Annotated in this window: 53 protein-coding genes and 1 riboswitch (2 of these 54 running past the window's edge); of the genes, 16 read left to right on the top strand and 37 right to left on the bottom strand. The window is 71.3% G+C overall.

Annotation, left to right across the window (positions count from 1 at the left end):
- The 10 genes in view from ABEA24_RS35880 to ABEA24_RS35835 are tightly spaced (at most 46 nt apart) and all read right to left on the bottom strand, a layout consistent with a single transcriptional unit that may run on beyond the window.
- Positions 1-172, bottom strand: the beginning of a protein-coding gene (locus tag ABEA24_RS35880) for an NAD-dependent succinate-semialdehyde dehydrogenase (protein ID WP_345436755.1). Its footprint begins 1,268 nt before the window's first position; the window shows 172 of its 1,440 coding nt (coding positions 1-172); it begins with the start codon at positions 170-172; its stop codon lies off the left edge, out of view.
- Positions 173-178: 6 nt separating this feature from the next.
- Positions 179-1,330, bottom strand: a complete 1,152-nt coding sequence (locus tag ABEA24_RS35875) for an iron-containing alcohol dehydrogenase (RefSeq protein ID WP_345436753.1) — start codon at positions 1,328-1,330, stop codon at positions 179-181.
- A gap of 2 nt (positions 1,331-1,332) precedes the next feature.
- Positions 1,333-2,241 carry an NAD(P)-dependent oxidoreductase gene (locus ABEA24_RS35870; RefSeq protein ID WP_345436751.1) on the bottom strand — a complete coding sequence of 303 codons (909 nt, stop codon included), beginning with the start codon at positions 2,239-2,241 and terminating at the stop codon, positions 1,333-1,335.
- Entirely contained in the window at positions 2,238-3,734 is a 1,497-nt protein-coding gene (locus tag ABEA24_RS35865; RefSeq protein WP_345436749.1) for an aldehyde dehydrogenase, read from the bottom strand. Before ABEA24_RS35865 ends, ABEA24_RS35870 begins: the two co-directional genes overlap by 4 nt.
- Before the next feature lies 1 nt (position 3,735).
- Positions 3,736-4,845: a mandelate racemase/muconate lactonizing enzyme family protein gene (locus tag ABEA24_RS35860; RefSeq protein ID WP_345436747.1), complete on the bottom strand. Its 1,110-nt coding sequence runs from the start codon at positions 4,843-4,845 to the stop codon at positions 3,736-3,738.
- Entirely contained in the window at positions 4,842-5,375 is a 534-nt protein-coding gene (gene fae / locus ABEA24_RS35855; protein ID WP_345436745.1) for a formaldehyde-activating enzyme, read from the bottom strand. Before fae ends, ABEA24_RS35860 begins: the two co-directional genes overlap by 4 nt.
- Positions 5,372-6,334, bottom strand: a complete 963-nt coding sequence (locus ABEA24_RS35850; protein ID WP_345436744.1) for a glycine betaine ABC transporter substrate-binding protein — start codon at positions 6,332-6,334, stop codon at positions 5,372-5,374. Before ABEA24_RS35850 ends, fae begins: the two co-directional genes overlap by 4 nt.
- Before the next feature lie 46 nt (positions 6,335-6,380).
- Positions 6,381-7,169, bottom strand: a complete 789-nt coding sequence (locus tag ABEA24_RS35845) for an ABC transporter permease (RefSeq protein ID WP_345436743.1) — start codon at positions 7,167-7,169, stop codon at positions 6,381-6,383.
- Positions 7,159-8,148 carry an ABC transporter ATP-binding protein gene (locus ABEA24_RS35840; RefSeq protein ID WP_345436742.1) on the bottom strand — a complete coding sequence of 330 codons (990 nt, stop codon included), beginning with the start codon at positions 8,146-8,148 and terminating at the stop codon, positions 7,159-7,161. Before ABEA24_RS35840 ends, ABEA24_RS35845 begins: the two co-directional genes overlap by 11 nt.
- Entirely contained in the window at positions 8,141-8,788 is a 648-nt protein-coding gene (locus ABEA24_RS35835) for an ABC transporter permease (protein WP_345436741.1), read from the bottom strand. The genes ABEA24_RS35840 and ABEA24_RS35835 overlap by 8 nt, the downstream gene beginning before the upstream one ends.
- 118 nt (positions 8,789-8,906) lie before the next feature.
- On the opposite strand from ABEA24_RS35835, the gene ABEA24_RS35830 reads away from it, so the two are divergent.
- The 3 genes from ABEA24_RS35830 (at position 8,907) to ABEA24_RS35820 (ending at position 12,646) form a co-directional block, all read left to right on the top strand.
- A complete protein-coding gene (locus ABEA24_RS35830; RefSeq protein WP_345436740.1) occupies positions 8,907-9,761 on the top strand; it encodes an IclR family transcriptional regulator in 855 nt (284 codons plus the stop codon).
- Positions 9,762-10,055: 294 nt separating this feature from the next.
- On the top strand, positions 10,056-12,158 hold the full coding sequence (locus tag ABEA24_RS35825) for a PQQ-dependent sugar dehydrogenase (RefSeq protein ID WP_345436739.1): 2,103 nt from the start codon (positions 10,056-10,058) through the stop codon (positions 12,156-12,158).
- A gap of 290 nt (positions 12,159-12,448) precedes the next feature.
- Positions 12,449-12,646 carry a DUF5999 family protein gene (locus tag ABEA24_RS35820; RefSeq protein WP_345436737.1) on the top strand — a complete coding sequence of 66 codons (198 nt, stop codon included), beginning with the start codon at positions 12,449-12,451 and terminating at the stop codon, positions 12,644-12,646.
- A 235-nt stretch (positions 12,647-12,881) separates the two neighbouring features.
- Here the strand turns inward: ABEA24_RS35820 and metH are convergent, their stop codons facing one another.
- Positions 12,882-16,523, bottom strand: a complete 3,642-nt coding sequence (metH, locus tag ABEA24_RS35815) for a methionine synthase (protein ID WP_345436735.1) — start codon at positions 16,521-16,523, stop codon at positions 12,882-12,884.
- 15 nt (positions 16,524-16,538) lie between these two features.
- Positions 16,539-16,616: riboswitch (S-adenosyl-L-homocysteine riboswitch) on the bottom strand.
- A gap of 66 nt (positions 16,617-16,682) precedes the next feature.
- Entirely contained in the window at positions 16,683-17,069 is a 387-nt protein-coding gene (locus ABEA24_RS35810; protein ID WP_345436733.1) for an MBL fold metallo-hydrolase, read from the bottom strand.
- A gap of 6 nt (positions 17,070-17,075) precedes the next feature.
- On the opposite strand from ABEA24_RS35810, the gene ABEA24_RS35805 reads away from it, so the two are divergent.
- Complete coding sequence (locus ABEA24_RS35805; RefSeq protein ID WP_345436731.1) at positions 17,076-17,447, top strand: TetR-like C-terminal domain-containing protein; 372 nt, start codon at positions 17,076-17,078, stop codon at positions 17,445-17,447.
- Positions 17,448-17,686: 239 nt separating this feature from the next.
- Complete coding sequence (locus ABEA24_RS35800; RefSeq protein ID WP_345436729.1) at positions 17,687-20,437, top strand: lectin; 2,751 nt, start codon at positions 17,687-17,689, stop codon at positions 20,435-20,437.
- Between the two features lie 163 nt (positions 20,438-20,600).
- Here ABEA24_RS35800 and ABEA24_RS35795 read toward each other — a convergent pair whose 3' ends face one another.
- Positions 20,601-21,068: a MarR family winged helix-turn-helix transcriptional regulator gene (locus ABEA24_RS35795; protein ID WP_345436727.1), complete on the bottom strand. Its 468-nt coding sequence runs from the start codon at positions 21,066-21,068 to the stop codon at positions 20,601-20,603.
- 120 nt (positions 21,069-21,188) lie between these two features.
- Here ABEA24_RS35795 and ABEA24_RS35790 point away from each other — a divergent pair, with 120 nt between their 5' ends.
- Positions 21,189-22,604 (top strand): MFS transporter, encoded by a 1,416-nt coding sequence (locus ABEA24_RS35790; RefSeq protein WP_345436725.1) that lies wholly within the window; start codon positions 21,189-21,191, stop codon positions 22,602-22,604.
- A 14-nt stretch (positions 22,605-22,618) separates the two neighbouring features.
- Positions 22,619-23,440, top strand: a complete 822-nt coding sequence (locus ABEA24_RS35785; protein WP_345436723.1) for an SDR family oxidoreductase — start codon at positions 22,619-22,621, stop codon at positions 23,438-23,440.
- A gap of 68 nt (positions 23,441-23,508) precedes the next feature.
- Here the strand turns inward: ABEA24_RS35785 and ABEA24_RS35780 are convergent, their stop codons facing one another.
- Together ABEA24_RS35780 and lpdA are read right to left on the bottom strand one after the other, a co-directional pair.
- Complete coding sequence (locus ABEA24_RS35780) at positions 23,509-24,684, bottom strand: ThiF family adenylyltransferase (RefSeq protein ID WP_345436721.1); 1,176 nt, start codon at positions 24,682-24,684, stop codon at positions 23,509-23,511.
- A gap of 9 nt (positions 24,685-24,693) precedes the next feature.
- Entirely contained in the window at positions 24,694-26,079 is a 1,386-nt protein-coding gene (gene lpdA / locus ABEA24_RS35775; protein ID WP_345436719.1) for a dihydrolipoyl dehydrogenase, read from the bottom strand.
- A 140-nt stretch (positions 26,080-26,219) separates the two neighbouring features.
- Here lpdA and ABEA24_RS35770 point away from each other — a divergent pair, with 140 nt between their 5' ends.
- Positions 26,220-26,897, top strand: coding sequence for a TetR/AcrR family transcriptional regulator (locus ABEA24_RS35770; protein WP_345436717.1), 678 nt, complete (start codon positions 26,220-26,222; stop codon positions 26,895-26,897).
- Between the two features lie 9 nt (positions 26,898-26,906).
- Here the strand turns inward: ABEA24_RS35770 and trhA are convergent, their stop codons facing one another.
- The 6 genes from trhA to ABEA24_RS35740 form a co-directional block, all read right to left on the bottom strand.
- On the bottom strand, positions 26,907-27,581 hold the full coding sequence (gene trhA / locus ABEA24_RS35765) for a PAQR family membrane homeostasis protein TrhA (protein WP_345436715.1): 675 nt from the start codon (positions 27,579-27,581) through the stop codon (positions 26,907-26,909).
- A gap of 38 nt (positions 27,582-27,619) precedes the next feature.
- Complete coding sequence (locus tag ABEA24_RS35760) at positions 27,620-28,360, bottom strand: hypothetical protein (RefSeq protein WP_345436713.1); 741 nt, start codon at positions 28,358-28,360, stop codon at positions 27,620-27,622.
- Complete coding sequence (locus tag ABEA24_RS35755; RefSeq protein WP_345436711.1) at positions 28,360-28,566, bottom strand: hypothetical protein; 207 nt, start codon at positions 28,564-28,566, stop codon at positions 28,360-28,362. The genes ABEA24_RS35760 and ABEA24_RS35755 overlap by 1 nt, the downstream gene beginning before the upstream one ends.
- Before the next feature lie 282 nt (positions 28,567-28,848).
- On the bottom strand, positions 28,849-29,289 hold the full coding sequence (locus tag ABEA24_RS35750; protein ID WP_345436709.1) for an Lrp/AsnC family transcriptional regulator: 441 nt from the start codon (positions 29,287-29,289) through the stop codon (positions 28,849-28,851).
- A 43-nt stretch (positions 29,290-29,332) separates the two neighbouring features.
- Positions 29,333-30,475 (bottom strand): acyl-CoA dehydrogenase family protein, encoded by a 1,143-nt coding sequence (locus ABEA24_RS35745; protein ID WP_345436902.1) that lies wholly within the window; start codon positions 30,473-30,475, stop codon positions 29,333-29,335.
- Between the two features lie 163 nt (positions 30,476-30,638).
- Positions 30,639-31,757, bottom strand: a complete 1,119-nt coding sequence (locus ABEA24_RS35740) for a M24 family metallopeptidase (protein WP_345436707.1) — start codon at positions 31,755-31,757, stop codon at positions 30,639-30,641.
- Between the two features lie 373 nt (positions 31,758-32,130).
- On the opposite strand from ABEA24_RS35740, the gene ABEA24_RS35735 reads away from it, so the two are divergent.
- The 6 genes from ABEA24_RS35735 to ABEA24_RS35710 all read left to right on the top strand — a co-directional run bounded on the left by ABEA24_RS35735 (position 32,131) and on the right by ABEA24_RS35710 (position 39,631).
- Positions 32,131-33,663, top strand: coding sequence for a SpoIIE family protein phosphatase (locus ABEA24_RS35735; RefSeq protein WP_345436705.1), 1,533 nt, complete (start codon positions 32,131-32,133; stop codon positions 33,661-33,663).
- Between the two features lie 40 nt (positions 33,664-33,703).
- Positions 33,704-34,612: a 5'-3' exonuclease gene (locus ABEA24_RS35730; RefSeq protein ID WP_345436703.1), complete on the top strand. Its 909-nt coding sequence runs from the start codon at positions 33,704-33,706 to the stop codon at positions 34,610-34,612.
- 219 nt (positions 34,613-34,831) lie between these two features.
- Positions 34,832-35,332, top strand: a complete 501-nt coding sequence (locus ABEA24_RS35725) for a hypothetical protein (RefSeq protein ID WP_345436700.1) — start codon at positions 34,832-34,834, stop codon at positions 35,330-35,332.
- Positions 35,333-35,490: 158 nt separating this feature from the next.
- Positions 35,491-36,186, top strand: a complete 696-nt coding sequence (locus tag ABEA24_RS35720; protein ID WP_345436698.1) for a Crp/Fnr family transcriptional regulator — start codon at positions 35,491-35,493, stop codon at positions 36,184-36,186.
- A 125-nt stretch (positions 36,187-36,311) separates the two neighbouring features.
- Complete coding sequence (locus ABEA24_RS35715; protein WP_345436696.1) at positions 36,312-38,261, top strand: VWA domain-containing protein; 1,950 nt, start codon at positions 36,312-36,314, stop codon at positions 38,259-38,261.
- 5 nt (positions 38,262-38,266) lie between these two features.
- Positions 38,267-39,631, top strand: coding sequence for an extracellular solute-binding protein (locus ABEA24_RS35710; protein ID WP_345436694.1), 1,365 nt, complete (start codon positions 38,267-38,269; stop codon positions 39,629-39,631).
- A 198-nt stretch (positions 39,632-39,829) separates the two neighbouring features.
- Here ABEA24_RS35710 and ABEA24_RS35705 read toward each other — a convergent pair whose 3' ends face one another.
- From ABEA24_RS35705 to ABEA24_RS35680, 6 genes are all read right to left on the bottom strand, one after another.
- A complete protein-coding gene (locus ABEA24_RS35705) occupies positions 39,830-42,553 on the bottom strand; it encodes a DEAD/DEAH box helicase (RefSeq protein ID WP_345436692.1) in 2,724 nt (907 codons plus the stop codon).
- A gap of 89 nt (positions 42,554-42,642) precedes the next feature.
- Positions 42,643-43,497: a twin-arginine translocase subunit TatC gene (gene tatC, locus ABEA24_RS35700; RefSeq protein WP_345436690.1), complete on the bottom strand. Its 855-nt coding sequence runs from the start codon at positions 43,495-43,497 to the stop codon at positions 42,643-42,645.
- A 22-nt stretch (positions 43,498-43,519) separates the two neighbouring features.
- A complete protein-coding gene (gene tatA / locus ABEA24_RS35695) occupies positions 43,520-43,858 on the bottom strand; it encodes a Sec-independent protein translocase subunit TatA (RefSeq protein ID WP_345436688.1) in 339 nt (112 codons plus the stop codon).
- Positions 43,859-43,919: 61 nt separating this feature from the next.
- The gene (locus tag ABEA24_RS35690) at positions 43,920-44,108 is read right to left on the bottom strand and encodes a hypothetical protein (RefSeq protein WP_425551277.1); all 189 of its coding nucleotides are present in this window, start codon (positions 44,106-44,108) and stop codon (positions 43,920-43,922) included.
- Positions 44,109-44,131: 23 nt separating this feature from the next.
- Positions 44,132-45,073, bottom strand: coding sequence for a helix-turn-helix transcriptional regulator (locus tag ABEA24_RS35685; RefSeq protein ID WP_345436686.1), 942 nt, complete (start codon positions 45,071-45,073; stop codon positions 44,132-44,134).
- Positions 45,070-46,014 carry a helix-turn-helix transcriptional regulator gene (locus ABEA24_RS35680; protein WP_345436685.1) on the bottom strand — a complete coding sequence of 315 codons (945 nt, stop codon included), beginning with the start codon at positions 46,012-46,014 and terminating at the stop codon, positions 45,070-45,072. Before ABEA24_RS35680 ends, ABEA24_RS35685 begins: the two co-directional genes overlap by 4 nt.
- 50 nt (positions 46,015-46,064) lie before the next feature.
- Here ABEA24_RS35680 and ABEA24_RS35675 point away from each other — a divergent pair, with 50 nt between their 5' ends.
- Entirely contained in the window at positions 46,065-47,132 is a 1,068-nt protein-coding gene (locus ABEA24_RS35675; protein ID WP_345436683.1) for a DUF3866 family protein, read from the top strand.
- A gap of 182 nt (positions 47,133-47,314) precedes the next feature.
- On the top strand, positions 47,315-47,764 hold the full coding sequence (locus ABEA24_RS35670; protein ID WP_345436681.1) for a hypothetical protein: 450 nt from the start codon (positions 47,315-47,317) through the stop codon (positions 47,762-47,764).
- A gap of 71 nt (positions 47,765-47,835) precedes the next feature.
- Here the strand turns inward: ABEA24_RS35670 and ABEA24_RS35665 are convergent, their stop codons facing one another.
- The 10 genes from ABEA24_RS35665 to dop all read right to left on the bottom strand — a co-directional run.
- Complete coding sequence (locus tag ABEA24_RS35665) at positions 47,836-48,300, bottom strand: DUF3291 domain-containing protein (protein ID WP_345436679.1); 465 nt, start codon at positions 48,298-48,300, stop codon at positions 47,836-47,838.
- Between the two features lie 33 nt (positions 48,301-48,333).
- Positions 48,334-49,050, bottom strand: coding sequence for a helix-turn-helix transcriptional regulator (locus ABEA24_RS35660; RefSeq protein WP_345436677.1), 717 nt, complete (start codon positions 49,048-49,050; stop codon positions 48,334-48,336).
- Between the two features lie 77 nt (positions 49,051-49,127).
- Complete coding sequence (locus tag ABEA24_RS35655) at positions 49,128-50,054, bottom strand: FKBP-type peptidyl-prolyl cis-trans isomerase (RefSeq protein WP_345436675.1); 927 nt, start codon at positions 50,052-50,054, stop codon at positions 49,128-49,130.
- Between the two features lie 7 nt (positions 50,055-50,061).
- Positions 50,062-51,417 (bottom strand): FKBP-type peptidyl-prolyl cis-trans isomerase, encoded by a 1,356-nt coding sequence (locus tag ABEA24_RS35650; RefSeq protein WP_345436673.1) that lies wholly within the window; start codon positions 51,415-51,417, stop codon positions 50,062-50,064.
- A gap of 87 nt (positions 51,418-51,504) precedes the next feature.
- Complete coding sequence (gene pafA, locus ABEA24_RS35645; RefSeq protein ID WP_345436671.1) at positions 51,505-52,863, bottom strand: Pup--protein ligase; 1,359 nt, start codon at positions 52,861-52,863, stop codon at positions 51,505-51,507.
- A 133-nt stretch (positions 52,864-52,996) separates the two neighbouring features.
- Positions 52,997-53,737, bottom strand: a complete 741-nt coding sequence (gene prcA / locus ABEA24_RS35640; RefSeq protein ID WP_345436898.1) for a proteasome subunit alpha — start codon at positions 53,735-53,737, stop codon at positions 52,997-52,999.
- 49 nt (positions 53,738-53,786) lie between these two features.
- On the bottom strand, positions 53,787-54,590 hold the full coding sequence (gene prcB, locus ABEA24_RS35635) for a proteasome subunit beta (protein ID WP_345436896.1): 804 nt from the start codon (positions 54,588-54,590) through the stop codon (positions 53,787-53,789).
- Positions 54,591-54,758: 168 nt separating this feature from the next.
- Positions 54,759-55,646, bottom strand: a complete 888-nt coding sequence (locus ABEA24_RS35630) for an endonuclease VII domain-containing protein (RefSeq protein WP_345436669.1) — start codon at positions 55,644-55,646, stop codon at positions 54,759-54,761.
- A gap of 321 nt (positions 55,647-55,967) precedes the next feature.
- Positions 55,968-56,177 (bottom strand): ubiquitin-like protein Pup, encoded by a 210-nt coding sequence (locus tag ABEA24_RS35625; RefSeq protein ID WP_252844060.1) that lies wholly within the window; start codon positions 56,175-56,177, stop codon positions 55,968-55,970.
- A gap of 233 nt (positions 56,178-56,410) precedes the next feature.
- On the bottom strand, positions 56,411-57,671 hold the 3' portion of the coding sequence (dop, locus tag ABEA24_RS35620; RefSeq protein WP_345436664.1) for a depupylase/deamidase Dop. 254 nt of this gene lie beyond the right edge of the window; only the last 1,261 of its 1,515 coding nucleotides appear in the window; the start codon falls outside the window, past its right edge; the stop codon is at positions 56,411-56,413.

Genomic DNA, 57,671 nt, shown 5'->3' with positions numbered 1-57,671 from the left:
TCTGGGCGCCGGCGGCCGCGTCCAGGGCCCGGATGGCGTCCTGTCCGGTGGCGTCGGCCACCGAGGCGATGACCCGGCCGGTCGCGGGATCGGTCACCTCGAACGCGGCGCCCGCGGGAGTCCACGCGCCGTTGATGAACAGGTCGCGCGGCACCTCGTCGTCGATGCTCATCACGCCTCAGCTCGCGGCTGCGAGGAGACCACGGATCTCCTCGGCGGTCGGGAAGCGGGGCGTGTTGGCCATGACCTCGTCGTCGAGCGCGTCCTTGGCCAGCAGGTCGAAGTCCTCGTCCCGTACACCGTGGTCGCCGAGCCGGCTGGTGAGCCCGACCCGGGCGCCGAGCGCGCGGACGGCGTCGACGGCCGCGCCGGCGTTCCACTCGGCCGACCGAGCGGTGTCCCCGACGCCGAGCGCGAACGCCGCCTGCGCGGTCCGTTCCAGCCGTGCGGGCAGGTTGAACCGCAGGACGTGCGGCAGCAGCATGGTCAGCGCGACGCCGTGCACGATGTCGAACCTGCCGCCGAGCGGGTGGGCGATGCCGTGGCAGATGCCCAGCCCGGTCGCGGCCATCCCGACCCCGGCCATATGCGCGGCGAGCAGCATCTGGGCGCGGGCCTCCAGGTCGGTGCCGTCGTCGTAGGCGGCGGGAAGGTGGGTGGCGACCATCCGGATCACCTGCAGGGCGATGCCGTCCGACCAGGGATTGGCCCGCAGGGAGCTGAACGACTCGAGGGCGTGGGTGAGCGCGTCCATGCCGGTCGCGGCGGTGGGGCCGGGAGGTAGGCCGACGGTGAGCTCCGGGTCGAGGACGGCCGCGCGTGGGAGTGCGGTGGCGTGCCCGACGTAGAACTTCCGATGGGTCTCGACGTCGGTGATGACGCCGAACGCGTTGGTCTCGGCGCCGGTGCCGGCGGTGGTCGGGACGGCGACGATCGGCAGCGCGGGCGCGGCGAACTCGCTGCGGTAGTCCAGGTCCCGGCCGCGTTGCGGGTTGACGGCGGCGAGGGCGATGCCCTTGGCGGCGTCCATGGCCGAGCCGCCGCCGAGCGCGACGATCGACTCGGCGGCCGTCTCCCGGGCGACGTCGGCGCCGGCGCCGATGTCGTCGGTGGTCGGGTTGGCGTGCACGCCGGCGAAGACGGTCGCCTCCGTCCCGGTGAGCGCGCCGCGCACGGCCTCGAGCACGGGGGTGGCCGCGATGCCGGGGTCCGTCACGATCAGCACGCGGCGGGATCCGGTGAGCTCGCCGAGCATACGCACCGCGCCGGCGCCGAGGTGTGCGGCCGGCATCGGGGTGAGGGTGAGACCGGTCTCGGTCAGCGAAGGCATGATCACGCTCCCTGAGGGGTGAGCCGGAGGGGAGCGCCCGTCAGGTCCTCCCAGAGCTTGACGGGCGCCATCTCGCCGGCGAGGTCGCCGTAGGCGCGCTGGGCGCGCCGGTAGACCTGTTCGACGAGGGCGGACAGTTCGGCGGGCACCTTGACCTCGCGGGCCAGGTCGACCGCCAGGCCGAGATCCTTGCAGGCCAGCGCGAGGGCGAACGACTCGTCGTAGTCGCCGTCCCGCAGTACCGACAGGACGTCGCGGTCGAGGAAGTTGCTGGCTGCGGGGCTGGCGAGCAGGGCGTCGCGCAGGACGGCGAGGTCGACGCCGGCACCGGTTCCGATGGACAGCACCTCGGTGGTGGCGACGAGATGCGCGAACCACAGCAGGTTGATCATCAACTTGACGGTGTAGCCGGCGCCGTGGCCGCCGACGCGCATGACCCGTTCCGGGTCGCCGAGGACGTCGAGGACGGGTCGCGCCCGCTCAACGACCTCCGGGTCGCCGCCGACGAAGATCTGCAGGGTGCCGGCGCGCGCTCCGGCGGCCATGCCCGACACCGGCGCGTCGAGGACGTGCACGCCACGGCCGTCGGCCAGGGCCCGGACCCGGTCGGCGACCTCGGGGACGGAGGTGGACATGTCGATCCACACCGCGCCGGGAGCCAGGGCGTCCAGAAGGCCGCCCGGTCCGAGGAGCACCGCCTCGACGTGCCGGGGCGTGGGCAGCATGGTGATGACGGCGTCGCGGCCGGCGCCGGCCTCGGCGGGACAGGCGGCCCAGGTCGCGCCGAGCCGCTCGTGCTCGGCGGCGGCGTCGCGGCGCACGTCGTACACGGCCACGTCGTATCCGGCCGCGAGGAGGTTACGGCACATGGGCCCGCCCATGTGCCCCAGGCCGATGAATCCCAGTTTCACGAGTCCCCCAGGTGGATCCAGGTGGTCTTGAGGGCGGAGTAGGCGTCCAGCGCGTGCAGGGACTTGTCCCGTCCGCTGCCGGAGTCCTTGAACCCGCCGAACGGCGTGATGACGTCGCTGGCGTCGAAGGTGTTGACCCAGACGGTGCCGGCCCGCAGGGCGCGGGCGACCCGGTGCGCCGTGCCCAGGCGCCTGGTCCAGACGCTCGCGGCCAGCCCGTACCGGGTGTCGTTGGCCAGCCGCACGGCCTCCTCCTCGGAGGTGAAGGCGGTCGCGGTCAGGACCGGACCGAAGATCTCCTCTTGGGCGACACGCGCGTCGTTGCGGACGTCGCGCAGCACGGTGGGGGCGACGAAGTAGCCGCCGGAGTCGGCGCGGACCCGGTCGCCGCCCGTGATCACCTGGCCGCCCTCCTCCCGGCCGAGCGCGACGTAGCCGAGGACGCGGTCGAGCTGCGCCTGGTCGACGATGGCGCCCATCTGTGTGGCGGGGTCGAGCGGATCCCCCGGCTGGATGCCCTCGGCGACCTTGACGACCTCGGCGAGCAGGTCGTCCATGACGCGGGCGTCGGCGAGGAGCCGGGAGCCGGCGTTGCAGGTCTGACCGGCGTTGTAGAAGATCCCCCAGGCCACCGCCGACGCCGCGGCGCTGAGGTCCTCGGCGTCGGCCAGCACGACCTGCGGCGACTTGCCGCCGAGCTCGAGCGAGACCTCCTTGCCTTTCGAGCGCGCCGCGTACTCGAGGAAACGGTGGCCTGTCTCGGTGGACCCGGTGAAGGCGATCTTGTCGACGCCCGGGTGGAGGCCGAGGGCCGCCCCGGCGACGGGCCCGAGGCCGGGGACGACGTTGAGGACGCCGTCCGGCAGGCCGGCCTCGCTCGCCAGCTCGGCCAGCCGGAGGGCGCTGAGGGAGGACTGCTCGGCGGGCTTGAGCACCACCGAGTTGCCCATCGCCAGCGCCGGGGCGATCTTCCACGCCGTGATGATCAGCGGATAGTTCCAGGGGACGACCGCGCCGACCACGCCCAGCGGCTCCCGGGTGATCAGTGCCAGTGCGTCCGGGCCGGTCGGGGCGATCTCGTCGTAGGCCTTGTCGATCGCCTCGGCGTACCACTGAAGGCAGGCGGCCGCGCTCGGGACGTCCACCCGCAGGGACTCGCCGATGGGCTTGCCGACGTCCAGGGTCTCCAGCAGCGCCAGCTCCTCGAGATTCTCCCGGATCAGCGCGCTCAGCCGCAGCAGCACCTCCTTGCGGTGGCGCGGGCTCGCGCCGGCCCAGCGGCCGTCCTCGAACGCCGTGCGAGCGGCCCGTACCGCGCGGTCCACGTCCGTCTCGGTCGCGGCCGAGACCTGGGCGAGTTCGCGGCCGTCGCGCGGGCCGACGGTCGCGAACGTCCCGCCGTCCGCGGCGGGCGTGAACCAGCCGTCGATGAACAGTTCCCGGCGCGGGGTGATCCGCGCGGCGCGGTCGCGCCACTCCTCGTACGTGGTCACGTCACTCCCCCTTCCAGCGGCGTATCGCCGCCGGGTCGATCTCGGCCCCCAGGCCGGGGGCGTCGGGCACGTGGATGTGGCCGTCGGCGTCGACGCCGACCGGCTCGGTGAGGAAGAAGTCCCGGCGCTGTGGCGTCCAGCCGGGCGGGTCGTAGGGGAACTCCACGTACGGGCCGCCGCCCACGCCCGCGGCGACGTGCAGGTTCGCCAGGACGCCGAGGCCGTTGCTCCACGTGTGCGGGGTGAACCAGCGGTGCTTGGCGAAGGCCAGCTCGGCGAGGGTCCGGGCGCGCAGCATGCCGACCGACAGGACGACGTCCGGCTGGTACACGTCGAGGGCGTCCGCCTCCAGCAGGTGGAGCAGCTCGGCCATGGTCCGCACCATTTCGCCGCCGGCGACGCGGATCCCGGTCTGGGCCCGGACGGTCCGCACGCCGTCGATGTCGTACTGCGGCAGCGGCTCCTCCAGCCACAGCACGTCGAGCTCGGCCAGCTCCGCGGCCACGCGACGCACCGATGCCAGGTCGAGGGCGGGTTCGATGTCGCCGGACATCCGCCAGGACTGGTTCAGGTCGACCATCAGGGCGATGTCGTCGCCGACCGCCTCCCGGGTCGCGCGGACGGTGGCGATGCCCTCGGCGAGCCGGTCCCGGGCGACCCGGATCTTCATGGCCCGGAAGCCCGCCTCCTTGGCGGCCAGGGCCGCCTCGGCGCGCTCCGGCGGCGGTTTGAGCTCGCCGAAGGAGGCGTACGCGGGCAGCCGGCCGGTCGCACCGCCGAACAGGCCCGCCACCGGCAGGCCGGCGACCTTGCCGATGATGTCCCAGAGCGCCGCCTCCAGCGGCCAGTACCGCCCCGAGTGGAAGTTGATCGTCTCCAGGGTCTTGACGTGGTTGACGATGGCGAGCGGGTCACGGCCGAGGAACAGGTGCTCGTGGGCCTCGAACCCGTCCATCGTGTCGCCCGAGCCGTACCCGACGACGCCCTCGTCGGTCTCGACGGTGACCAGCGTGGCGTCGAAGGACGTGCGCGGGACCGGGTCCCACGCCGCGTTGAACGGCGGATCCAGCGGCAGCCGCATCCGGTCCAGGCGAATGGCGGTGATCTTCACGCGTCCCCCGGGGGTATGTAGAACGGGTTGGCCGGCGCGTGCCGGGCGTCGAGCGCGTCGGCGACGGACGGCGTGCCGGCCGCGCCCGCGCGCAGCGCCGACCGGGTGGCCTCGCGGTTGTTGGCGTACACGAGATCGGCGTCGGCGGCGGCCGGGTTGACCCAGACCGCGGCGATGAGGACCAGGTCGTCGACCGCGTCCTCGGGGACGGTCCCGTCGGCGACCGCGTCCATGACCCCGGCCGCGACCCCGGCCTGGGCGGCACCCCAGGTCAGGTCGGCGTGCTCCGGCGTCTCGACGGCGGCCTTGTTGACGAACAGGGTCATCGGCTTGGCCGGCAGCCCCGGCCGCAGCACCGCGACGAACGGCACGTGGCCCGTACGGGGGGTGGCCAGGGCGGTGGCCCAGGCGACTCCGGCCGGTCCGGCCCGGTGGCCGAGCACGGTGTTGATGTGGGCGGCCTCGGCACCCTCGCCGATGAAGCTCTCGCCGATCCGCAGGTCGGCGTGCGTCGCTGCCGGGACGGTCACTTCACGAACCCCTGTTCCTTCAGCCAGTCGTGCGCGACGGTCTTCGGCTCGTAGCCCTGCGCGTCGACCTTGGCGTTGAGCTGCCGCATCGTCTCGTCGGTGAGCTTGGCCGCGACCGGGTCGAGGTACTTGCGGATCTGCGGGTACTTCGTGTCGGTGTCCTGGCGGAGGGTCGGCGCGGCGTTGTAGACCGGGAAGAAGCGCCGGTCGTCCTGCAGGACGGTCAGGCCCATGGAGGCGACCCGCCCGTCCGTGGCGAAGACCTCACCGAAGTTGCAGGTCGTCCCCTTCTTCGTCTCGGTGTAGATCACACCGGTGTCGAGCATCTTGACGTTCGACTTCGGGATGGTCATCCCGTACGCCTTGGTCATCCCCGGCCAGCCGTCGTCGCGGGTGGAGAACTCGCTCTCGATGCAGAAGGTCGCCTCGTTCGGCCTGGTCCGGGCGAGGTTCGCCAGGTCGGACAGCTTGGTGACGCCGAGCGCGGCCGCCTTGTCCTTGCGGATCGCGAAGGCGTAGGTGTTGTTGAGCGGCGCCGGGGCGCCCCAGACCACCTTGTTCTTCGCCAGGTCCTCTTTGGCGACGGCGTCGTACTGCTGCCGCGGGTCGGGGACGGGCTTGGTGTGCTTGAGGTAGGTCACCCACCCCGTGCCGGTGTAGTCCCAGTACACGTCGATGTTCTTCGACAGCAGGGCGGTGCGCGTGTTCGTGGAGCCCTTGATGTTGGTCTTGTCGGTCACGGACGCGCCGTGGGCCTTCAGCAGGTCGATGGTGATCTCGCCGAGAATGATCGACTCGGAGAAGTCCTTGGACCCGACCGTCAGGGTCGTGCCCTTGAGCTCTTGGCCGAGACTGCCCTGCGCGACGGTCTGGCTGGACGAGCCGCAGGCCGTGAGCGCGGCGGCGGCCACGACGATCGCCGTACAGGGCAGGAGGGCCCGGCGGGAGAAAGTGGACATGGCGGTACTCCGGAATGAGGAAACGGGGGGAAAGATGAGGTTGGGTTCAGACGCCCTTGGGGCGTAGCGCGTCCTCGGCGACGCCGCCGAGCCAGTCGATGAGCAGGGCGATGCAGGCGGTGAGCACGCTGCCGGTAAGCAGCACCGGCGTGCGGTTCAGCTTGATGCCGTTGACGATGATGTCGCCGAGCCCGCCGGCGTTGACGAACGTCGCCAGCGTGGCCACGCCGACCGCCATCACGAGCGACGTGCGCAGGCCGGCGAGGATCACCGGGATCGCCAGCTTCAGCTCCACCCGGATCAGCACCTGCGCGCGGGTCATGCCCATCCCCCGCGCCGCCTCCACGAGCGACCGGTCGACCTGCTGGACGCCCACCATGGTGTTGCGCAGGACCGGCAGGACGGCGTAGGCGACGAGCCCGATCAGCGCGATCCGGAAGCCGACCCCGAACTTGATCGTGAGCAGGACCAGCAGTCCGATCGCGGGGGTGGCCTGTCCCAGGTTGGCCAGGCCGAGGACGAAAGGGCTCAGCCAGCGCGCCGCGGGCCGGGACAGCAGGACGCCCAGCGGGATCGCGATGACGACGACCAGCAGCACGGCCAGCCCGGTGAGCCGCAGGTGCTCCACGACCCGGGCGATGATGTAGTCCGAGTTCAGCGTGCGCCGCTCGATCGAGTCCAGCCGCTGCCCCGACACCCACAGGTAGAGCGCGGCGAGTACGGCGGCCAGCGCCGCGGGGATGAGGAGGTGGCGCAGCGCGGCTCGCCGGGGCCGTCCGGCGTTCTGCTCCTGCACGGTGGGGACGGCGGTCGCGGTGGCCGGTTCAGCGAGCACCGGACACCGCCTCGTTCCCGGCCGGCCGGCGCACGGCCGCGCAGATCTGCGCGTAGGTCAGCGCCCGGCCGTCGCAGGTCACCTGCTGGGCGCCGTGCGCGACCATGACGTCCAGGACCTCGCGTAGCGTCGCCCCGGTGGCGACCGCGGGTCCGTCCGCGGCGGCCGTGCGCGCTTCGGCGACGAGCTCGCCCGCGGTGATCAACGCGAGCCGCTTGAGCGTGGTGTCCCCGCCGATGAAGCTCGCGACGTAGTCGTCGGCCGGGGCGGCGAGGATACGCGCCGGCGTGTCGTACTGCGCGATCTGGGAGTGCTCCCGGAACACCGCGATCCGGTCGCCGAGCTTCAGCGCCTCCTCGAAGTCGTGCGTCACGAAGATGATCGTCTTGCGCAGCTCCCGCTGCAGCCGGAGGAACTCGTTCTGCAGACGTTCCCGGGTGATCGGGTCCGTCGCGCCGAACGGTTCGTCCATGAGCATGACCGGCGGGTCGGCGGCGAGCGCGCGGGCCACGCCGACGCGCTGCTGCTGGCCGCCCGACAGCTGACGCGGGTGGCGGCGGGCGTACCGCGCCGGGTCCAGGCCGACCAGGTCCAGCAGTTCCTCGACCCGCGCCTTCGTCCTGGCCTTCGGCCAGCCCAGCAGCTTGGGCACGAGGGCCACGTTCTCGGCGATGGTCAGGTGCGGGAACAGCCCGATCTGCTGGATCACGTAGCCGATGCGGCGGCGCAGCTGGTCCGGCGGCATGCGCAGGACGTCCTGCCCGCCGATGCGGACGGACCCGGAGGTCGGCTCGATCAGCCTGTTGATCATTTTCATCGTGGTCGTCTTGCCGCAGCCGGACGGCCCGACGAAGGCCACGAGCTCACCGTCCGGGATGACCATCGTCACGCTGTCGACGGCGGGCGTGTCCTGGCCGGGGTAACGCTTGGTGAGGCCGTCCAGTTCGATATGGGCGCCACCACTGGTGTTGTCAAGCACGGAGCCCCCTCGGGGTGGTGAGCAGGCGTACGACGAGGTAGAAGAGATCGAAGGCGAGGGCCAGGGCGACCACGCCGAGGGTTCCGGCGAGGGCGGCGTTCAGGGAGTTCACCGACCCCAGCCGGGCCAGCCCGTCGAAGATCTGGTTGCCGAGCCCGGGTCCCGCGACGTAGGCCGCGATCGCCGCGATCCCGATGATCATCTGGGTGGACACCCGGATCCCGGTGAGGATGACCGGCCAGGCGAGCGGGAGCTGCACTCGCAGCAGCACCCGCGCGGCGCTCATCCCCATGCCGCGCCCGGCCTCGACCACCGCGGCGTCGACCGACCGCAGCCCGACGACCGTGTTCCGGACGATCGGCAGGAGCGAGTACAGCACCAGTGCGACGAGCGTCGGTCCCCAGCCCAGGCCCAGGAACGGGATCAGCAGACCGAGCAGCGCGAACGACGGGATCGTCAGGAAGCCGCCGGTGGCGCCGATCGCCAGCGCCGCGAGCCTGGGTCTGCGGTAGGTGCAGACGCCGGCTCCGACGCCGATGACGGTCGCGATCATGATCGACAGGGCGACGACCAGGGCGTGCTGGCCCGCCGCCTGACTGAGCTGGTCCCACCGCGTGGACACGTACTCGCTGAAGGTCATGAGGCACTCCGGAAATTCGGCCGGTCTTATTCGGCCTGGTGTGAGTGAACCGTAAAGCGGTGTTCTTCTAGGTGCAATACTCGTTGCGATGGCCGCAACAACGATCTAGGAGCACCTCTTGGCCGACCCGACCTCTCCGGGCTCCCCTCGCCGCTCTGGCACGCCCTCGTCCGCGGGACTCCGGCGTGACCTGGAGATACTCGATGTTCTCGCACGTCCCGAGCACGCCGCGAACGGGCTCGGCGTCAGCCGGATCGCCGAGATCCTGGGGCGCGAGAAGAGTCAGGTCTCCCGCGCGCTGAAGGCCCTGGAGGCCGAAGGCATGGCCGAGCGGGACCTCGACTCGCTCGAATACCGGCTCGGCTGGCGGCTGTACGCGTTCGCGGCGCGCACCACCGAGGCGCGCCTCACCCACCTCGCCGCCCCGTACCTCCGCCGCCTGGTCGCTCGCCTCAACGAGACCACACACCTGTGCGTGCTCCGCGGCTCCGCCGTGCTCACCCTCCTGTCGGTGTCGCCGTCCCACGCGTTCCGCGGCCTGGGGTGGGAGGGTGTCAGCGTCCCGGCCCCGATGACCTCGGCGGGCCGCGTACTCGTCTCCGACTGGGCGCCCGACGCGCTGCGTTCATGGGCGGACGCCTGGCTACGTGAGGCCTCCGCCGCGGCGGCCCCGCACCAGCACATCCGGACCGTCGACGACCTGGTGCGCGAGGTCACCGCGATCCGCCGGCGCGGCTACGCGGCCGTCGACGAGGAGTTCGAGGTGGGACTCGTCGGCGTCTCCGCGCCGGTCCGCGACTTCCGGGGCATGATCGTGGCGGCCATCAACGTCTCCGCGCCCAAGGGCCGCCTGGGACCCCACCTCGGCGAGGCAGGCCGGCGCACGCTGGCGATCGCTCGCGAGCTGTCGGCCGAACTGGGCCACCCGGCCGCCCGGGGCCAGACGCCCGACCAGGCGACGTCGGACGGATAGTCGCGGACGCAGCCTCGAAGGCCGCCGTCCGCACTACGGCACCCGACTTCGAGATCGAGCTCGACGACCTCCGGCCCGCCCGCGCGCCCGGCCGCGGACGTAGAGCCGAAGATTCGTTGACTCATCGGATGTCTCCCGGATAATGCAGTCGAAGGCCTGCAAAGGTTTTCACGCGTGCCGGCCCTTGAGGCCGGCACGCGGGTTCGAACAGCGAGCCGTTCCACTCCCCTGGGTGACACGCACCCCCGGCGTGTCGCTGAAGCGGCACGCCCCGCCCAGACATAGGAGGACTGGATGAAACGGCGGAGGCTTGGAACAGCCCTGTCCGCGGTCGTGACGGCGATGTGCGCGACCGCGGCGACCGCGCAGGCGGCCGGAGGCACCGCAGCCGATCAGCTGCTGTCGCTGAACCGGCCCGTGACGGCGTCCTCGTCCGGCGGCTGCTGCGCGGCCAAGAACGCCGTGGACGGCGACTCGTCGACGCGGTGGGCCAGCGGCTCCGGCGCGGATCCCCAGTGGATCTACGTCGACCTCGGCTCGGTCGCCCACATCAGCCGGGTGCGCCTGCAGTGGGACACCTCGTGCGCGACCGCGTACGAGATCGACACGTCGAACGACCACGCGACCTGGACACGCATCTACTCGACGACCAGCGGCAAGGGAGGCGTCGAGGACCTGACGTCGCTCGACGGCAACGGGCGGTACGTGCGGATGTACGGCACCAAGCGGTGCCGCAGCGACTCCTCCCACGGGTACTCGCTGCAGGAGTACGGCGTCTACGGCACCGTCGGCGGTGACACGACGGCGCCGACCCCGCCGGGCACCCCCGCCCTCGTCGGCGACACGCCGAACAGCGCGACCGTCCGCTGGACCGCCTCCACCGACGACGTCGGGGTGACCGGCTACGACATCTACCACGACGGCCAGCTGTGCGCGAGCGTCGACGGTTCGACGCTGACCGGCACCTGTGGCGGCCTGAATCCCAACTCGACGTACGGCTTCTACGTGAACGCCCGCGACGCGGCCGGCAACGTCTCCCAGCCGAGCGGCACGCTGTCGGTGACGACGCCCCCGTCCGACGACCACACTCCGCCGACCGCGCCGACCGACGTGCACACCACCACGGTGACCGGCACCGGCATCGGGCTGGCCTGGACCGCCTCGACCGACGACGTGGGCGTCGCCGGCTACCGCGTCTACGACGTGACGGACGGTACCCGCACGCGGATCGGCGCGTCGGACGCGGACACCCCGCGCGCGACCCTGGACGGCCTGACGCCGAACACCACCTACCACCTGCAGGTGACGGCCTACGACGGCAACGGGAACGAGAGCGACGGCAGCACGCCGGTCCTCGACGTCACGACCTCCGGCAGCTCTCAGTGCACCCCCGCTCAGGGCGTCTGCGCGGTGACCCAGGTCGGCGCGGACGACGACGTCGTCTGGGGTCTGGTCACCCTGCCCGACGGCACGATCCTGTTCAACGAGCGCGACGCGCACGCCATCGTCCACCTGAACCCCAAGACGGGGGCGAAGAAGACGATCGGCACGGTCCCGAACGTGCAGAGCACCGACGGCGAGGGCGGCCTGACCGGGCTGGAGATCAACCCGGTGAGCTTCTCGTCCGACCACTGGCTGTACATCATGCACACCTCGCCGTCGGACAACCGGATCGTGCGGATCAAGTACGACCCGTCCGCCGACGCGCTGCAGACCGGCACCGAGCAGGTCCTGGTCTCCGGCATCCAGCGCAACAAGTTCCACGACGGCGGCCGCCTGCGCTTCAGCCCCGACGGCAAGTACCTGTTCGCCGGCACCGGCGACGCGCAGAACGGCGACAACGCCCAGAACACCAGCAGCCTCAACGGCAAGGTGCTGCGGATCGACCCGGACGGCTCGATCCCGGCGGACAACCCGTTCCACAACGCCGTGTGGAGCTACGGCCACCGCAACGTACAGGGCCTGGCCTTCGACGCGCAGGGGCGCCTGTGGGAGCAGGAGTTCGGCAACAGCGTCATGGACGAGACCAACCTCATCACGAAGGGCGGGAACTACGGCTGGCCGTCCTGCGAGGGCACGTCCGGCACCTGCGGAACGTCCGGGTTCATCGCGCCCAAGCACACGTATCCGGTGGCCGACGGCTCGTGCAGCGGCATCACGATCATCCGCGGCTTCCTGTACGTGGCGTGCGAGCGCGGCACGCGCCTCTACCGCGAGGAGATCAGCGGGAGCAGCCTGACCAACGTCAAGGAGTACCTGAACGGCGCCCACGGGCGGCTGCGCACCGTCGAGCCGGCACCGGACGGCGGCATGTGGCTGGCCACCTCCAACGGCGGTGACAAGGACAGCACGGCGCACAACAGCGACAACCAGATCTTCCACGTCTCGGTGTCCTGACGGCGCCGCACGTTCGCCGCGGCCGGTGGGCTCGTCCTGTCCGGCCGCGGCGCGTCCGCCCAACCGGCTCGGCGGGCCCGGGGCGGCGGGCGGCCACCTCGGACACTCCAGCCTCGGCAGCCACCGATGGCTCAAACGCCACCGCTGAGACCGGGATCGGCCCGGCATATACATACGTGGAAGTTCGGGTAACCACGCAGGTATTTATCCCACTTCGGTGCCGTCAGACCCGAGGCATTGTTGTAGGTGGAACAGGTACACCACGACCAGCCGGAAGGGGGAGATCCGCAATGTGCCAGCACCTGCCGAAGTGCCCGTCCGCGGACGCTCCCGATCACGACGCGGCCCGCCTCGTCACGTACCACGCTGAGCAGGGATGGGGCCTGCTGTGCAACGGTGTCATCGTCTTCGACGACACCGGCGAGCTGCTGCCGGACGGCCGCAGCGTCCCCATCCACGACGACTTGTTCGAACCCGTGGCCGCATAGGCCGCCCGCTCCGCCGCGAACGCGCGACGGCGGGCCCCCGGCAGGCCCCCCGAGCCGCCGAGTGAGCCCCGTGACGGAGCCACCCGACCCCCGAGGGTCCCCCAAATGGGCGCCGGAGCCGACATGCCCCCAACGTGTCGGCTCCGGCGCCCACTACGTACGCCCGAACCCTCCGTGCGCGGCCGCCGCGCAGCCGGACGAAGATCCACCGGATGCGCCCTAGTGCCGCCAGGGGTCAGTCCGGGTCGTAGGCGAGGTTGGGGCGGAGCCAGCGCTCGACCTCGGCGAGCGGGACACCGCGGCGCCGGGCGTAGTCCTCGGCCTGGTCGCGGCCGATGCGGCCCACGGTGAAGTACCGGGACGCCGGGTGCGCGAACAGCAGGCCGCTGACGCTCGCCGCCGGGGTCATCGCGAACGACTCGGTCAGGCCCATGCCGATCTCATCCGAGCCGAGCAGGTCGAACAGCGTCCGCTTCTCGCTGTGGTCCGGGCTCGCCGGGTAGCCGAGGGCCGGGCGGATGCCGCGGAAGCGTTCGGCGTGCAGGTCCTCGATGGCGGGGTCGGCGTCCGGTTCGAACCACTCGCGTCGTGCCTTCAGGTGCAGGTACTCGGCGAACGCCTCGGCGAGGCGGTCGGCGACGGCCTTGACCATGATGGCCCGGTAGTCGTCGCCCGCCTTCTCGTAGGTCGCGGCGAGCTCCTCGGCGCCGTGGATCGCGACGGCGAAGCCGCCGAGGTGGTCGCCGGTCGGGGCCAGGTAGTCGGCGAGGCAGCGGTTCGGTCGCCCGTCGGGCTTGGCGGTCTGCTGGCGCAGCATCGGGAAGCGTACGCCGTCGTCGAGGACGATGTCGTCGCCCTCGGAGCGGGCGGGCCAGAAGGCGTACCGGCCCTGGGCGCGCAGCGAGCCGTCCGCGATGATCTGGTCGAGCAGCGCGTTGGCGTCGTCGAACAGCTCGCGCGCCACCGGCTGTTCCAGGATCGCCGGGTACTTGCCCTTCAGCTCCCACGCGAGGAACAGGAACTGCCAGTCGATCATCGCGCGGAGTTCGGTCAGCTCCGGTTCGACGGTCCGTACGCCGGTGAAGGCGGGGACGGGCAGGTCGTCGTACGGGACGCGCTCGGGGTTGGCGCGGGCCTGCTCGAGGGTGAGCAGGGGGCTGCGCCGGCGGGTCTCGTGCTCGACGCGCAGGCGGTCCTGCTCGGCGCGGTTGCTCGCGTCCAGTTCCTCGGCCCGGTCGGGGTCGAGCAGGTCGGAGACGACGCCGACGACGCGGGAGGCGTCGAGCACGTGGACGGTCGTGCCGTCGTACGCCGGGGCGATCCGGACCGCGGTGTGCTGGCGCGAGGTGGTGGCGCCGCCGATCAGCAGGGGCATCTTCAGGCCGCGGCGGTCCATCTCGGCGGCGACGGCGACCATCTCGTCGAGGGACGGGGTGATCAGCCCGGACAGTCCGACGGCGTCGGCGCCCTCGGCGACGGCGGTGTCGAGGATGGTGGCGGCGGGGACCATGACGCCGAGGTCGATGACCTCGTAGTTGTTGCAGCCGAGGACGACGCCGACGATGTTCTTGCCGATGTCGTGCACGTCGCCCTTGACGGTGGCGAGCACGACCTTGCCGTTGCCGCGCTCGCCCTCGGAGCGGCCTTCGAGGCGTGCCTGTTCCTTCTCGGCCTCCATGTACGGCTCGAGGTAGGCGACGGCCCGCTTCATCACCCGGGCGCTCTTGACGACCTGCGGCAGGAACATCTTCCCGGAACCGAACAGGTCACCGACGATCTTCATGCCGTCCATGAGCGGACCCTCGATCACGTCGAGGGGCCGCGCGGCCCGCTGCCGGGCCTCCTCGGTGTCGTCCTCGACGAAGTCGACGATGCCGTGCACGAGGGCGTGCGCCAGCCGCTCCCCGACCGGCGCCTCCCGCCAGGACAGGTCGACCGTCCGCTGGGTGCCCTTGCCGTTCACGGTCTCGGCGAAGGCGACGAGCCGGTCGGTGGCGTCGGAACGCCGGTCGAACAGCACGTCCTCGACGAGTTCGAGCAGGTCGGCGGGGATGTCCTGGTAGACGGCGAGCTGGCCGGCGTTGACGATGCCCATGTCCAGCCCGGCGCGTACGGCGTGGAGCAGGAACGCCGAGTGCATCGCCTCCCGTACGACGTCGTTGCCGCGGAAGGAGAACGACAGGTTGGAGATGCCGCCGCTGGTGCGAACGCCGGGACACCGCTCCTTGATCAGCGGGAGCGCGTCGATGAACGCCTTGGCGTAGCCGTTGTGCTCGGCGATGCCGGTGGCGACGGCCAGGACGTTCGGGTCGAAGACGATGTCCTCGGGCGCGAACCCGGCCTCCCGCGTGAGCAGGTCGTACGCGCGGGCGCAGATCTCGACCTTGCGCTCGGTGGTGTCGGCCTGACCCTGCTCGTCGAAGGCCATGACGACGACGCCGGCGCCGTAGTCGCGGATGCGCCGCGCCTGCGCCAGGAACGGCTCCTCGCCCTCCTTGAGGCTGATGGAGTTGACGACGGCCTTGCCCTGCACGCACTTGAGCCCGGCCTCCAGCACGCTCCACCGCGAACTGTCGACCATGATCGGGATGCGGGCGACCTCCGGCTCGGTCGCGATGAGGTTGAGGAACGTCGTCATGGCCTGCTCGCTCTCGAGCAGGTCGGCGTCCATGTTGACGTCGAGGATGTTCGCGCCGCCGCGGACCTGCTCGAGGGCGACGTCGACGGCGCCCTGGTAGTCGTCGGCCTCGATCAGGCGCCGGAACCGCGCGGAGCCCGTGACGTTGGTCCGCTCCCCGATCATGACGAAGCCGGTGTCGGGGGCGATCTCGAACGGCTCCAGGCCGCTGAAGCGGGTGCGCCGCTCCGGGGCCGGGACCGGGCGCGGCGTCAGCCCGGAGACGGCGGCGGCGATGCGCTCGATGTGCTCGGGGCTCGTCCCGCAGCAGCCGCCGACGACGTTGACGGCTCCCGCGTCGGCGAACTCGGCGAGCAGCCGGCCGGTCTCCTCCGGCGTCTGGTCGTAGCCGCCGAACGCGTTGGGCAGGCCCGCGTTGGGATGGCAGGCGGTGTACGTGCCGGCGATCCGGGACAGTTCGGTGACGTGCGGGCGCATCTCCGCGGCGCCGAGCGAGCAGTTCACGCCGACGACGAGCGGCTCGGCGTGCTCGATGGAGTTCCAGAACGCCGCGACCGTCTGGCCGGACAGCGTCCGCCCGCTGAGGTCGACGATCGTCACCGAGATCCACAGCGGCAGGTCCGGGGCGACCTCGCGGGCGGCCGTGATCGCGGCCTTGGCGTTGAGCGTGTCGAAGATCGTCTCGATCAGCAGCAGGTCGACGCCGCCGTCGGCGAGCGCCTGGATCTGCTCGGCGTACGAGTCGCGGACCTGGTCGTAGGTCACGGCCCGGTAGGCGGGGTCCTCCACGCGCGGGGACAGCGACAGCGTGACGTTGAGCGGGCCGACCGAGCCGGCGACGAACCGCCCACCGGCCTCGTCGGCGGCCTGGCGCGCGAGCCGGGCGGCCTGCAGGTTCATCTCCCGCACGTGGTCCTGCAGCCCGTAGTCGGCCTGGCCGATGCTCGTCGCGGTGAAGGTGTTGGTCGTCGTGATGTCGGCGCCGGCGGCGAGGTAGCGCCGGTGCACGTCCAGGATGAGGTCCGGGCGGGTCAGGTTGAGCAGGTCGGGATCGCCGGTGACGTCGCGGGGATGGTCGCCGAACCGGTCACCCCGGTAGTCGGCGGGCGTCAGCCCGGCGCCCTGCAGCATGGTGCCCCAGGCGCCGTCGAGGACCGCGATGCGCCGATCCAGCAGGTCGCGCAGCGCCTGCGTTCGGTCCGCACGCTCCTGGCCGTCGTGGTTCGCTGATGCGGTCACCTGACACCTCCCGTTTACTGGGAGGCGCCCTTGCGAACATCACTGGCGGCCGAGCGTGGCGGGCCTGAGCCCGTTGCAGCGCCTCTCGGCCTATGAGATCGAGGGTATCAAGATCTGGCGGCGTAAAAGATGGACACCGGGTTTCGGGGCGGTGCCCTCTCAGTGACGCACGCCGGCCGGTACGGAGGTGAGGCGGTAGGCGTCGCCGTGGGCGCGCACCCGCCCGGCGGTGGGCGGCGGGAAGTGCGTGCCCAGGACGAGGGTGCCGGTGCCGGCGAGGTAGGCGAGCAGGGATCGGCGGGTGGCCTCGGCCCGTGCGGGGTCGATGTCCACGCAGCTTCCGATGCCCGGGTGCGGCATCTGCACCGGGTGGTGGACGGAGTCGCCGACGATCAACGCCGTCTCCTCGCCGTCGCGTATCTCCACCGCGACGTGCCCGGGAGTATGGCCGGGCGCCGGCACCAGGCGCAGGCCCGGCGCGATGTCCGCGCCCTGCTCCGGGACGTCGCCGAGTTCCAGTAGTCCGGCGTCACGGACCGGGTGCACAGAGTCGTGGAACCGGACGTCGCGGTCGAACGCCTCCGCCCCGAGGCGGCGCCGGAGGACCGCGGATCCCTGCCGGCGGACCTCGCGGGGTGGGCCGAGCAGTTCCTCGAGGAGATGTCCTCCCCTCCGGGCCGCGCCTACATCCGCGACGCCCTGCTCGGTGACCCACTGGCCGGCAACGCCGGCCAGTGCTCGGAGTACGCCGCACAGCAGATCCACGCCATCCTCGCCCGGGCCGCCCAGCGCGGCGAGAACGTTCCCGACGCCGAGACGGTCCTCGACCGGGTCGTGGCGCCGATGATGTACCGCATCCTCTTCCGCCGGTCCGGGCTCACCGCCGAGTACGCGCGCCGGCTCGTGACGGAGACCCTGAGCTGACGCCGCCGACCGCGCCCGCCTCGCGCGTGCAGTGAAGGATCGCCCGCCGCATGGGGGGACGGCCTGACTTCGGTGGCGGCCCGAACGAGCGCGTTCCGGCCGCGCTCCGCCGGCCTTCGAGCGTGACGTGATCAGGTGGCCAACTGCTGACAAACATATTGACTCGCTAGACATGTCGGCATAGGAACCACTCGACAACGTTGTCATCGACCCCGAACCTCCGCGAAACGGCGGTCAGAATGAGACTCCTCCGCCCCCTGCGCGCCCTCCTGCCCTGTCTGCTGGTGGTCGGCGTGCTTCTCCCCGCCCCGGCGAGCGCCGCCACGCTCGTCTCCGACCCGGCCTCCCTCGTCAATCCGCTCCTCGGCACGACCAACGGAGGCAACGACTTCCCCGGCGCCGACGTCCCGTTCGGCATGCTGCAGTGGAGTCCCGACACCGCCAGCCGGGCACTGGGCGGCGGTTACTCCTACAACAGCTCCACGATCACCGGGTTCAGCCTCACCCACATGTCCGGACCGGGCTGCGGCGCGTACGGTGACGTGCCGATCATGCCGACGGTCGGCGCGGTCACCTCGCCCGGATCGGCCAGTTCCTCGTACTCGCACGCGAACGAGTCGGCCTCTCCCGGGTACTACGGCGTGACGCTCGGCAACGGCGTCAAGACCGAGCTGACCACGACCACTCGAGGCGGCGTCGGCCGCTTCACCTTCCCGTCCACCACCCAGGCGAACCTGCTGTTCAAACTGACCGGAAGCCAGAACGGCGACTCCGCGACGACCTGGCAGACCGTCGGCAACACCGAGGTCGTCGGCTCGGTGACCAGCGGCCGGTTCTGCGGCGCGGGCAACACCTACACGGTCCACTTCGCGGTGACGTTCGACCACCCGTTCAGCACCGGGACCTGGCTCGCGTCCGGCGTGCGGGCCGGTTCGACCCGGCTGGCCGAGAAGTCGGCCGCGCACGCCACCCGCACGACCGTGTCGCCGCACGCGGCGGACCGGCCCAACAAGCCCCGCCTGCACGGCCCGGCGCCGGCGGCGGCCGCCCCGCTGGCCGCCCCGAACGGCGGATACCTGACCTTCGACACGACCGCGAACCAGGTGGTCACGGCGCGGGTCGGCATCTCGTTCACCTCCGACGCCAACGCGAAGGCGAATCGGGACTCCGAGGTGCCGAACTTCGGCTTCGACGCCACCCGTACCGCAGCGAAGAACGCCTGGAACACGATGCTCGGCCGGATCCAGACGGCCGGCGGCACCGCCGCCCAGCAGCACGTGTTCTACACGTCGCTGTACCACGCGCTGCTGCATCCCAACGTGTTCAGCGACGTGAACGGCCAGTACACGGGGTTCGACAACGCCGTGCACACCGCCGCCTCCGGGCACGCGCAGTACGCCAACTACTCCGGCTGGGACATCTACCGCAGCCAGGCCCAGCTCATCGGGATGCTCGCGCCGGCACAGGCGAGCGACGTGGCGCAGTCGGCGGTCAACGACTACGCGCAGGGCTCCCTCCTGCCGAAGTGGGCGCAGGCCAACGGCGAGTCGTACGTCATGGTCGGCGACCCGGCGGCCTCGATCGTCGCGGACATCTACGCGTTCGGCGGCCGGGACTTCGACACGACGGCGGCGAAGAACGCGATGGTCCATCAGGCCACCGTCACCAACAACGACCGGCCCGGATTGAACTACCTCTCCAGCATCGGCTACCTGCCCAGCGACGGGTCGTACGGCTGCTGCAACTACTACGGGTCCGTCTCGACGACCCTGGAGTACAACACGGCCGACTTCGCGGTCGGCGCGTTCGCCGGCGCGCTCGGTGACACGGCGAACCAGAAGACGTTCGTCGACCGTGCCCAGAACTGGAAGAACCTGCTGAACACCTCCAGCGGCTTCATGCAGCCGCGCACGGCCAGCGGGCCGTGGAGCGGCGGTTTCTCCGCGACGAGCGGCACCGAGATGGTCGAGGGCACGTCGTGGCAGTACACCGGGATGGTTCCGTTCAACGTCCGCGGCCTGGCCGACGCGAAGGGCGGCAACGCCGGGATGGTGAGCTACCTCGACCACGTGCTCGCGGCCTACGACGGCAGCGGCGGTGACCACGCCGATCTCGGCAACGAGCCGAGCATCGAGCTCCCCTGGGAGTACGACTACGTCGGCCGCCCGTGGCGCACCCAGGAGGTCATCCGGAACGTGCAGAACAACCTGTGGCCGGACTCCCCGACCGGCTGGGGCGTCGGCAACGACGACCTCGGCACGATGAGCGCCTGGTACGTCTGGTCGGCGATGGGGATGTTCCCCGAGACGCCGGGCACGGCCGACCTGGCGCTGGGCAGCCCGCTGTTCACCCAGGTCGTCATCACGCTCAGCACGGGCAACAAGCTGACCGTCAACGCACCGCAGGCCGCTACGAACGCACCGTACGTGCAGAGCGCCGCCTGGAACGGCGCCAACTGGAACAACGCCTACCTGCCCGCCTCGGCCGTGACCGCCGGCGGGACGCTCGACCTGACGCTCGGCACGACGGCGAACACCTCGTGGGCGACCGCCGCCTCGTCGGCTCCCCCGTCGTACCCGGGCACCGGAGGCACGCCCACCCGGACCGGCCCGATCACCTCCGGCATCGCCGGGAAGTGCGTCGACGTGGCGAACAGCTCCGCGGCGAACGGCGCGCACGTCCAGATCTACGGCTGCAACAACTCCAACGCGCAGAAGTGGACGGTGCAGGGGGACGGCACGCTGACGGCCTTCGGCAAGTGCATGGACGTCGACCACAGCGGCACCGCCGACGGCACGAAGGTCCAGCTGTACGACTGCAACACGAGCGGCGCGCAGCAATGGACCTATGACACGGCGAACAAGGCGCTGACCAACCCGGAATCGGGCAAGTGCCTCGACGATCCGAACAGCAGCACCACGGACGGCACCCAGCTGCAGATCTACACCTGCAACAAGAGCGCCGCCCAGCAGTGGACGCTGCCGGGCTGAGGCACTGAGCGGAGTGCGGGGCGCCCGCCCTCCCCGCACTCCGCCCCGGCCGGGCCAGGCGCTCGGCGACCGGTGCTCCGCGGACGCGTGCGCGTACGGCGGCTCCTGAACGAGGTCCGGGCGGGGCCCGATCCGAAGACAGGCCCCGCCGGGCGGGGCGGCGCTACGGCGTCTCGGCGGTGAGGCGGCGGGCCTGGTCGCGGCCCACCTCGGCGGCCTGGTGGAGGTAGTCGACGATGATCTCCAACTGCTCGTCGGTGTAGCGCTCGAGCACCGCGCCGAACGCCTTTCCGGGCGTCTCCCACGCCTCCGCGATCCGGGCGGCCGCGTCGGGGGCGAGGGCGACGAGAGCCCGTCTGCGGTCGTTCGGGTCGGGAAGCCGCCGCACGAATCCGGCCTTCTCCAGGCGGTCGACCAGCCGGGACGCTGATCCCGACGCCAGGCCGGTGAGCCGGGCGATCTCCCCGGTGGTCACCGGCCCGGGCTCCAGGTCGAGCAGCGCGATGCACTGCACGTCGGTGGGGTGCAGCCCGATCCGGTCGGCCATCGCCTGGTTGAACAGCGTGTACGCGGCGTAGTGCCGCTGGCTCTCCCCTACGACGCGCGCGAGCAACTCCGCCCGGTTTGACACCTGGCACCTCCATGCCTCAAATTTATCTTCGCCACGAAGATACTTCGTCGCACAGAATCCGTGTGGCGAAGTATGTGCGTCGCGTCCGCATTCTATCCAGCTCCCCGAAGGGGGATACGCATGTCCTCACTCGCCCGCGCCGCGCCCGCAGGCGCCGTCTCCGAAGGACGGCGCTGGGCCGTCCTCGCCGTCGTCGTCACGGCCGCCGTGCTCGACCTCCTCGACGGGACCATCACCAACGTCGCCGCGCCCACCATCGCGGCCGACCTGCACGGCGGTAAGCCGCTCATCCAGTGGCTCGGCGCCGGCTACGCCCTGGCGCTCGGCGTCCTCCTGGTGGTCGGCGGCCGCCTCGGCGACCGGTACGGACGGCGTCGCCTGTTCCTGGCCGGCATCGCCGGCTTCACCGCGGCCTCCGTCGCCTGCGGCCTCGCGACCGGACCGGCGTCCATCATCGTCGCCCGGCTGGTGCAGGGCGCGTTCGGCGCGTTCCTGATCCCGCAGGGGTTCGGCATCCTCGGCGCCGTCTTCCCCCGTGAGCAGCTCGGCTCCGCCTTCAGTGTCTTCGCCCCCGCCCTCGGCCTGTCGGCCGTCGGCGGCCCGATCCTGGCGGCCTTCCTCATCGAGGCCGACCTGTACGGCCTCGGCTGGCGCGCGATGTTCCTGATCAACATCGTGCTCGGCGGCGCGGTGATCGCCGGAGCGATCACGCTGCTGCCCGACGACGAAGGGGACCGCGCCCAGCCCGTCGACGTGCTCGGCTCGGTCCTGCTCGCGGCGACCATGCTCGGCCTGCTGTACGGGCTGATCGACGGGTCCGCCCACGGATGGGGCGCCACACCGATCCTGTGCCTCGCCGCCGGCGCGGGGTTCCTCGCCCTGTTCGGCCGGCGTCAGGTCCGGGCGGACCGGCCCCTGATCGAGCCGACGCTGCTGCGCAACCGCGGCTTCACCTCAGGGCTCATCCTCGGAGTCTTCTTCTTCGCCGCCGTGTCCGGCCTGCTGTACGTGCTGTCCCTGTTCATGCAGAGGGAGCTGCACTTCACCCCGGTACGGGCGGCGCTCGGCCTGGCGCCGATCGCGGTGGGCATCGTCGTCGCCTCGATCGCCTGTCACCGCCTGATCGCCCGGCTCGGCCGCACCCTGATCGTGGCCGGACTGGTCATCACGCTGGCCGGCACCGGCTGGCTGCTGGCCCTGGTCCTCGCCTCGGGAACCGGCCTCGGCGGCTGGGAGCTCGCCCCGCCGGCCCTGGTCATCGGCGTGGGCATGGGCACCTGCTTCGGCACCGTCTACGACGTCACGATGGGCGACACCGATCCCCGTGAGGCCGGCAGCGCCAGCGGGTCGCTGTCCGCGGTCCAACAGCTGGCCAACGCCATCGGCGCCGCCGCGGTGACCACCGTCTACTTCCACGCCTCGGCGGCCGGGGCCACGGCGATGTCCGCCGGCCTCGCCGTCGTCGTCGCGGTCATCCTCGCCTGCTGCGGCCTCGTGTGGCTCATGCCGCGCAAGGCCCCGGCACACCACCACTGAAAGGAATCATCCCCATGACCGTCCTCGTCACCGGGAGCCGCGGCGCCGTCGCCCGGCACCTCATCGCCCTGCTGGACGAGCGGGGGCTCGCCGTCCGCGCTGCCTCCAGCAACCCCGAGGGCCCGGACACCATCCGCTGCGATCTGACCGACCCGTCCACCTTCGCCGCCGCGCTGAAGGGCGTGACCTCGGTCTTCCTGTACGCCGAGCCGTCCCACATCGGCGCGTTCGCCGAGGAGGCCACCGGCGCCGGAGTCGAGCACATCGTGCTGCTGTCCTCCTCGGCCGTCCTCGCCCCGAACGCCGACGAAAGCACGGTGGCCAAGTCCCACCTGGACGTGGAGCGGGCCCTGACCGCCTCCTCCATCCGTGCGACGCCGCTGCGCCCCGGCTCGTTCGCGAGCAACGCGCTCGCGTGGAGCTGGAGCCTGCGGTCGGGCCGGCCGATCAGCCTGCCCTTCCCCGGCTCCCACAACGACTCGATCCACGAGGCCGACGTCGCCGAGGCCGCCCTGGCCGTGCTCACCGACCCCGGCCTGGGCGGACGCCCGTACACCCTGACCGGTCCTGAGTCGATCACCTTCGCCGAGCAGATCGACATCCTCAGCCGGGTGAGCGGCCGGCCGGTCCCCTTCCGCAAGGTCACCCGAGAGGAGTGGAAGGAGGAGATGGCCGAGCACATCCCGGCCGCCTTCGCCGACTCCCTCCTGGACTGGTGGGCGTCGAACGACGGCACCCCCGTCGAGCTCACCCAGGCCGTGCGGGAGCTGACCGGCCACCCCGCGCGCACCTTCGCCACCTGGGCGCGCGACCACGCCGACGCCTTCCGGGCATAGCCGGAAGGGGCGCCCCGAGGCCCACGCGGGCCTCGCTCCGGCGGCCCGCCGGAGCGAGGCCGCCCTTTCTATGGGAGGAACTCCCCGGGCCCCAGGTGACCGTGGAAGGGCGGCAGGCGCTCACCGAGCAGAAGCCGGCGCGCGACATGAGCGACCTGCCCGGCCGCGTACCTCGCCTCGCCCGCGAGCTGCGGATAGCCCGACAGCGACGTTCCGATGAGCTCGGCCGAACGCCGTGATCGCTCTGACAGCGCCTCCCGCCCGCCGAGCCAGGAGACGAGTCCGTCGAGGTAGGCCTCGGGACGGCCTGCCACCAGACCGTGGAACGGTTCCAGACCCGGATGGCCGCCGTACGGCTCGACGCTCAGGAAACCGCGCTCGTCGGCGGCATAGACGACATCGACTCCCCGATCCCTGGCGAGCCGCCGCACGAGGTGTTTGATCGCAAGCCCGTCGCACTCATCCACCAGGAGGTCGAGGCCGTCCATGAACTCCGCCGCGTTGTCCTCCGTCACACCTTCTTCGACGAGAGTGATCTCCAGATAGGGATCGATCACCGCGATCCGGCGGGCGACGAGCTGCGTCTTGGGCAGTCCCAGATCGTGGATGCCGGCGCCGAGACGATTGAGGTTCGACAGATCGAGGCGGTCATGGTCGGCCAGCACGATGTGGCCGCACAGATGCTCCTGAGCCAGCGCGACCGCCACCTCACCACCGACGGATAACCCGATCACCGCGACACGCTTTTTCCTCAGCAGGTCCTGCTCGGCACGCGTGATCTTGAGCTGGTTGCGCGCGGTGACGACATCGAAGTAGTCCGAGGGAGGCAGCACGTGCGCGACCTGCGACAACCACGGCAGATGGACCCAGGCGCCGTATGCCGACACGTCGTCGCCCGCCACCTCCCGGGCGTACTGCTCGTGCTCGCCCGGCCGGTCCGGCAGCCGGACGGCCGCCAGTTCGGTGAGCTGGCGGTCGATCGTGTCGATGACCGCGATGCCCTGCCGCCGGCACAGCATCGTGAAACGGCCCATCTCCCCTGGGAGCAGGCGCAGGATCACCGGGCGCCAGCTGTGCCCGGACGGAGCGTCGAGCGTTCCCGCGAAAGCATCGAGATCGATCATTTCCTTGCCTTCGTCAATATTATGTTTGACTTGGTCAAGTAAATACCGGCTCCTCTTGATGCCGCAACCCCCGACATGATTCCCGGACCAACCGCGCGGGCCGCCGCCGGCGGCCCGCATCGCACGAGATCAGAAGTTGATCATGTGGCCGGCCAGGCCGTGGATCGCCTCCTTGACCGCCTCGCCCAGCGTCGGGTGCGCATGGACGTTCCGCGCGACCTCGTGGACCGTCAGGTCCCACTGCTGGGCGAGGGTCAGCTCGGGCAGCAGCTCGGTGACGTCCGGGCCGATGAGGTGCGCGCCGAGCAGCTCGCCGTACTTCTTGTCGCTGAGGATCTTCACGAAGCCGGTCGGGTCGCCCAGGCCGTGCGACTTGCCGTTCGCGGTGAAGGGGAACTTGGCGACCTGGACGTCGAAGCCCTTCTCCCGCGCCTGCGCCTCGGTCCAGCCGAAGCTGGCGATCTGCGGCTGGCAGTAGGTCGCGCGCGGGATCATCACGTAGTCGAGCTCCATCGTCTCGGCGCCCGCGATGGTCTCGGCGGCGACGATGCCCATCGACTCGGCCGCGTGCGCCAGCATCAGCTTGGCGGTCACGTCGCCGATCGCGAAGATGTGCGGCACGCTGGTGCGGCCCCGGTCGTCGATGTCGATCGCGCCGCGCTCGGTCAGCCGGACGCCGGTCTTCTCCAGGCCGTAGCCGTCGACGTTCGGCCGGAAACCGATCGCCTGCAGCACCTTGTCGGCCTCGAGGACCTGTTGCTGCCCGTCCTTGGAGACGGTGACGCGGACCTTCTCGCCCGACTCGTCGATGCCCTCGACGCGGGTGGAGGTCAGCACGTCGATGCCGAGCTTGCGGTAGCGGCGCGCAAGCTCCTTGGAGACCTCCTCGTCCTCCAGCGGCACGAGCCGGTCGAGGAACTCCACGATCGTGACCTTGACGCCGTAGTTGCTCAGGACGTACGCGAACTCCACGCCGATGGCGCCCGCGCCGGCGATGACGATGCTGCCCGGCAGGTCCTCGCTGAGGATCTGCTCCTCGAACGTCACGACCCGGTCGCTCAGCGACGTGCCCGGCAGCAGCCGCGCGCTCGCGCCGGTCGCGAGGATGCAGTGGTCGAACGTGACCGTCTCACCATTGACCTGGATGGTGTTCGGGTCGGTGAAGGTGCCCCGGCCGTTGAACTCGATGATGCCGTTCTTCTTCATCAGGTAGTGGACGCCCTTGACGCGGCCGTCCGCGACCGTGCGGCTGCGGCGGAACGCCTCGCCGTAGTCGAAGCGCACCTCTCCGTCGACCTGGATGCCGAACGTCTTCGCCTCACGGGTGAAGATGTGCGCCAGCTCGGCGTTGCGCAGCAGGGCCTTGGAGGGGATGCAGCCCACGTTGAGGCAGACGCCTCCCCAGTACTTCTCCTCGATGACCGCGGTCTTCAGGCCCAGCTGGGCGGACCGGATCGCGGCGACGTACCCGCCCGGGCCCGCGCCGAGAACGACGACGTCGAAATGAGTGCTCATGAGCAGTAACGATATTGCCCGCCGGCGGGTCCGGCCGACACCTCCCCGGGCGTCGCCCGGACGATCAGCCGCGGGCTCGGCGCTCGCCATCCGAGCGAGAACGTGACTTTCGTTACACTGATCGCTGTACCATCGTTTTCGTGACGGAGATCGGTACCCGAGAACGCATCCTCGACGCGGCCGCCCGCCTGTTGACCGAGTCCGACGGCGCGCCGCTGTCCACCCGTGCCGTGTGCGCCGCGGCCGGGATCGGAGCACCGTCCCTCTACCACCACTTCGGCGACAAGGACGGGCTCCTCGACGCGGTCGTCGCCTACGGCTTCGAGCGCTTCATCGCCGACGAGCGCGCCCGGTCGGCGACCGGCGACCCCGTCGAGGAGCTGCGCCGGGGCTGGGACGCCAACGTGACGTACGGCCTGGAGTACCCGGCCTTCTACACGCTGATGTACGGCACGGCACGACGCGGGGAGGCCGCCGACGAGGCGTACCGCGTCCTCGTCGAGCTGGTGGAGAAGGTCGCGCGGGCCGGACGGCTGCGGGTACCGGTCGAGACGGCCGCGCGGATGATCAGCGCCGCCGGCGTCGGCGTGACCCTCAGCCTCATCTCCGGCGACCGGAACGACCCCGAGCTGTCACCGCGCGCCCGCGAGGCCGTGCTCGCCGCCGTCACCACCGACCAGCTCGACGACGGCCCGTCGTCGCCGTCCGCCCTGGCGGTCGCGCTCGCCACCGCACTGGCGGACCGGACACCGGCGGCGCTGACCGAGGCGGAGACCACGCTGTTGCGTGAGTGGCTCACCCGCCTGGCCGGAGCCTGAGCGGCGCCGTCAGGCGGCCCGGTACACGACGAACGAGACCGCGATGTACTGCGCGACGTACGCGGCGATCGTGAACGCGTGGAACACCTCGTGGAAACCGAACCAGCGCGGTGACGGGTCCGGACGGCGCAGCCCGTACACCAGGCCGCCCGTGCTGTAGAGCAGACCGCCCACGCAGACCAGGGTGAGCGCGGCCCAGCCCGCGCCGTCCAGCAGCTGGGGCATGACCGCCGCCGCGACCCAGCCGAGCCCGACGTACAGCGCGGTGTACAGCCAGCGCGGCGCGCCCACCCACACGATGCGGAACAGCACCCCCGCGGCGGCGCCCGACCAGATCACCGAGAGCACCACCGTGCGCGCCGTGCCGTGCAGCGCCAGCAGCGCGAACGGCGTGTAGGTGCCGGCGATGATCAGGTAGATGTTGGCGTGGTCGAAGCGCCGCAGCACCGCCTCGGCCCGCTCCGACCAGTGCCCACGGTGGTAGAGCGCCGAGACGCCGAACAGCAGCGCCGACGTCACCGCGTACACCGCGGCGGCCAGCCGAGCCGGCAGCGTCGGGCCGAGCGCGACCAGGACGATGCCGCCGACCAGCGCGGCCGGGAAGGCGCCGGCGTGCAGCCAGCCGCGCAGCCGTGGTTTGACCGCCTGGGCGAGCTCCCCCACGCGTGCCGCCGGTCCACCCATGGGCCCCTCCTTCGTCCGTCCGGTGAGCGTGCAGACACTCAGTATTCCGAACGGCGGGCGAGCCGTCTGCCTCCACCCAGGCGTGAGGTGAACTCGGTGTCCGCCTCCTGGACGTCCTCGACCGTGACGGCCACCTCTTCCAGCGCCGGCCGGTCCCGGAGTCGGTCCGCGGCCTTGCGCAGCGCCCGCTCGCCGACGAGGCGGGTCAGCTCGAGGCCGAAGCAGTCCAGCTTGTCGGCGTCGGTGAGGTCGTCACGGGCCCGCAGGTCGGCGGCGAGCTCACCGAGCCGCTGCGCCTCCGCGAGCTCGTACCGCCGTAGCGCGTGGCTGCACAGCTCGGCCAGCGCGGCGTGGTCGCGGGCGAAGGACAGGCCGTGCAGGTCGTTGCCCGCCAGCCGGCTGAGTGCCCGCTTGCGGTCCATCGCCGCGTCGACGATCTTCAGCAGCCCGGACAGCAGGAGGATCGGCCCGATGCTGACGCCCTTGTCCTGAGCGATCATGAAGGAGGAGCGGAAGACCGCGGCCGAGCCCACGGCGGCGGCCATGACCTGCGCGACGTCGGCGCCGATGGGCGGGGCGCCCTCCGGGAGCGCGAAGCGCCACCCCATCGACTCGGCCAGGATGAGCGCCAGCGTCGAGGCGGAGGCGTTGACGATGACGTACAGCATCCCGGACGGGGAGAACACCGCCGACGCGGGTTTGTCCTGGTAGCGGCCGGCGAGCTCGGCGCCGCCGATGACGGCGCCGAGCAGGGCCGCGAAGAGCATCCTCGCGACCACTAGGCCCCCCTCGCGCGTACCGGCTCCAAGCCGCCGAGGACCATCGGCCGGCCCGCCCGAGCGGCCTCCAGGAAGACCAGGAGCCACTCCCCCGGCCCGGTCGCCGCGCCGTGCCATCGGCGCGGCGGCGCGTCCCTCGACTGGAGGAACATCAGCAGCCAATCCCCTGTGCCCGAGGCCGTGCCCCGGCGCATTCGTGTCGCCATGGCGAGTACTTTCGCCAGCGGGCCAGTGGAAGGCGACGACCGTTCGGCAATGCCTTCCGAACGCCCTGCCCACGGCATCCGCACGGCAGAGTTGTGGCGAGTCCCCGCCATCCCGGCGGATTCTTCGCGGACCGGGGGCTCCGGCGGGCTCGGAGGCGGATCCGGGATTCCTGCGGTGTGGGAGCGAGAAGGCGGCGTCCTTTACATAGTAAGTCGGATGGTCCGGCGGCCGGGGACCTGGAGCACACCGACCCGCGGCGTCACCGGCCCCGCCGCGAATGCTCAGAGCCGGGGCGGGCGGCCCTCGTAGGGGGTGCTCAGCACGACCGTGGTCCGCGTGGAGACGTTGGCCGCGGCCCGGATCTGCTGCAGGAGCTCCTCCAGCGCGAACGGTGAGGCGACCCGCACCTTCAAGATGTAGCTCTCCTCGCCGGCCACCGAGTGGCAGGCCTCGATCTCCTGCAGGTGGGCGAGCTTCTCGGGCGCGTCGTCCGGGGCCGCCGGGTCGATGGGCTTGATCGAGATGAACGCGGTGAGCGGCAGACCGACCGCCTCGTGGTCGAGCACCGCCGAGTAACCCTTGATCACGCCGCGCTTCTGCAGCCGCCGTACGCGCTGGTGCACGGCCGAGACGGACAGGCCGGTCTCGCGCGCCAGGTCCGTGAAGCTCATGCGGCCGTCCTCGGCGAGCAGGGCCACGATCTGCCGGTCGATGTCCTCCACGCCTCAGAACCTATCGCGATGGACGATTTCGCGGGGGAACGCCCTATCGACCCGCCAGGTGCCGTCCGATCACCATGCGCTGGACCTGGTTGGTGCCCTCGACGATCTGCAGGACCTTCGCCTCCCGCAGGTAGCGCTCGGCGGGGAAGTCGGTGACGTAGCCGTAGCCGCCGAGCACCTGGACCGCGTCGGTGGCCACCCGCATCGCGGTGTCGGTGGCGAACAGCTTGGCCATCGCGGCCTGCGGGCCGTACGGCCGGCCGGCGTCGCGGCGGCGGGCCGCGGCGAGGTACAGCGCCCGGGCCGCCGCCACGCCGGTGGCCATGTCGGCGAGCATGAACTGCAGGCCCTGGAGGTCGGCGATCCGCTGCCCGAACTGACGGCGCTCGCGGGCGTAGGAGACCGCGGTGTCGAGCGCCGCCTGGGCGACGCCGACGGCGCAGGCGGCGATGCCGAGCCGCCCGCCGTCCAGCGCCGACAGCGCGATCGGGAAGCCCTGTCCCTCCACGCCGATCCGGTCGCCCTCGGGGGCGCGCGCGTCGTCGAAGTGCATCTGCGCGGTCGGGGACGAGCGCAGGCCCATCTTCTTCTCCGGCGGCGCGGCGCGGACGCCGTCGGTGCCGGCGGGGACGTGGAAGCAGGAGATGCCGCGGCTCTTGTCGGCGCCGGTGCGCGCGAAGACGGTGTAGAAGTCGGCGTGCCCGCCGTGGGTGATCCACGCCTTGGTGCCGCTGATCGTGTACGCGCCGCCGTCGTGGTAGGCCTTGGTGGTCAGCGCGGCGGCGTCGGACCCGGAGCTGGGCTCCGACAGGCAGTAGGCGCCGAGCAGTTCGCCGCCGATCAGGTCCGGCAGCAGCCGTTCCCGCTGCTCGGCCGAGCCGTACGCCGCGATCGGGAAGCACGCCAGGGTGTGCACGCTCACACCGAGGCCGACCGCGAGCCAGCCCGCGGCCAGCTCCTCCACGACCTGCAGGTACACCTCGTACGGCTGCCCGCCGCCGGACTCCTCCGGATAGGGCAGGCCGAGCAGCCCGGCCCGGCCGAGCGTGCGGAACACCTCGCGGGGGAACCGGCCGGCCTCCTCGTCGGCGGCCGCCCGCGGGGCGAGCTCGGCGGTGACCAGGTCACGGGTCAGCTCGAGCAGGTCGTACGCCTCCGGCGTCGGCAGCTCACGATCAACGCCCATCGTCCACTCGCCTCCCGGCCATGGCCCCTCCACGCTGAGGGGACGCATCGAGAAAATAGTAGGACGTCCAAGTAACTGATTGCCATGGACCGAGGGGACGTAGTGCGGCATTCGGGGACGAACTTCCGCCGGACCGGCCCGCGAGGACCGGTCCGGCGGCAGGTCAGCCGCCCACGACGATCAGGTCGCGGGTCACGTGGTTCACGCTCTCGTGACCGTCGGCCGTGCACACGACGATGTCCTCGATCCGCGCCCCGTGCGGTCCCGGATAGATGCCCGGCTCGATGGAGAAGGCCATCCCCGGCTCCAGCGGTTCGGTGTTGCCCGTCACGATGTAGGGCTCCTCGTGCGTCTCCAGGCCGATGCCGTGGCCGGTGCGGTGGATGAAGTACTCCCCGTACCCGGCGGCCGCGATGACGTCGCGCGCGGCCGCGTCGACCGCCTCGGGGGTGACGCCGGGGCGCACGGCCGCGCGGGCCGCCTCCTGCGCCTCCTTCAGCACCGCGTAGTAGGCGTGGAAGTCCGCCGGCGCCTCGCCGACGGAGTACACGCGGGTCTCGTCGGAGCAGTACCCGCTGGGCATGGTGCCGCCGATGTCGACCACCACGGGCTCGCCGGCCTGGATCACCCGGTCCGACAGCTCGTGGTGGGGGCTCGCGCCGTTGGGTCCCGAGCCGACGATCACGAAGTCGACCGTCGCGTGCCCCTCGGCCACGATCGCCTCGGCGATGTCGCGGCCCACCTCCCGCTCGGTACGCCCCGGCTTCAGCAGGGCCGGGACGATGCCGTGCACCCGGTCGATCGCCGCGCCCGCCTCCCGCAGCGCCTCGATCTCCGCCACGCTCTTGCGCTTGCGGAGCTCGCCGAGGACCCCGCCGGCCGCGACCTGCTCCACGCCGGACATCGCGGCCCGGAACCGCAGCGCCATGACCGCCCACATCCGGTCCGCGACGCCGACGCGGCCCAGGTCGCGCGGCAGCCGCGCGGCGACCAGCGCGTACGGGTCGTCGGTCTCGTCCCAGGGCACCAGCTCGACACCGAGCGCGCCCGCCGTCGACGCCTGCGCCGCGGGCAGCTCCAGCCGGGGCACGACCAGGAAGGGATCGTCCGCGGCGGGCACCACCAGGCACGTGAGCCGCTCCAGCGGGATGGCGTCGTAGCCCGTGACGTAGCGCAGGTCCGGCCCTGGCGTCAGCAGCAGCGCGCCGAGTCCGGACTCGGCGGTCGCCTCGCGCACCCGGGCGAGGCGGTCGGGCTCGAATAGGGCTTTCGGGCTAGTCACACCGTTCCCTCTCCTGTTGAGACGTACATGACGGCGGCAATCTACTCCCCGCCTCTCACATCGAGTATCCGCCCGCCCTCCGCGGCCCGGACCCACCGGCCCCGGCCGCCCTCCGCGGCCAGATCCGCCGGTCCCGGCCGCCACGGACGTGTGCACAAGACGCGCACAAGCGCGATGGACGATGCTCGCTGTGTGCGATAACCCCATCACGGACAGCGAAAATCGCTACCATGGCGTACACGTTCAGGGCGTGCACAGGGCGAGCGCGGGCCCCACCGGCCCCGTGAGTCACAGCATTCCCGACCGACGACGACCATCTCAGCGAGCAGATCCACAATCGCCCCGCAGACGATCACCATCGAAAGTGGTCTCCATGGGATTCCCTCACACCACGGGCGACACGCCCCAAGAGCAGCAGGCCGGCACGTCGGAGGCGACGGTCGAGCGGCTCCGCGCCGAGCTCGAGCAACTGCGCGACAGGCTCCGCACCACCGTCCCCATCGAACAGGCCAAGGGCGCTCTGGCCGAGCGTCTGCGCTGCGGAGTCGACGCCGCCTACACGCATCTCCTCCAGATCGCGCGCGACAGCGGACTCTCCCCGCTGGACGCCGCGGCATTACTGTTCGCCCCGGAGACCCGCGACGGCGAGTCCCCGCCGGTGCCCCGCTCTCCCGCCGACGACGCCGGTGACACCGCGCCGCCGGCCGTCGCCCCGTGCCCGCCCGCCGCCGTCCCGCAGGGCCGCTCCGGGACGTCCTCCCGGCCCGCCCCCGACGACCACCTCGACCAGTTCCAGCACGCCCAGCGCCTCGGCAATCTCGGCTGCGGCGTGTGGGAGCCGGCGACCGGTACGAGCCATTGGTCCGACCAGGTCTACGCGATCTTCGGGCGTGACCCCGCCGACGGGCCGCTGCCGCTCGACCGGCTCGCCGCGGTCGTCGTGCCGGAGGACGTCCCCCTCACCGCCCACCTCGTCAGCACGCTGGTGGACGGCCGGGAGGCCGTCGACAGCGAGATCCACATCCGGCGCGGCGCAGAGACCCGCGAGCTGCGCCTGATCGGCGAGCCCGTCGTCGACGGGGCGGGCCGGCCCGTCGCCGTCCGCTGCGTCTACCAGGACGTCACGGGCTGGCGCCGCGGCGAGCGGGCGCTCACCGCCTCCCGGCGGCAGCTCGAGCAGCTCCGCGTCGATGAGGAGCGGCGCCACGCCATCGACATGCAGCGGTCGATCCTGCCCCTGCCGCCGCGCGTCATCGACAAGCCGGGCCTGCGGGCGGCGGTCCGCTACCTCCCGGCCGGCATCCTCTCCCGTGTCGGCGGTGACTGGTACGAGACGAGCGCGATCGACGGGGAAGGGGTGTTCCTGGCCATCGGCGACGTCTCCGGGCACGGGCGGAACGCCGCAGCCGCCATGGCGCGGCTGCGCAACGGACTGAGCGGGCTGGCGTTCACGGGTGCATCGCCGGACCGCCTGCTGGCCTGGCTCAACCGCCTGACGCTGCACTGGCCGACGTCGCTCACCGCGACGGCGCTGGCCGGCCGGTTCGATCCGGAGACCCGCACGCTCACGTGGGCGCAGGGCGGGCACTTCCCGCCGCTGCTGATCCGCGACGGCAAGGCCACGACGCTCGACCCGCCGGAGGGGATGCTGCTCGGCGCGGTCGAGGACGCGGAGTTCGGCGTCACGACGACGGCGCTGGAGCCCGGTGACCTGCTGCTGCTCTACACCGATGGATTGATCGAGCGGCGCGACCGCGACCTGCAGGTCGGCCTGGACCTGCTGCTGCGCGTCGCGTCCACGGTCGGCAGCAACGACCCGGAGACCGTCCTGGACCGGGTGCTGTCGGCGTTCGGCGCTCCCAACCCCAACGACGACACCTGCGTCGTGGCCATCCAGATCGTCTGACCCGCGCCGGGCCGCGGCGCGGAGCTGAGAGGATGGCGGCGTGGGTGGACTCATGCTGCTCGACACGCCGTCGCTGTACTTCCGCGCGTTCTTCGGGGTCCCCGAGTCGGTGACCGCGTCCGACGGCACGCCGGTCAACGCCGTGCGCGGGCTCCTCGACATGATCGCGCGCCTGGTCCGGGACCGCGGGCCGCACTCGCTCGTCGCGTGCATGGACGCGGACTGGCGGCCGGCGTTCCGCGTGGAGGCGCTGCCGTCCTACAAGGCGCACCGGGTGGGTCCGGACGGCGGTGACCAGACGCCGGACGCGCTCGCGACCCAGGTCCCGGTGATCGAGGAGGTCCTCGACGCGTTCGGGATCGCGCGGGTCGGCGCTCCCGGTTACGAGGCCGACGACGTCATCGGCACGCTGGCCACCGCGCATGACGGCGAAGTGGACGTCGTCACCGGCGACCGCGACCTGTTCCAGCTCGTCCGCGACGACAAGCCCGTACGGGTGCTCTACACGGCACGCGGGATCAAGGCCCTGCAGATCGTCGACGAGGCCGAGGTCACCGCGAAGTACGGCATTCCCGGCCGCGCCTACGCCGACTACGCCACGCTGCGCGGCGACCCGAGCGACGGGCTGCCCGGCGTTCCGGGCGTGGGGGACAAGACCGCCGCGGCGCTGATCACCCGGTTCGGCTCCCTGGAGGAGGTCGAGCGCGCCCTCGACGAGGGCGAGACGTCGGGTTTCCCGGCGGGCAGCCGGCTGAAGCTGGAGAAGGCGCGGGACTATCTCGCGGCCGCGCGGACGGTGGTCGGGGTCGCCACGCGGATCCCCATTCCGGCGTTCGACGCGGAGGCGCCGCGCACGCCGCGCGATCCGGAGCGCCTCGTCGCGCTGAGCGAGCGCTGGAGCCTCGACAGCCCGGTCAACCGGCTTCTGGCCGCGCTCGCCACCGACTGACGTTCCCGGCGCTTCTCAGCGCCCGGAAACGGCCTTCCGGCGTTCTCACCGCTCGGAGGCGGTGGATTGGGTTTGAAACCTCTTGGTCCCGTCATGTGACCAGCGGGTGACTGTTTGCAGCAAAAGCGTCATTTGGCGCAGTACAGCGGCATCCGCGGCGTTCTCATTTCAGTGACAGGGTCAGTGAAAGTTGCAAACCCGACGGGAGAAAGGCTGCCCATGACGCCCACCCTCAGCCGCAGGACGCCCGTCTCGCCCGGGGACGACGAGGCGGCGTTCGCGACCGTGACGGAGATGTTCGCCATGACGCAGCGCTCGAACCACGCCACGGCCTTCGCCGGGTGGACGGTCACAACGAGCGCCATGGGCCTGGTGCTGCAGTGGCGCACGATCGAGACGCTCTTCGGATCCATCCCGGGCCGCGCGCTGCTGGCCGCGCTCCTCCCCGTCGCCGCCGGCCTGGCGTACGCCCTGCTGCTCCTGGCGCGCGCCCACGCCGTCACCGCCGGGGCCCAGGAGGACTTCCACCGCTTCATCGCGATCACACCGCCGGACATTCCGGAGTTCGCGGCCCCGGCCTTCCGGCAGCTGCGGCTGCTGACCGCCGCCACCCGCCACCGTGCGATCCTCACCCGGAAGGCGCTGGCCTGGGCATACGTCTCAGGGGCCGCGTTCCTCGCCTGGAGCGCCGCCGCGATGGCGGTGGCCTCCGGTCACTGAGGGCGACACGGACCGGCCGGCATCCGGGCGTGGAAACTCCGCTCCCCTCCCCCATGACCCGGGTGCCGACCACTAGACAGATTTCCCCTTTATTAGGTCCACTGGAGGTAATGAGGTTCAATAGCGAACCTCTGCCGTCAAGGGCAGACGGAGACCGGGTGCAGGAGATCCTCGCGAACAGGAACGGTTTTTGGCAGGCGTTGCAGGAGTCCGAACGCGCCGCGTTGCGTACGGCGGGTCGGACTCGTGAGTATGCGCCCGGCACGCTGCTGTGCAGCCAGGGCGCCGACCCCGATCACGTCCTGATCATCCTGGACGGCTGGGTGAAGGTGACGGCCGGGCGGGCGGACGGCCAGGAGGTCATGCTCGCCATCCGGGGCCCGTCGGACACGATCGGTGAGAGCGGCTGGCTGAACGGCCGGCCGCGGTCGGCGAACGTGAAGGCGCTGGGCCGGGTCCGCGCGCTCGCGATCCCGGCCGAGCAGTTCGCCGTCTTCCTCAACAGCCACGCGCACGCGGCGCAGGTCCTCGCGCGGGTGATGGTCGGGCGGATGGACGACGCCGACCGGCGGATGACCTCACAGGTCGGTACGAGCGGTCCGAAGCTGCTCGCCCTGCTCCTGCTGGACCTGGCCGAACGCTACGGCGTGCCGGGCCCGGGCGGGTCCGTCACCCTGCCGCTGCCCCTCACGCAGCAGGAGCTCGCCACCATGATCGGCCGGGCCCGCGAGACCGTCGCCCGGGCGCTCACGGTCTGGCGCCGGGAGGGGATCGTGGTGACCCGCCGGATGCGCATCGTGATCCTGCGCTTGGAAGCGCTGCGCGACATCGCCGAGCACGACGAGGACGGCTGACCCGGCGCGTACGACCGGCAGGGACCGTTACGCCGTGTGCGTCATATGTCACAGAGCCGGAAGATCAATGGGGTTACACTTCATCACCCCGATCACCCCGGCGCTGAGGGGAGCATCACTCCCAGATGACGAGCGATCGATCGCCCGCCGGTGGACCTGGGCGATCGAGGTTACTGCGCGAGCTCCTGGACGTCATCACCAACCTGTGGCAGCTCCTCGTCTTCCTGATCCCCGTGGCGGGCATCGGCGCGGCCCTCGTCCTGCGTCATCTGGACCAGATCTCGATCGCGCTGACCTGGGTGATCGCCGTCGCGAGTTCGCTGTCCGGCCTCGCGGTCCTGGCACGCGAGAAGGACACGATCGCCAACTGGCTGCGCGGGTGGGTCGATGGCGCCGGAGCGCAGCTGTCCCGGCTCGCCCGGTCCCTCCTCGCGTTCGGCCTGACGGCCGCCCTGGTCGCCGGGCTCGGCTGGGCCGCCACCGGCACGGTGGCCGCGGTGTTCGGGGGATCGTGCGCCCCGCCCATCGACCTGCGGGTGCTGACGGCACCGGAGAATCTCACGGCCCTGCGGCGGGCCGCCGCGGAGTACACCGCCAAGGCCCGATGCCGGCCGGTGCGGATCACCGTGGCGGCCTCCGGCAGCATCCTCAACGTCGCGTCCGGCTTCCAGAACGGCTGGTACTCCGTGCCGGGGGCGGGCGAGGACGGCCGCGGCGCCCTCCAGCCGGACATCCTCATCCCGGCCTCCTCCGGTGAGGCCGGCCGGCTCCTCGCGGCGCCCCACCCGGGCGTACGGCTGACGGACGAAGGGTCGATCGGCAGCTCGCCGCTGGTCGTCGGGATCTCCTCCTCCGCCAGTGACGACCTGCGCAACGCGCTGGCCGGCCGCGACCGGCCACGCCTCGGCGAACTGCTCGACGCGGCCCGCCGCAACGGCGTCCAGCGCACCTTCCGCGCGAGCCCGGACGTGTCGGAGATCGGCGCCCTGGCCGATGTCGACCTGTACACCAGTGGCGCGCTCGGTGATCCGCGGGCCACCGAGCACGCGCTCGGCAGCGCCGACCTGCCCCTCAGCGACTCCGCCGCGCTGCTGTGCGCGCTGCGGCGCCGCCCCGTCACGCCCGAGCGCCTCGCCGTGATCGCGCCCGAGCAGGTGCTCGAGGACTACGGCCACGGCCGGGCGCTGGGCACCACCTGCCCGGCCCCCGGCGGGGGCGGTCCGCCGCTCGCCGTCTACCAGGTGTCGGACGCGCGCGTCTTCGACTACCCCTTCATCCGCGTCACCTGGGACGGTCAGTCGTCGGCACGCCGAACCCACGAGATCGACGACTTCCGGCGCTGGCTCGGCCACAGCCGCCTGCGGGGCGAGGCGTTCCGCGACACCGCCGGCCGCGCGGGCACCGCCGACTCCACCGACGGCCGGCTCTACCTCGGTCCGAGGCCGCGCGTCGCCGTCCGGCCCTACCGCCGCGCCGAGATCGACGACGCGCTGACCCGTTTCGCCCAGGTCCGGCCTCCCCTGCACATCGTCCTGGCCCTCGACGTGTCGGGCTCGATGAGCGGCGGCCGTTCGCAGGGCGGCTCCCGGTTCACCTACGCCGTCCAGGTCGCCCGGGCCGCGGCACAGACCGCCGTCCACGACACCGACACGGTCGAGCTCGACGCCTTCTCCCGCATCCAGGGGCAGCCCGGGGTCCGCCTGGCGGTTCCCCCGGGACCCCGCGGATCGATCGGCACCGCGCTCGACGGGCTGACGCCGCAGGGCAGCGACATCCCGCTCTACGACGCGATCGGCGACGCGGCCGCCCGGGTCGCCGCCTACCCGCAGGCGGTCGTCGTGGTCTTCACCGACGGCGGATCCGAGGCGGCCGACCCCCGGGCCCGCGCCGCGCCCCTGAAACGCGCGCTGAAGACCCGCCCGGTCGTCGTCCTGACGGGCACCGACACCTGTGCCGGATCGGCGGCGATCAAGGCCCTGGGCACGTCCGTACGGTGCGTGGACGCCGGCGATCGGCAGCCGAGCGACGTGGTGACGTCGGTCTTCGACCTCACGACGCGACCCGGCGGGGGATGAGGCGGATGCTGGAACGGTATCTCGGGCGGCACCGGACCGCGACGCTCGCCGGTCTGGTGTTCGGCGTGCTGGCCGTCCTGGTGCCGCTGGCGCCGTGGAGCGACTCGGCCGGCCGTACCCCGTGTCCGGGGCACGCCGGGCTCGTGGTGGCCGGCGGCACGGACGTCAGTGCCTCGAGCGAACGCCAGGCGCTCATCCGGAAGTGGAACGCGCAGCACCAGGACGACCCCGACCTGCAGGCCCGGCTCGTGGAGATCTCCGGCCTCGCCGACCTCCAGCGCGCGCAGCTCGCGGCGGCCTCGGAGGCGCACGGCTGCGACTACGACGTGCTCGAACTCGACGCGCCCTGGACGGCGGAGTTCGCCGAGAGGAAGGCGATCGTCCCGTTCCCGCTGCCGCACGGCTGGGATCCGGACTTCCTGCGGGAACTGCGGCCGTCGGTGACCTGGCATGGCAGGGTGTACGCGCTGCCGTTCAACGCCGACGTCGGCCTGCTGTACTACTGGAACGACGCCCGGCGGCAACCGCCCGCGGGCCTGCCCGACCTGCTCGGCCAGGCCGCCGGAGCGGTCGGCGGGCGCGGCTTCGAAGCCGGCTACTCCCTCCAGCTCGCCGACTACGAGGGCGGCACCGTGAACGCCCTGGAGCTCATCTGGGGGTTCGGCGGCGACGTCGTGCACGGCGACCGGGTGGTCATCGACGCGTACGCGACGCCGATCAGGTCCGCGCTGGCGGCCCTCCACGCCGATCTGCCTCCCCAGGGGCGGGGCGTCGACCGCACCGCCGCCGACGCGACCGAGGCCTCGAGCATCCAGGCGTTCGAGGACCACGGGGTCGCCTTCATGCGCAACTGGCCGTACGCCTTCCGGGTCCTGGCCGCCGACCCGCAGATGCGCGCCGGCACCCGGCTGAGGTTCGGGGTGTCACCGCTGCCCGGCCCGAGCGTGCTCGGCGGCCAGAACCTCGCCATCTCGGCCTACAGCAGGAAACAGGACCAGGCCCGCCGTCTGATCGAGTTCCTCACCGACCGGGACGCGCAGGCCGAGCTGTTCGCCTGCGGAGGGTTCGCGCCGACCCGGGAGTCGGCGTACCAGGCGCCCCGGCCCTGCCCCAGGTCCTCCCCGAGCGAACAGCAGATCGGCCAGGCCGACCTCGCCCAGCTCGCCAGCCAGATCCGGCAGGCGATCGCGAGGGCGCGTCCGCGCCCGGTGACCCCGGCCTACCAGGTGTTCAGCGAGGTCTTCCGGCGCTGCTTCCGCGCCGCCGCGTTCCAGTCCGCCGACGTGGACTACACCGCCTTCGCCCGGCTGCTCCGCGCGGCGTACTCCGGACGGCCGGTCCGCTCCGACCCGCGCCGGCCGTGCGGCTGAGCCGGAGGGACCAGAGCGCGCGGTCGCGGCGGCCCGTCCGGCGCACCCGCCGAGGCGGGCTGGACGATCGGCGGCAGGCCGGTCTGAGGCGAGCCCGTCGAAGCGGCCGGACCGACCACCGGCGCGCGATCGCGAGGGGCCGAAGCGCACCCGCCTAGGGCGTGTCCGGTGGGGACGGCCACGGCCGTCCCCACCGGCTCAGCCGACGGAGGAGTAGGCCACGACGCCTCGCCGGATCGCGTCCATGGCCCGGCCCGCGACGCCGCGCACCGCGCTGCCGGGCGGAGCGGCGTCCGCGACCTGCCCGAGCATGTCCAGCAGCTGCTTCATCCAGCGGACGAAGTCGCCGGCCGTCAGGTCGGCGTCGGCCAGCACGGCGTCCAGCTGATCGCCGCTCGCCCACCGGTGCGCCGCCCAGGCGAAGCCCAGGTCCGGCTCGCGCAGGAACGCGACCCGGTGATCCTTCTCGATCTCCTGCAGCTCGCCCCACAGCCGGAGCATCTCGGTGAGCGCCTCCCGCACCGGCCCGGCCGGCACGCGGGGCGCCCGCCCGTCCTCGGGCTGCCGGGACTCGTACACCAGCGCCGACACGAGCGCGGCGAGCTGCGCGGGCCCCAGGTCGTCGAAGAGGCCGGCGCGCAGGCCCTCGGCCGTGAGCAGGTCCAGCTCGGTGTAGATGCGCCCGAGCCGGCGGCCCTCGTCGGTGACCCGCTCGCCGTCGAGGTAACCGAGCTGCTCGAGCACGGCGCAGACCCGGTCGAAGGTCCGGGAGATCACCTGCGAGCGGCCCTCGACGCGGCGGCGCAGCGCCGCCGTCTCCTTCTCCAGCCGGAAGTACCGCTCGGCCCAGCGCGCGTGGTCCTCCCGATCGGAGCAGCCGTGGCACGCGTGCTCACGCAGACGGCGCCGCAGGTCGGTGATCTGCGAGTCCTCGCGCGTGGAGTCCGGGTGCTTCTGCGGGCGGGGCTTGTCGAGGTGCGCCGTCTTGTTGCGCAGCGTGGAGGCCAGGTCGCGGCGGTGCTGCGCCGACCTGCGACTGAACCACTGCGGGATCTTGATGCGGTCCACCGGCTCGACCGGCCCCCGGAAGTCGGCCAGGGCCAGCTGCTTGACCTGCCGGTTGATGGTGAGGACCAGCGGAGACGGGTCGTCGGAGCGCTTCCCGGCCCCCGGCTCCAGGACCACCGCCGCGCCGGCGAACCGGCCGTGCGGGACCATGATGACGTCCCCGAAGCGCAGGCGCTCCAAGGAGCGCGCCGCCTCGGCACGCCGGGTGCCCGACCGCTCCCGGGCCAGCTCCCGCTCGCGTTCGGTCAGGCGCTGCCGCAGCCGGGCGTACTCCATGAAGTCGCCCGTGTCGCACGTCGCCGCCTCCAGGTAGCCCTCCAGGGCCTCCTCGTTGCGGCGCAGCTGCTTGGCGAGCCCGACGACGGCGCGGTCGGCCTGGAACTGCGCGAAGGACTCCTCCAGGAGGGTACGGGCGCGTTCGCGGCCGACCTGCCCGACGAGGTTCACCGCCATGTTGTAGGAGGGGCGGAAGCTGGAGTTCAGCGGGTAGGTGCGCGTGCCGGCCAGGCCTGCCACCGACGCCGGGTCGACGCCGGGCGCCCACAGGACGACGGCGTGGCCCTCCACGTCGATGCCTCGCCGCCCGGCCCGCCCGGTCAGCTGGGTGTACTCACCGGGGGTCAGGTCGGCGTGCATCTCGCCGTTCCACTTGACGAGACGCTCGATCACGACGGTGCGGGCGGGCATGTTGATGCCCAGCGCCAAGGTCTCGGTCGCGAAGACCGCCTTGATCAGCCCTTCGGTGAACAGCTCCTCGACGATCTCCTTGAACGTCGGCAGCATGCCCGCGTGGTGGGCGGCCAGGCCCCGCTCCAGCCCGGCCAGCCACGTGCCGTAGCCGAGGACCTCCAGGTCGGCCCGTGGGATGTCGGCGGTGCGCGCCTCGACGTGCGCCCGGATCTGCTCGGCCTCCTCCTTCGAGGTGAGCCGCAGCGCGGAGTACATGCACTGCTCGACCGCCGCGTCGCAGCCGGCGCGGCTGAAGATGAAGGTGATCGCGGGCAGGAGCCCGGCGCGGTCCAGCCGGTCGATGACGTCGGCGCGCGACGGCGGCCGGTAACGCTCGGGACGGCGCTCGCGCCTGCGGCCGCTGCGGCGGCTCTGGTTGATCCTCGTACGCCGCAGGTCGTCGAGCGCGAACCGGCGCAGGTCCGGGTTGACCTTCGTGTGGTCGTCGTCGACGAACAGGTCGTACAGCCGGTTGCCGGCCAGCATGTGCTGCCACAGCGGCACCGGGCGCTCCTCGTCCACGATGACGGTGGTCTCGCCGCGGACCTCCTGCAGCCACTCGCCGAACTCCTCGGCGTTGCTGACCGTCGCCGACAGCGCCACCAGCCGCACCGACTCGGGAAGGTGGATGATCACCTCTTCCCAGACGGCGCCCCGGAACCGGTCGGCGAGGTAGTGCACCTCGTCCATGACGACGTACGCCAGCCCCGACAGTGTCGGCGACCCGGCGTACAGCATGTTGCGCAGGACCTCGGTCGTCATGACGACGATCGGCGCCTCGCCGTTGATGGCGTTGTCGCCGGTGAGCAGCCCGACCTTCCCGGTGCCGTACCGGCGCACGAGGTCGGCGTACTTCTGGTTCGACAGCGCCTTGATCGGGGTGGTGTAGAAGCACTTCTGGCCGCCCGCCAGCGCCAGGTGCACCGCGAACTCGCCGACGACGGTCTTGCCCGACCCGGTGGGCGCGGCGACGAGCACGCCGTGGCCGTCCTCCAGCGCGCGGCAGCCGTCGACCTGGAAGAAGTCCAGGTCGAAGTCGTACAGGCTTTGGAACTCGGTGAGCGCGGGCGTGAAGCCCGCCATGCGCTGCCGGTGCGCGGCGTAGCGCTCCGCGGGGGTGGTCATGGGTCAAGCCTACGGATCGCCGGTGACCGAAACGGCTGCCCTCCCGGGATCAGGCGCTCGATCAGGTCGCCGCACCGTCGTGGTGGGGTCTAGACGCGCTCGCCGTCCTCGATCTCGCCGTCCGGCAGGTCGAGCGGCGAGGCCTCGTCGTCGGACAGGTCGGCGTACGGGTCGGGCCGGGCGGCCTTACGCCGGTCGTGGACATAGGCGATGATCTCCGCGACCTCGAACAGCACCACGGTCGGCAACGCCAGCGCCATCATCGTGAACGGATCCTGGCTCGGCGTGGCCACCGCCGCGAACACGAACAGACCGAAAATGATCAGCCGGCGGGACTTGCGGATGCGGGCGTGCGTCAGCACCCCCGCCAGATTGAGGATCACGACGATCAGGGGCAGCTCGAACGTCACCCCGAAGACCAGGAGCATCGCCACCGCGTAGCCGAGATAGCTGGACACGGTGATCAGCGCGGTGGTGCCGTTCGGGACGAAGCCGAGCAGGATGCCCAGCCCCTTGTCGAGGGTCACGTAGGCCAGGACCGCACCACCGGCGAACAGCGGGACCGAGGCGGCCAGGAAGATGTACGTCCACCGGCGCTCACGCTGGTACAGCCCCGGAGCGATGAACGCCCAGAGCTGGTACAGCCAGATCGGTGAGGAGACCACCACGCCGACGATCAGCGAGATCTTCAGGTTGAGGAAGAAACCCTCGGTCAGGCCGTTGACGACCAGGCCGCATCCCTTGCCCAGGCGGTTCTTCTCCGGGAGCTGGCAGTACGGCTGCTGGAGGAACTTCCAGATGGGGTCGAAGAACCACAGCCCCACGCCGGTGCCCACGACGATACCCAGGAAGGACTTGATCAGGCGGCTGCGGAGCTCGCGGATGTGCTCGATGAGCGGCATGCGCCCATCGGGATTCGCACTCCGCGACGGCTTGGTCGTCATGGTCTGTGATTGTGGCAGTCGGTCAGGACTTCTTGCCGTGCTCCGTCTGGGACAGCGGCACGCCACTGACGGTGGTGCCGTCGTCGGCCGGGGCGTTCAGCTGCGGCGCCTGGGCGTTCGCCTGCTGCTCCAGGAGCGCCGCCTGCTCACGGAGCCGGGCCGCCTGCGCCCGGGCGTCCTGCGGCTGCGCCTGCGTGCGCGGCTGCTCATCGTCGTCGCTGATCAGGCCCTTGGTCTCGGACTTGAAGATGCGCATCGACCGGCCGAGCGAACGAGCGGCCTGGGGCAGCTTCGCGGAACCGAACAGCACCAGGATGACGACCGCGATGATCAGAATTTCCCACGGGCCAAGGTCAGGCATACTCAGTCCTCTTCAGCAGTGGCTCTTTCTCATCCGATCGTACGCTGTCGGGCCGGATGTCTCACTCCCCCGACCCCTCAAGACGACGCATCTCACGGACGAGCTTCGCGTGTTCCGGCTCCAGACGCTCCCTGGTCCGCCGCAGTTCACGGCCCAGACCGCGCACCGCGAGCGACACCTTGATCGCGCAGCCGGCCAGAACGACCATCCCGGCGAAGGCCAGCGCGACGTACAGCATCATCCACGGCACAGGCCGACCCTAGCGAATTCCGCTCACGCGTCGTAGAGCTTGAGGGCGCGGGCGGCGTCCTCGCGGACGTGCGCGGCCAGGTCGGCGGGCTCGGTGATCCGGCCGCTGCCCGCCAGCCGCAGCGCCAGGCGCCGCACCCAGCGGACGTCCCGGGTGCGCAGCACGACGCGGACCCGGCCCTCCCCGAGCTCGGTGACGCTCTCGCACGGGTAGTGGTCGGCGACCCAGCGCCCGGCCGGGGACAGCTCGAAGGTCACCCGCACGTCCTCGGGCGAGGGACGGAACAGCCCGTCGTCCAGGTCGAGCGGCTCGGCCTCCTCCGGGATGCTCGAGGGAACGTCGAGGACCTGCAGATCCACGATGCGGTCCAGGCGGAACAGGCGCACCGCCTCGGCGCGGCGGCACCAGCCCTCCAGGTAGGACCAGCCGTCGACGATGAGCAGCCGCATGGGGTCCACGTCGCGCACGGTGTTCTCGTCCCGGCCCGGCACGTAATAGGTCATCCGGAGGCGACGCCCCTGGTCCAGCCCCGACCGCACCTGGACCAGGACGTCCGGGTGGACGTCCAGTTCGACGGCTACCTGGCTGCTCGGCCGGGCGGCGGCGCCCGCCGCCTCCTCCAGCTTGGCGATCACCCGGCTCACGGCGTCGCCGTGCTCGGGGATCTCGGCGATCGTGCGCAGCGCGACCAGCAGGGCGGCGGCCTCGTCGACGTCGAGCCGCAGCGGCCGGCTGATCGACTCCGCCTCGCACACCACGATCTCGCCGCCCTCGTAGGACAGGTCGATCGGGCAGTACGGGTCGGGCGCGCGCAGCTCGACGCACCACAGCAGGTTGAGGTCGTCGATGATCTGCTTCTCGGTCACGCCGAAGGCCGCGGCGGCCTCCTCGACACTGACCGAGCTGCGGTTGATGACGTACGGCACCAGGGCCAGCAGCCGCCGCAGCCGTTCCGAGGAGCTCACTGGCACACCGCCTTCAGGTGCTGGATCATCGCGTCGCGTATGTCGGGCGGGTCGACGACCACGACGTCGTCGGCGAACCCGGCGAGGTAGTCGGCGAGCCGCTCCACCTCGGCGAACGTCAGCTCGGCCAGGTCCCATTCGTCGTCGTCGCGGCGGATGTTCGCCGCCCAGCGCCGGATGCCGTCCGCCGCGCCCCGCCGCAGCCGTACGGTGGCCGTGCGCCGCGCGGGCGCCGGGCCGCCCATCGAGGTGACGACCTCCCGCAGGTCGACGCCCTCCGGGACCGTCACCGCACCGGCGGGGCCGTCGGCGACGACCTCGCCCCTGATGCGGCTGAGCCGGAACACCCGGGTCTCCCCGCGGTCGCGGTCATGGCCGGCGACGTACCAGCGACCGCGCCTGCTGACCACACCCCACGGCTCCAGGTGCCGGCGCTGCGGGCCGCTGCGCCCGACGCCCTGGTACTCGAAGGTGACGGACCGGCGGTCGCGGACGGCCCGCCACAGCGCCGGGAAGGCGGGCTCGTCGGCGCCGACCCTGGGCTCGACGCCGAGGGAGGCGGCCTCGTCGGTGTCGATCCCGGCCGCGCGCAGTTTCAGCAGGGCCCCGGAGGCCGCCTCGGCCAGGCTGGCCCGATGCCAGACCCGGGCGGCCAGCCCGAGCACGGCGGCCTCGTCGGGGGTGAGCTGGATCTCCGGCAGCTCGTACGCCTGGCGCTGGATCCGGTAGCCGGCCTCCTCGTCGCCGTCGCTGCCCATCTCGAGCGGGATGCCGAGCTCGCGCAGCTCCTCCTTGTCGCGCTCGAACATGCGCTTGAACGCCTCGTCCCCGCCGGGATAACCCGGCACGGCCTGGCGGATCTGCTCCGCGGTGAGGTACCGCCGGGTGGCCAGCAGGCACACCACGAGATTGAGCAGCCGCTCGGTCTTGCGGCGCGACATCGTCACTCCTTCTGGCCCGTCCCCGTGGCCTCCGACGCTACCGTTGGCGGGTGATCCGATGGCGCAAAGGCACGGTTGTCAAGATACGCCGCGAATGGCCCGGAGCGGTCGAACTCGACGTCACGATCGACGACGGCGAAGCACGCGCCCTGGCCTATCCGGCGCTGGTGGGACGGCCCCGCCCGGGCGACACCGTGCTGCTGAACACGACGGCGCTCGCGATGGGGCTTGGCACCGGAGGGTACGCGATGGTGGTGGCGGTACCCGACCGTTTCCCGCCCGATCCGTCCGGTCCAGGCCATCTGGTCAAGGCACGCTACACCCCGCTGCAGGCTACGGTGCTCGGCGCGGACGAGCAGGACTCCGCACACCACGAGGTTCTGCGCGACGCCGAGTCGGTCGCCGGCATGCCGGTCGTCGTCGCCGACCTGCACTCGGCGCTGCCGGCGATCATCGCGGGACTGCACCTGGACCGCCCCGGCACCCGCGTCGTCTACGTCATGCCGGACGGCGGCGCGCTGCCCGCCTGGTTCTCCCGGACGATCGCGGCGCTGCGCGAGGCCGGGGCGCTGGCCGCGACGGTGACCGTCGGCCAGGCGTTCGGCGGCGACCTGGAGGCGGTGACCCTGCACACCGGCCTGCTCGCCGCGCGGCTGGTGCTCGACGCCGAGGTCGCGATCGTCGCGCAGGGCCCCGGCAACCTCGGCACGGGCACCCGGTGGGGCTTCTCGGGCGTGTCGGCCGGTGAGGCGGTGAACGCCGCCGCCGTCCTGGAGGGTCGCCCCGTCGCGTCCCTGCGGGTCAGCGAGGCGGACGCCCGTGAGCGCCACCAGGGGATCTCCCACCACAGCCTGACCGCCTACGGTCGCGTCGCGCTGGCGCGGGCGCAGGTGGTCGTGCCGGATCTGCCGGGCGCGTTCGGTGACCGGGTGCGGGCCGAGGCGAAGCCGCTCGGCGAGCGGCACGAGCTCGTCACCGTGTCCGTGGACGGGCTGGAGGAGGCGGTGCGCGACTCGCCGGTACGGGTGTCGACCATGGGCCGGGGCCTGGACGAGGACCGCGCGGGGTTCCTGGCGGTGGCCGCCGCGGGCCGTCATGTCGCAAATCTCCTAAGGTGACGCCTTTATGGCATAGATCCTAAGTCGAGAATCGCCCAAGCCGCACGGAAATGTCCTTCTCATTACCGTTTGATTGTTTTACCGGTACAACGCCGGAGGATGCTGGAAGTCGAAGGCCATATCCCGAGAGAGGAGCATATCCCTACCGGCCTTCCCGCTTTTCCGGCAGCGAGGAGAACACCGTGCCCAGCAGGACCAGCGCCTCTGCCGGCCTGGCGGCGATCGCCGTGACGGCCGGCACGCTCTTCATGACCTCGCCCGCGTCCGCCCAGAGCACCGCGGCGCCGACGCACGTCAGCACCGTCGCGGCCCAGGTGAGCGCGAGCGCGCCGTACGGCGACGGCTGGTGGTGGCGACACCGTCACTTCCGGCACCCTCACCACTTCCGTCACCACCACTTCCGCCATCACCACCGCTTCTTCCCGCATCACCGCTTCCGGCACTTCGGGGGCTCCCACGAATTCGGCTTCGGACACGGAGGCTTCCACCGTGCGGGCTTCCGCGACTTCGGGTTCCGCGGCGGCGGGTTCGGCGGCTTCGGGGGGAATGTGAACCGGAACGTCAGTGTGGTGTCGAACAATTTCGGGATCAGTAACACCAGCACCAACGTCGGCGTTTCCCATGGGTGGTGAAACGGCAACAGAGCACAAAGGCGCCGGAGTGTATGCTCCGGCGCCTTCGGTAACGGCCTTTACGCTGTAGATCATATCTGGACGAGGTCGCCGACCGGGTCGTACATCTGCCGGAACGTGAACGCCTCCGGTGCGGGGCCGTCACGGCGCACCCGCTCCAGACGCTCCCGCGCCTCCTCCAGCGACGGGATCCGGCCCGCCGGGACCCACCACAGGACGACGTATGGCTCCGCCATGCGCAGGAACCACTCGCGGCGCCGCCGCAGCGCGTCGAGGTGCGCCGACCGGTAGGTGAAGTCCCACAGCGCCTCGCGCGACTCCCAGACCGACATGGTGATGATCACATCGTCCCCGTAGGGCCGGATGCTCGTCGCGTCGTCGGCCTCACCGTCGGTCAGTCGCCAGACGAACCCGGGCGCCGAGTCGGCCAGGGCATTGATGGGCGGGAAGAGGGCCAGGAACTCGGCCATCGCCGGGGCGTCGAGGGGCGCGCGGAGGCGGGCCACGTTGAACTGCGCCAAGTGGTGGTCGGTCATGGGCGCCAGCAGACCATCACTCCAGGCTCTATGTCAACTCTCATTATTTTTAGAATCCAGCACCACACAGCACTCCCCCGGCCGCGGATCCATACGCGCCACCACCCCGGTCGCCCCCAGGCCCTCCACGAGGCCCTCCAGCAGCGCCAGGTTCATCCCGCAGACCAGAGGCGGGAACTCCGCCGCCAGCGCGTGGAAGGGGCAGTTGCGCAGGCGCAGCCGCCCGCCTTCGCGGTACGGCTCGTATCCCCGGGCCGCCAGCGCGGCCTCCACCCGGTCGCCCACCTCGTCCCCGGCCCCGTCCGGAGCCGCGCCCGTACCGTCCTCGGGCCGTGGTTCGGCTTGAGCGGCCTCGGGCGGTGCGGCTCCGGCGGACCGGCCGTGGACCCGCGCGAGCCGTTCCAGGACCTCCTCGCCGCCGACCGTCTCCACGACCTCGGCGAGCAGCGCGGCCACGGCGCGGTAGTCGCGCGGCGGCACGCTCACCACCCGCTCCGCCGCCGAACGCCGGTACAGCTTCGCGGGACGCCCGGCCCCCGGGCCCGTGCGCCCGGCGGGCCGCCGGAATACCGCCTCCAGCAGACCGACCTCGGTCAGCCGGTCGAGGTGGAACGCGGCCAGGGTGCGCTGGACGCCGGCGGCGTCCGCGGCCTCCGCGCGGCCCACGTCGTGAGCCTGCCCGGCCACGTACTCGTAGAGCCTCCGGCGTACCGGGTCCTGCAGGGCCGCGATGGCCTCGACGTCGTCCACACGCCGAGTCTAGGGACGGCACGGAACGCTCCCGCGCATCGGACGGCGACCGCCGACGGCCCTCCTCGCGCGGGACGTCAGTACGCCGCGAGGACGTCGATGACGAAGGCCAGGGTGTCGTTCTTCTTGATCCCGGAGGCGACGTGTCCCTTCGCGCCGTAGCCGTCCTTCGAGGGGATCACGACGAGCACGCGGCTGCCGACCCGCTGCCCGACCACCGCGCGATCCCAACCATCGATCATCTGACCGGCACCGGCCACCACCGAGTCCGGGCGTCCCCGGCCCCGCGAGTCCTCGAACACCTTGCCCGTCCGCCAGATCTGCCCGAGATCGTGGAAGACGACGAGCTGGTGCGCCTGGACCGGCGGACCGCTCCCCTGAACGATCGTCCGGATCCGCAGTCGCCCCGGTGGCGCCGTCGACGGGATCTTCATCGTCGGCGTCGCCCCGGACGTCACCTGCGGCATCGCCGGGTCGTTCTGCGGCTGCGGCTGTCCCTGCGCGCTCGCGCCGTTGTGATACGTCGCGATCACGTCGAGCACGAAGACGATGGAGTCGCCGGCGCCGATCTGCCACGGCGCGTACCCGCCCGCGCCGTACCCCTGGTTCGGCGGGACGACCGCCAGCACCCGACCGCCCGGCCGCTGGCCCTCGAGTGCCTTGTTCAGGCCGGTGACCAGGCGGCCGTACGGGAACATCGCGGGCCGCCCGGCGTCGTAGCTGCTGGCGACCAGCTTGTGGTCACCGCCGTTCCAGCGGTACCCGACGTAGTTGGCGACCACGAGATCGCCGTCGGTCACCTTCGAGCCCTTGCCCTTGCGCAGCGTCTCGATCTTCAGCTTCCCCGACGGTGACGACCCGGGGATCGTCACCGTCGGCTGCCGGCCCACGACACCGGCGACCTTCAGGCCGTCGGGCAGGCCGCCCCCACTGCACGCCGTGACGGCGACGAGGGGAAGCACCGCCAGCGCGGCCACCCGCCGCATGCGCGAACCTCCGGACACCGGGCGATCAGAACGAGCCGAGGACGTCGACGACGAACACCAGCGTGTCGGTGCCCTTGATGCCGCCCTGCGGGGAGCCCTGCGAGCCGTATCCCTCCTTCGGAGGCACCACGAGCAGGACCCGGCTGCCGGCCTTCTGACCGACCAGGCCGGTGTCCCAGCCCGGGATGACCTGCTTGACGCCGATCGGGAACGACGCCGGCGCGCCGCGCTTCCAGGACGAGTCGAAGACCTGCCCGTTGCGCCACAGCACGCCGTGGTACTGCGCGACCAGCGTCTGGCCCTTCTGCACCACCGGCCCGTTGCCCTGGATCAAGGTCTTGACCTGGAGCTTGTCGGGGGCGTCCGTGGACGGGATCTTGACCGTCGGTGCGGCGCCGGCCGCTCCGGCGGTCACCGTCGGCAGCTTGGGATCGTCGACCTTCTGCGGCGTGCCCTGCGCCGACGCGGTCTTGCCGAAGGCGTTCAGCACGTCGACCGTGACGACGAAGTCGTCGGTCTTGGCGAGCTGCAGCGACTGGGCGATCTGGTCGCCGACCTCCTGGTACGGCAGGGTCATCACCAGCCGCGTGCCCGCCTTGCGCCCGACCAGGGCCTTGTCGAGCGCGGACAGGCCGGTCAGCTGCCCCGACTGCCCGATGATCGGCTGCTTCTTCGTGTAGGTGTTCAGCAGCTCCTTGCCGCCGCCCTTGGCGCCCCACTTGTAGGCGACCAGCTGGGCGACCACCAGGTCGCCGTTGGCCACGGCGGCGCCCGACCCGTGGACCGCCTCCACGACCTGCCGCTTGACGCTCGGCTTGTCCTTCGGGACCTTGATCGTCGGCGACTTGCCGAACGCGCCCGTGACCTTCACCGACGGCGGCGGGAGCGTCTCGTACCAGACCGCCGCGGAGGTCGCCACGCCGATGAGCACCACGGCGGCGGTCACGAACAGGATCCTGCGCCGCTTCGCCTGTGCGCGGGTGCCCGAGCGCGGCGCGCCCCGGCCCTTGGCGCCCAGCGCGTGCGGCGTGAAATCGGTCCGGGTGATCTCCTGGGCCGCCGGAATCTTCAGCTTGATCGGGTCCGGATGCGCGAACCGGCTCTTCGGCCCGTCGTCCGTGTCATCGTCGGTGTCGTCGTCGCCCGAGCCGGCGTCGGAGTCGGTCGCGTCGGCGTCCTCGGCCGCCTTCTCCGCCTCGTTCTCGGGCTCACCCACGGTGTCCTGTGGCTCCTCGGTCTCCGCCCGTGCGTCCTCCGTCTCGGGCCGCTCGGCGGCTCCGGGCTCGCCGCCCGCTGGGGCGTCCGCCGCCGGGGCGTCCGCCCCCTCGGCGTCCTGCGGCTCGTCCGTACGCGTCTGCGCGCGGCCTTTGACTTCAGACATCTTCTCCACCGTTCCGCGGGTACGACGACTATCGCGACAAGGCCCCCACCCTGTCAGCGGGCATCTAAAGGTAGCGTGAGATGGCCGCTACATTCCCGCGATCAGCTTGTCGACGCGGTCATCGACCGACCGGAACGGGTCTTTGCACAGGACCGTCCGCTGTGCCTGGTCGTTCAGTTTCAGATGCACCCAGTCGACCGTGAAGTCCCGCCGCTTCTCCTGCGCCTTGCGGATGAACTCCCCGCGCAGCCGTGCCCGCGTCGTCTGCGGCGGCACCGACTTGGCCTGGAAGATGTCCAGGTCCCGGGCCACCCGCTCGACCGCGCCCTTGCGCTCCAGCAGGTAGTACAGGCCGCGGCCGCGGTGCACGTCGTGGTAGGCGAGGTCGAGCTGCGCCACCCGCGGCGAGCTCAACGGCAGGTCGTACTTGCGCCGATACCGCTCGATCAGCTGGAACTTCGTCACCCAGTCGATCTCGCGGGCGACGAGGTCCAGGTCACCGGTCTCGACCGCGCGCACGGTCCGCTCCCACAGGTCGAGCACCCGCAGCACCACCGGGTCCGCGCCGCGCCGGTCGATGAACTCCCGTGCCTTGTCGAGGTACTCCTTCTGGATCTCCAGCGAGCTGGCCTCCCGGCCGTTGGCCAGGCGCACCTTCCGCCGGCCGGTCATGTCGTGACTGACCTCCCGGATCGCCCGGATCGGGTTCTCCAGCGTCAGGTCGCGCATCACGACCCCGGCCTCGACCATGCGCAGCACCAGGTCCGTCGCGCCGACCTTGAGCAGCATCGTCGTCTCGCTCATGTTCGAGTCGCCGACGATGACGTGCAGCCGGCGGAACCGCTCCGCGTCCGCGTGCGGCTCGTCCCGGGTGTTGATGATCGGCCGCGACCGCGTCGTCGCGGACGACACGCCCTCCCAGATGTGCTCGGCGCGCTGGCTCACGCAGTAGACCGCGCCCCGGGGAGTCTGCAGCACCTTGCCGGCGCCGCAGATGATCTGGCGTGTGACGAGGAACGGGATCAGCACGTCGGCCAGCCGGCCGAACTCGCCGTGCCGCCCGACGAGGTAGTTCTCGTGGCAGCCGTAGGAGTTGCCGGCCGAATCGGTGTTGTTCTTGAACAGGTAGATGTCACCCGCGATGCCCTCCTCACGGAGGCGTCGCTCGGCGTCGACGAGCAGACCCTCCAGGATCCGCTCCCCCGCCTTGTCGTGCACGACGAGTTCGTCGACGCTGTCGCACTCGGGCGTCGCGTACTCAGGATGACTGCCGACATCGAGGTACAGCCGTGCCCCGTTGCGCAGGAACACGTTGCTGCTACGGCCCCACGACACCACCCGACGGAACAGGTACCGCGCCACCTCGTCGGGTGACAACCGCCGCTGCCCTCGGAAGGTGCACGTTACGCCGTACTCGTTCTCCAACCCGAAGATGCGCCTATCCACATCCGCAAGGCTATGCGTCCGAAGGCCGCCGTTGGTAGAGATCACCTACCACGAGCTACGGCCTTTACGTTGTAGATCAATAAAAGAGGCCGCCCGCCGCGCCCCGGAAGGGCACGACGGGCGGCACCACGCGTCACTCCGCGGCGGTGTCCCCGGCCCCGGAATCCGGCTCACCCTGCGTCTCGGCGGACTCCGCCTCCTCCAGCAGCGCCCGGATCCGCGCCGCCGGCAACCGCCGGAACAACCGGTGCGTCCGGTTCCGGTCCAGCACCGCGACCTCCAACTGCTCCGCCTCCAGGTGCCGGTCGGCGTCCTGCCGCTCCAGCGCCCGCACCCCCAGCCGAAGCGCCCGCGCCAGCGGCTGCCCCTCCTCGTAGTGCTCCTGCAGCGCCGCCGCGACCTGGTCGGCCTGCCCGCCCATCGCGACGTAACCGTGCTCATCGGCGACCGACCCGTCGAAGGTCAGCCGGTAGATCTGGTCCGAGGCGGCGTCCTCACCCAGCTCCGCGACGACCAGCTCCACCTCGTACGGCTTGTTCATCTCGGTGAACACCGTGCCCAGCGTCGTCGCGTACGCGTTCGCCAGGCCCCGCGCGGTCACGTCACGGCGGTCGTACATGTACCCGTTGACGTCGGCGTAGCGCACACCGGCCTGACGGAGGTTCTCGAACTCGTTGTACTTGCCGACCGCGGCGAACGCCATCCGGTCGTAGATCTCGCTGATCTTGTGCAGCGCACGGGACGGATTGTCGGCCACGAACAGAATGCCGTCGTCGTACTGCAGCACGACGACGCTACGGCCGCGCGCGATGCCCTTACGCGCGTAGTCGGCCTTGTCCTTCATCTGCTGTTCGGGCGACACGTAGAACGGCATGGACACCGGTGGCGTTCCTTACTACTCGTTCACAACTAGATCGCGGACGTTACAGCAGCGGAGCCGACGGCCCGCCGGGCGATTGCATCCGCCCCTCGACGACCCGCTCCGCCAGACCACCGACCTCCTCGTCCGGCAGCCGCCGGTACCCGTCGGAGGTGACCACGGCGACCACCGGGAAGATGCGGCGCGCCAGGTCCGGACCGCCGGTGGCCGAATCGTCGTCCGCCGCGTCGTACAGCGCCTGGAGGGAGGCGATCGCCGCGTCCTCCTCCGCCAGATCCGCCCGGAACAGCTTCTTCAGCGCGCCCTTGGCGAACACCGACCCGGAGCCGATGCTGTAGAAATCGTGCTCCTCATAACGCCCGCCGGCCGGGTCGTAACTGAAGATCCGGCCCTTGTCCCGATCCTCGTCGTAACCGGCGAACAACGGCACGACCACCAGCCCCTGCAGGGCCATGCCCAGGTTGCCCCGGACCATCGTGGCCAGCCGGTTGGCCTTGCCCTCCAGCGAGAGCGTGCGGCCCTCCATCTTCTCGTAGTGTTCCAGCTCGACCTGGAACAGGCGCACCACCTCGAGGCCGATGCCCGCGGTACCGGCGATCGCGACGGCGGAGTACTCGTCGGCGCGGTAGACCTTCTCGATGTCCCGCTGAGCGATCACATTGCCCGCGGTCGCCCGCCGGTCGCCCGCCATCACCACACCGCCCGGGAACGTGATCGCGACGATCGTCGTGCCGTGCGGGATCTGGTCCCCTGCCGACACCCCCGCCGGAAGCTCACGCGTCCCCGGCAGCAGCCCCGGCGAGTACGACGACAGGAACTCGGTGAACGACGGGGGGCCCTGGCTCATGAACGCGCCCGGCAGACGCCCCGGCGCGGAACCTTGCGACGTCACACGACTCCTTCCAAAGGCAACGGATGCGATGCGCCTCCGCAACTCAGACCCTACTGTCACTGCGACGTCAGGCGCATTCCGCGTGATCCCTGCCCCCGTCCGCCCAGGGCGAACCCGACTCCCTCAGTGAGCGGACGTCAAGACGTACTCCGGCGGCCCCAGTGGCTCCCGCGGCAACGCCTCTAGATCGGGGAACCCCGGATCCCTCAGGTCCAGCGGGGGAAACCGCGACTCCGACGGCTCCGCACTCGCAACCATCACATCCGTCTCCCAAGGGTCCTCGGAGTCCCCCTCGGCCATCGCGTGCAGCAGCGCGAGATCGTCTGTGCACGCCCGCCCCAACTCCCAGCCGGGATCGACGACCCCCTCCGATCGACGCGGCCGCACGACGGCCACCTCATAGCCGCCGTCCCCGGTAAGCGAAAGCCCCGACAGCCCGCCCGTGAGGTACTCGATCGCCCGCCGCACCACCCACGGATCGTCCCGAAGCTGCCCCATCCCTGAATTGCAGTCGCCGCACAGGACGCCCCGTACGACCCCGGTGACGTGGTCGTGGTCGATGTGCGCTGTGGCGGCCGTACGGCAGATCAGGCAAAGACCACCCTGCCGGTCGATCATTCGGTCCACCTCATCCGCACCGATCCCGTAGCGCCCGGTCAGGTGATAGTGGCGATGACTCTTGGATCCGCCTCGGGAGCGGCCCCGTGTCCGTGCTTCCGGCCGGTACGGCTCGACCAGCCTGCCCTCGAGATAGTCCACGGCCCGTCGCATGACCGCGGCGTCGTCCTTGAACTGACCGAGCGCGCCGTTACAACTGAAGCAGAGCAAGCCCCGCACTTCACCGGTGGCGTGATCGTGGTCGACGTGCAACGACCGGCGGTGCAGGCAGATCAGGCACAGTTCCCCATGCTTTCTGGAAAGCGCCTCGACCTCTTGCTCGGTAAGTCCGTAGCGGCGCTTGAGGTGATAATTTCGCGTACTTCCGTGCTGCTTGATCTTCTGTTCGGCCATCACGGAATTGTGGCAAGGCTTGCAGTAAGCCGCCCGCCCGCATTTCTCCGCTCGGTTACTCCCGAACTCGAAGAGACTCTTGATCTCCCCACAGCGTGGACAGTACTTAGAGCCGTCCGGCACGTCCGGACGGTCCCGCACCGCCTTGCCCTGCGCATCCATCCGCTTGCGGTAGCTCGCCTTCGAACGAGCCCTGAAGCATTCTTTGCAATAACGCGCAAGGCCGTCGGCCATGCGCTTATTGCTCCCGAACTCAGAGGCAGATTTTAACTGCCCGCAATCAGGACACCTTTTCGACTCCCCCGAATCGGACATATGCGGTCATTCACCGCCTTTTTGGACGTAGCTACGGACGAATTCCTCCGCATTTTCCTCTAGGACCTCGTCGATTTCGTCCAGAATTGCGTCGACGTCGTCGGTCAGTTTCTCCTGGCGCTCCTGGACGTCCTCGCTGGGCGCGGCCTGGGTCTCGTCGACCTCTTCCTCGCGCCGGGTCGTCTGCTTCTGACCGCCGGTGTCCCTCGTTGCCATGAGTGATCCTCCCGTTCGTGCCGAGACCTTGACTCTATCGTCGCCCGCCGACATGGAGTGGATCACGCACCGTGTGCCACGCCGATCGACGGTTGGTCTTCTGACGCCGTTATCGCCAGTAGCGATCTCCGCGAAACGGTCATAACCGTCACAACTGTGCAGCGATCACAGCCGCCACCCACCTGGGCATCCGCCCGTACGCGCGCCGAGGAGGGCGTACGGGCGGGCGCGGGTCACTCGCCGGTGAGGGCGGCGACGAGGTCGGCGGCGGTGCGGCAGCGGTCCAGGAGCGCCCCGACGTGCGCCTTGGTGCCGCGCAGCGGCTCGAGCGTCGGGACCCGCTGCAGGGACTCCCGGCCGGGTACGTCGAAGATGACCGAGTCCCAGGAGGCCGCCGCGACGGAGTCGGCGTACTGCCGCAGGCAGCGGCCGCGGAAGTAAGCGCGGGTGTCCTCGGGTGGGTTCTCGATCGCCGCGTCGATGTCGGCGTCCGTGACGATGCGCTCCATGCGCCCGCGGGCGGCGAGGCGGTTGTACAGGCCGCGCTCGGCGCGGACGTCGGAGTACTGCAGGTCGACGAGCTGCAGGCGCGGGTGGGACCAGTCGAGCCCGTCGCGGCTGCGGTAGCCCTCGAGAAGCTCGAGTTTGGCCACCCAGTCGAGCTCGCGGGACAGCTGCATCGGGTCCTCGCCGAGCCGCTGCAGGACCGACTCCCAGCGGGCGAGGATGTCGGTGGTCAGGTCGTCGACGTCGCTGCCGAAGCGGTCCTCGACGTACTTGCGGGACTGCTCGAGGTACTCCATCTGCAGCTGGACGGCGGTCATCTTGCGGCCGTCGCGCAGCGTGAGCAGGTGCTTGCAGCTCGGGTCGTGGGAGATCGCCCGCAGGGTGGCGACGGGCATGTCCACCGACAGGTCGACGGTGAGGAAGCCGTCCTCGATCATGGCGAGGACCAGGCCCGTCGTGCCGAGCTTGAGGTACGTGGAGACCTCGCTCATGTTCGCGTCGCCGATGATGACGTGCAGCCGGCGGTACTTCTCCGGGTCGGCGTGCGGCTCGTCACGGGTGTTGATGATGGGGCGCTTGAGGGTGGTCTCGAGGCCGACCTCGACCTCGAAGAAGTCGGCCCGCTGGCTGATCTGGAAGCCGTCGCCGCGGCCGTCCACGCCGATGCCGACCCGGCCGGCACCGCAGACCACCTGCCGGGTGACGAAGAACGGCGTGAGGTGCCGGACGATGTCGGAGAACGGCGTCTCCCGGCGCATGAGGTAGTTCTCATGGCAGCCGTAGGAGGCGCCCTTGTTGTCGGTGTTGTTCTTGTAGAGCTGGATGGGGTGGGTGCCCGGGACCCGGGCGGCCCGGGCGGCGGCGTCGGCCATGACGCGCTCTCCGGCCTTGTCCCAGATGACGGCGTCCCGGGGGTTGGTGCACTCGGGCGTGGAGTACTCCGGGTGGGCGTGGTCGACGTAGAGGCGGGCCCCGTTGGTCAGGATG

Origin of the sequence: Actinoallomurus vinaceus, from assembly GCF_039542055.1 — a bacterium.
Taxonomy (GTDB): domain Bacteria; phylum Actinomycetota; class Actinomycetes; order Streptosporangiales; family Streptosporangiaceae; genus Actinoallomurus; species Actinoallomurus vinaceus.
The sequence above is the reverse complement of the archived record's forward strand: the minus strand, read 5'-3'. Positions and strand labels throughout refer to the sequence as shown.

What these genes read in the sequence shown, in the direction of transcription:
- ABEA24_RS35630 (WP_345436669.1), bottom strand. Translation starts at nt 55,646, where the DNA reads ATGGCCGAACAGAAGATCAAGCAGCACGGAAGTACGCGAAATTATCAC.
- ABEA24_RS35785 (WP_345436723.1), top strand. Translation starts at nt 22,619, where the DNA reads ATGACCGTCCTCGTCACCGGGAGCCGCGGCGCCGTCGCCCGGCACCTC.
- trhA (WP_345436715.1), bottom strand. Translation starts at nt 27,581, where the DNA reads ATGGGTGGACCGGCGGCACGCGTGGGGGAGCTCGCCCAGGCGGTCAAA.
- ABEA24_RS35680 (WP_345436685.1), bottom strand. Translation starts at nt 46,014, where the DNA reads ATGTCGCGCCGCAAGACCGAGCGGCTGCTCAATCTCGTGGTGTGCCTG.
- ABEA24_RS35800 (WP_345436729.1), top strand. Translation starts at nt 17,687, where the DNA reads ATGAGACTCCTCCGCCCCCTGCGCGCCCTCCTGCCCTGTCTGCTGGTG.
- ABEA24_RS35755 (WP_345436711.1), bottom strand. Translation starts at nt 28,566, where the DNA reads ATGGCGACACGAATGCGCCGGGGCACGGCCTCGGGCACAGGGGATTGG.
- prcA (WP_345436898.1), bottom strand. Translation starts at nt 53,737, where the DNA reads ATGCCGTTCTACGTGTCGCCCGAACAGCAGATGAAGGACAAGGCCGAC.
- ABEA24_RS35825 (WP_345436739.1), top strand. Translation starts at nt 10,056, where the DNA reads ATGAAACGGCGGAGGCTTGGAACAGCCCTGTCCGCGGTCGTGACGGCG.
- tatA (WP_345436688.1), bottom strand. Translation starts at nt 43,858, where the DNA reads ATGCCTGACCTTGGCCCGTGGGAAATTCTGATCATCGCGGTCGTCATC.
- ABEA24_RS35665 (WP_345436679.1), bottom strand. Translation starts at nt 48,300, where the DNA reads ATGACCGACCACCACTTGGCGCAGTTCAACGTGGCCCGCCTCCGCGCG.
- ABEA24_RS35850 (WP_345436744.1), bottom strand. Translation starts at nt 6,334, where the DNA reads ATGTCCACTTTCTCCCGCCGGGCCCTCCTGCCCTGTACGGCGATCGTC.
- ABEA24_RS35835 (WP_345436741.1), bottom strand. Translation starts at nt 8,788, where the DNA reads ATGACCTTCAGCGAGTACGTGTCCACGCGGTGGGACCAGCTCAGTCAG.
- lpdA (WP_345436719.1), bottom strand. Translation starts at nt 26,079, where the DNA reads ATGAGCACTCATTTCGACGTCGTCGTTCTCGGCGCGGGCCCGGGCGGG.
- ABEA24_RS35710 (WP_345436694.1), top strand. Translation starts at nt 38,267, where the DNA reads ATGCTGGAACGGTATCTCGGGCGGCACCGGACCGCGACGCTCGCCGGT.
- ABEA24_RS35715 (WP_345436696.1), top strand. Translation starts at nt 36,312, where the DNA reads ATGACGAGCGATCGATCGCCCGCCGGTGGACCTGGGCGATCGAGGTTA.
- ABEA24_RS35875 (WP_345436753.1), bottom strand. Translation starts at nt 1,330, where the DNA reads ATGCCTTCGCTGACCGAGACCGGTCTCACCCTCACCCCGATGCCGGCC.
- ABEA24_RS35650 (WP_345436673.1), bottom strand. Translation starts at nt 51,417, where the DNA reads ATGTCTGAAGTCAAAGGCCGCGCGCAGACGCGTACGGACGAGCCGCAG.
- tatC (WP_345436690.1), bottom strand. Translation starts at nt 43,497, where the DNA reads ATGACGACCAAGCCGTCGCGGAGTGCGAATCCCGATGGGCGCATGCCG.
- ABEA24_RS35820 (WP_345436737.1), top strand. Translation starts at nt 12,449, where the DNA reads ATGTGCCAGCACCTGCCGAAGTGCCCGTCCGCGGACGCTCCCGATCAC.
- ABEA24_RS35735 (WP_345436705.1), top strand. Translation starts at nt 32,131, where the DNA reads ATGGGATTCCCTCACACCACGGGCGACACGCCCCAAGAGCAGCAGGCC.
- ABEA24_RS35745 (WP_345436902.1), bottom strand. Translation starts at nt 30,475, where the DNA reads ATGGGCGTTGATCGTGAGCTGCCGACGCCGGAGGCGTACGACCTGCTC.
- ABEA24_RS35705 (WP_345436692.1), bottom strand. Translation starts at nt 42,553, where the DNA reads ATGACCACCCCCGCGGAGCGCTACGCCGCGCACCGGCAGCGCATGGCG.
- ABEA24_RS35725 (WP_345436700.1), top strand. Translation starts at nt 34,832, where the DNA reads ATGACGCCCACCCTCAGCCGCAGGACGCCCGTCTCGCCCGGGGACGAC.
- ABEA24_RS35790 (WP_345436725.1), top strand. Translation starts at nt 21,189, where the DNA reads ATGTCCTCACTCGCCCGCGCCGCGCCCGCAGGCGCCGTCTCCGAAGGA.
- ABEA24_RS35780 (WP_345436721.1), bottom strand. Translation starts at nt 24,684, where the DNA reads ATGCGGGCCGCCGGCGGCGGCCCGCGCGGTTGGTCCGGGAATCATGTC.
- prcB (WP_345436896.1), bottom strand. Translation starts at nt 54,590, where the DNA reads ATGAGCCAGGGCCCCCCGTCGTTCACCGAGTTCCTGTCGTCGTACTCG.
- ABEA24_RS35625 (WP_252844060.1), bottom strand. Translation starts at nt 56,177, where the DNA reads ATGGCAACGAGGGACACCGGCGGTCAGAAGCAGACGACCCGGCGCGAG.